We start from the raw sequence: 57,671 nt of genomic DNA, 5'->3' as shown, positions 1-57,671 counted from the left end.
AGCAGCAGGTTGATTGCACTTTCGCCTTTTACTGGCGGCAACTGTCCACCACTGCTCTCCTGTGCCGCAGCAAACGCCTGCAAGCCGACCGCGTCCCCCTGTTTGATGGCGACATAAGCTGAAAGTAGCAAGCCATTGAGTGCGTGGTCAAAGTGGCTCAGCTCGCCGTCTTTCGCACGCATCCTGCGGCCGCAATCCAGCATGTAAATAATTTCCTGGTCGCGCTCGTCCTGGTATTCACGGCTGATCAGTTTGCGCAGCCGTGAGCTCGCGCGCCAGTCCACCTGTCGCTGGCTGTCTCCCTGGCGGTATTCACGCAGCTGGCGGAAGTCCATTCCCTCACCGCGACGCTGCTGCTGGTGCAACCCCATCAGGCGCAGGCTCTGTTCGGTGGAGAGAGATTGCAGCGAGGAGATACCAAGAAAATTGGGGTAGACCTTGACGGTCTGCTCCTGTCCCAGCCATACCCTTGTCTGCCAGAGTCCCCAGGGAGAGTTGGCCAGCACCTCGATTCGTCCGAAAGAGGCACTGCCTCGGCGACGGGGTACCAGGTCGTACTCGATGTTGATTTCCTGGTCCGGGTTAAGTTGTGCGGAGCGCGGCAGCCCTGTCGATCCCAGTTGCTGTGGGATTGAGTCGGAAATCTGGAGTAATAGTGGGCGTGGGCCGGTATTGTGAAGTTTTAGCCGCGCAGTATTGCGTACGCCCAGGGCCAGGTTGCCTGGCAATCGCCGCAGCCCCTGCAGACCGGTTACACGGTAACCAGTGAGATAGTCCAGCAGGGTGGCGCTGATTAACAGGGCACTCGTTCCCCACCAAAGGTTGCCGATAAATGAGCCGGCTTGCGGAAACCAAATTCGCGCTGCTGTAATTGCCAGAGCTGCCAGGCACCAGTAGCCGAGCAGTTTGACCAGGCGCGGACTCGGGCCGGTGCGACCGCTTTGTGCTGGTGCTGCCTGTTGCTCTGTTGCAGTTACAGTCTGTGTCACAGTCGCGGCGCCTCAACACTGTCGATAATCATTGCCAGCGCCGTATCAGCAGTTTCACCGTCAATTTCCATATCTGGAGATAGGCCGATACGGTGGCGCATTACCGGGATGGCCATGGCCTTGATATCATCCGGCAGTACAAATTCCCGTCCCTGTAACAGCGCATTGGCGCGAGCTGCCTGCAGCAGGCCGATACTGGCGCGTGGGCCGGCGGGGCTGCGCAGCTGCGGTGATTGGCGGGTGGCGCGCACCAGCCGCACGGCGTAATTCAATACCTGTTCGTCCAATCCCACCAGGGGCACCAGGGCCTGAAGTTGCTGCAATCCCTCGACAGTAATTTCCCCCGCAAGCTTCTCTTGCAGGCTGCGCTCAATGCGGCCACTGCTGGCGGCGGCAGCCAACTTCAGTTCCGCCTCGAGGCTGGGGTAATCTATCAGGACTTTTAGCAGGAAGCGGTCCAGCTCCGCCTCTGGCAGCGGGTAGGTACCTTCCTGCTCTATGGGGTTTTGAGTGGCGAGTACCATAAATGGGCTGGGTACTTTCAGTGCCTGGCCGTCGATAGTGACCTGCTTCTCCTGCATCACCTCCAGCAGGGCGGCCTGGGTTTTGGCAGGGGCGCGGTTGATTTCATCCGCCAGCAGCAGGTTGGTAAATACCGGCCCGCGACGCACCTCAAAGCGGCTCTCTCCCATGTTGTACATGGCGTGGCCGGTAACGTCGGCGGGCATCAAATCCGGGGTAAACTGGATGCGGCGAAAATTGCCGCCAAAGCAGTTGGCCAGGGTGCGCACCAGAAGGGTTTTGCCGAGTCCGGGTACACCTTCGAGCAGTACGTGGCCGGAAGCCAACAGAGCTACGAGTACCTGGTCCACCACCTGCTCCTGGCCAATCAGCAACCGGTTGATATTGTTGCGCAGTATCTGAAGTTTGGCGGACGCAGCCTGCCAGTCAGGTGACGGGCCCGTAGTTTGTTGTTCTGGTTGAAGGGTGGTCTCGTTCATAGGACTGCCTCAATTCGCTGCAGATTACGCATGTGTTCAGTAAAAGTTTCTTCGGTTGTGGGGGGCTTTCCCCACAGGGTTTCCACCAGCTGCTGCTCATCCATGCCAGTGGATGCACAGAGCTTGTCGCATAGCTTACGTTTTTTGCCGGCGTTAATATGAGTGGCACCAAGTTGCCGTAAAATTTCTTCGCGGTGGCCGCGCAGTAGCGCTTCACACTGGTCGTCCTGCCAGTAATAGTGCCCGCAGGCGGATATATGTTCCAACAGTGAGCGGCGGGATACCTCCGGCTCTGGTTGTAAGGGACCAAAACGGCGTCCGTGCAGCAACAACCAAGCGAGTAGGGCCAGGGCCCCGGCGATAAAAAATTCGGCGGCGTATTGGCGCGCTACCTTGGGTAGGGATTCAAAGCGTGGGCGAGTGAGGAAGACAAACTCTCCTTCACCTGCCAGCAGCTGTAAGAAGTAGGCGTGATCGAAATGGCCGATGCGCTGGGACTGCCACAGAGTGCTGTCTGTCATCAGGGTAATTACACCGTTGCCGCGTTCGAACTGCATAAAAGGTACGCCGACGTCGTCGCGCCATACCTTTGCCCAAAAGACAGGCCCGTCGGTGATAGTCTCGTCATTGAACGAAGGGTGGTAGAGCAGGTGGCTGGCATTGAGATACAGCTGTATTTCGCTGCCGCCCTCAACAGGCAGGGTTACCAAATTTTCCTCTGACACATCGGGGTTGCGGGGCTCTTCTTGTTTTTCTGATCCCTCTTCCGTCTCACCTTTGTCAAGTTTGCGATTGTGTTCCCGCATGGCGTCGGCAGGACTTTGCTCAGGCTCAAGAACGGCATCCTCGCCGAACAGTTGCTCAAGTGTTTCTTGTAGCTCAAAGTCGCTGTGTCCCTTTCTAAGGGAGACGTTCATACTTTCAAGCAGCCAGTCGCGGTTTTCGCTTCGCCCGGTGTCGCTATCGAAGTTGCCAGTGTAGGCCACTACGATTGCATGGCCGCCACGTTGTACCCACTCAATCAGTTCCTGTGCCTTAGTCGGGTTATAGACCTGGCTGGAGCTGCTGATGAACAGGGTCGCATCCGGCGTGAGTCCTTGAAGTACAGAAATATTATCTGCTTGTCGAGGTGTCAGCTGGATATTGGTGAGATATCGTTCGGCAGCCAGGTAGGGATTGCGCCTGGCCTCCATACTCCAGCCACTATCGATCTCCTTGGAGTAGCGCTCGTAAAACGTGAGGAAAAGCCATACAAGTGCAACGCCACTTATGACCAAAGCTGCCAACAGAATTCTCTTAGCGGTCATTGCCAAATTCCTCCTCCCATTGGCTACAAAGTGAGCTTACCTGAGCCTCTTTTGGCGGCCGGTGGGCATAGGCAAGCTGCTGCCAGTTTGCAGTAAGCTCTTGTACAAATTGACTCAGGGCGGGACTTACAGGGCGTTGTACTTCATTCGGCTCCTGTTGCCTTACTTGTACCAGCTGTGCGCATTCACTTTCGGTAAGGTGATCACCAAAATAAAACTCGAAGTCTTCAATCAAGTGAGAGAGGGTGGCGCGATATAAAAGTCCAAGGCTAGCGCGCTTATCACCTTCTACCCACAGGCGCATAACCTCAGCACATACGTCATCAGGCAGGCTCGACTGACGTACATCCAACCCGAAGAGGGTTTCGGGAGCTGGCTGTATTTTCTTTGGCTTGGATTGCCACTTTAAGCTCTGAAGAATTTTCTCGTGATGCTTCCAAAGTAAATAGCCTAGGCTGCAGACCAGTCCAATCCACAGTAGTAGCTCCAGGATTTTGGCAATTGTTGAGCCCCATTTAACTTCATCGTCAATTTCAGCTTCAGCTTTATCTTTAGAGTTCTCAAAAAGCCATTCGATAAAGTTGATTAACCACTCAGGAATTTTTTCCTTTGCGGCCTCGGTTTCAGGCTTTTCCTTTTTGCGCCAACCGCTGATTTCTCTTACTTGGTGAAAGTCCTCGTCGGCGAGGATCTCATCAATATGTTCCTGGGCTTGTTGCGGGGTTTCCAGAGGTGCGGCACTGGCGGAAGGGGACGGTATCAGCGCACCAAAAATAAGGCTGCAAAGGAAAATCAGGGTGGTGGCGCCTGGTATATGCCTACGCCGGGACTCTTGCTCCCGCTGCTGGCGCTCCAATAGATCGCGGAATTGGATTTCTATATCCCAGCCTTCCAGCTCGATACGACGGCCGATATAGAGGCAAAACCCACTGACTATATAGAAGGGGGCAACAGCTGCCATGACGAGTAAATACAGCGAGAAATAGAGCCATTTGACCCACAGAATATCCCCCTGTAACAAGGGAATCCACTCGATTCCCTCGACGTACTGTTCTGGTATAAACAGAAATACCAGCATCGATAAAGCAATCAGTAGGAAAGTTTCGATGTGGAAAAGCGTGAGCGTCAGCCAGGTAGCGGCGCCAGAGTGTTTGCGATGCAGTACACCGATGCGTGAAGTGCGAGCCCTGCCGGTGGATTGCTCCAACACAGTAATTGGCATATCAAAAGAGCGAGTGGGGCTCAGGCGTCGTAGAGTTAGCCCTAAGAACCAATCGCGACGATTCACGCTAAAAAAGTGCTTCAATGCTGTACGTACTGATTCAGGAGAGCCAAATAGAGCACGGCTGATCATAAATAGGGGCAGCCGATCAAATACCGGTTTTAACCACCATATTAAAAGGATCGAGAGAACTGGCGATTCAGGAAACAGCCAATAGCAGAGGGCAAGTAACGGCGCTGCAGGTATCAGCCAGGCTATAAACAGCTTCCCCCAGTGCTTTCGTGCCAAAGCGATACCGAGATCAACCGACTCCCAAGGGAAGCGTAAGCGGGCACGTACAGCCAGATTCTTAATTTGCATGGGTTGCGTCCTCCCTACGCCCGGCCAGGATAAAGTACGCAAAAACCAGCACCCAAAATAGAGTGCCAACTCCGAGTTTTATCGCAATTGGTGTGCTGGCATTGGAGGACCAGAAGGCTTCGAGGAAGGCGGCAATCACCAGCATCAGGAAAGTGCCGTACATAATTTTCATTGCTTCGACCGCAGCCAGCCGCAGTGCGACTGTGCGCCGGTGCTGGCCCGGATCCACTAGAGAGCGTCCCAGTATCAGGCCCGCTGCACCGGCCAGTACTATGGCGGTTAACTCAAAGGCGCCGTGGCCGATCACAAATGGATAGAAAGTGGAGATAAAGCCCACCCGGGTAATGTGTCCGAAAGCTGCGCCAATATAAATGCCGTTAAACATCAGGAAGAAAATTGAGCCCAGGCCAAACAGTACACCGCCAGCAAAGGTGCGAAAGGCGATGCCAATATTGTTTTTGATATAAAAACCGAACATGAACAGATCGGTATCAGAGCCGCGCTCGCGGCCCAGTACCCGATTGCCCGGGTCATACATGGACTCAAAACCCATAACCTGTTCCGGTGACATTACGGCGTACACCAGGGCATCGTTGTTGTATGTGCCGACTCCCAAAATCAGGGCAGGGATTAAAAATAGAGCGGAGGCCAGCAGTACGGCCCGGCTGTTAGCGCGCACAGCTTGGGGAAAGCCCGCCAGCAAATAGTGCAACCATCCCTTGCGGCGTAGGGTCTCCTGACGGTAGACACGATGGTGCGCTGCCATGACCAATTGGTTGAGGTGGTCGATCAGGCGATTGGTATATTGCCGCTCCTTTGCCATTGCCAACTGCTGACAAAGATTGCGATAGGCGACAGGTAGGTCCAGGGCTGCTGTTTCAGCCTGTTTATGGTCTGTTTTTAGCCAGGCTTCCAATTGCTCCCAGCTATCGCGATAGCGATTTTCAAAATCTCTTTGTTTCATGGGTACCTCTGCCTATCCCCTGCCGCCGAGTAGCCAGCTGCCTACCGAGCGAAGGTAGCTGAGGGCATCGCTGCCTTTTTTACGGGTAATGGGTTCAAGCAGGTTGGCAAGTTCTTGCTGGCGCGCCTCACTTAAATCCTGGTGGCGCTCCAGGAGACTGACCACCGCCTGCTGATCCTGCTGGCGCAGGTTTTGTGGTGGCGGGAGCGGGGTGGTATCGGGCAGGGCAACCGGTGCCCTTTCTTCTTCGCGGTAGACCACGAGTGTCGCCGCAGCCAGGTCTCCAAGGCGTTGGAAGTGACGCCCCAAGGTCATGCTGATAATGCCGGTCGCATAGGCAAATGGCAGAAAATCAGCAAAGCGTAATAGATTGCGTACAAAGGATGCTCCCCATGATATGGGGGTAAGGTTATCGTTGACCACCATTAGGCCAAAAGCTTTTTTACCGGGCGTTTGACCGCCACGTAAGACTTCAAAAAATACCGGGTAGAACCATTCGAGAAGAAAAGCGCAGACTAACCAAATACCGTCACCCGCAATGCCGGCAAATAGCAGTGCAAAGCCAACTGCTGTCAATATCAGTGACCGATAAAATACGTCTACGGCATAGGCGAGGATACGGGGCACGGGCCCGGCAGCCCGCGCGCGTAAATCGATCCCCTCGGGTGTTTCGACGTTATAGGTGGTATCCAGCAAGCCACCGCTCCTGTCTGGTAGTACTAATGATTAGTTGTGATTGGGGGTGCCGAAGACCTGGCGGTAGGCAACGCCGTATGTCGCACAAATCCAAGGAAGGGCAAATATTAACCCAATGAGAAACAGGAGGCTGCCTGCAATGTAAATGACCATCATTACCAGCAATAGACCAAAAAAGGTGAACCAGTTTTTGGTGATGGCTTTACGTGACGCCTCCATTGCCTGCCAGGGGCTTAAATTGTGATCAACAACAAGTGGCAGTGCCATCATGTAAGCCACTGAAAGATAGATACCGGGAATTACTAACAGGTAAAAACCAATTGTTACGAAGAAATATAATAAAACCATCGCCAGGCCGAGAGGCACAATTTTATCGAAATAAGAGAATACTTCGGTAGCGCTAGTCTTTTCTCCCCTGGCAATTTTTATACACACCATCATAGAGCCTGCCATAATGGGGGCCGTTATCACTATTAGTGCGATAGGCCCTAAGAAGGCTAGGAATACCACACCTGATAAGCCGCCAGCTGATGATACAGCACTCCACATTAGTGCGATTAAGATAAGCATTACTGCAGATATGCCTAGTGTGTAAAGGATAAAACTAAGCCAAATAGTTCCCATATTACTTAGTGACAAATGCCAGCCTTCGCTGAGAGCTTCACCGAGAGAAAACGAATAGTCCCCAGCTATCCCCTTCTCTACAGAGCCCAACTCCTCCATTTCTCTTGTGCTTGCCAAATCGGCTTTTGGTGCCGTATAGATGTCACTCATCCTGTTAGCTGTCCTTATTGAGATTTAGATTATTTATGGGGTGCAGAGTCTTGGGAGGGAAATATCTCACAGGCGGGAGTAGTGAACAATGCCACGCCAATACATCGGCAAATTAGGTGATACATCTTTCTCAGCATAAAATCCCAAGGGAGTGATTAAGGAATAGAATTGATGAAAAAAATACTGTGGACGAGCGGCCTGATTTTTGTGTTGATTATCGCCGGATATGTTGCTTTGCCGTTTTATTCCATCGAGCAATTGCAGCGTGCGGCGGAAATGGCTAAGTCCGATCAGCCGCAGATCAGAACTGAGAGTATCGATACATTAGAACGTTATGTCGATTTTCCTGTTTTACGTGACAATTTAAAAGTCCGCTTGCAGCAGCAGCTTCGGAGCTCCTTAAGTGATTCTATTCCTCAGGAGTTTGATGAGTTACTGAGTGCTGGCGCAAATTTTTTCATGGAGCCACTGTTACAGCAGTTTATTACCCCTGAAGGTATTGCCGATCTTCTTCGTGGAGGAGAGGATCTGGAGGTCTTTGAGCGGGAAATTTATCGGCAGGGTAGTGAAGCGGCAGATGGCTCCGAGAGTGGGCCATCTACGCGGGAAGAGAAAGAGGATTCCTGGCAGCGCATGGGGTGGCATTTTACCGACCTCAACCATTTAAGTGTTGATTACGGCGAGCATGGCCGACCTGAATTGCGTCTGCTGATGCAGCGTAATGGCCTGCGCTGGCAGTTAGTTGATATCCAGTTACTCAGTGTTAAGAATGGAGAGGGGCAGGGATGGAGATAGATAAATCGGTCAATGTATTTGGCGACCCATTGGTGCCCTGTAGCCTCGATCCCAAAACCGGTTTCTTTCGCGATGGCTGCTGTAATACCTGTAACGAGGATCTCGGTTCCCACACGGTCTGTGTCGCCGTCACCGATAAGTTCCTGGCGTTCTCGCGCAGTCGCGGCAATGATTTGAGCACTCCGATAGAGGAGTTTAACTTTCCCGGTTTAAAAGAAGGGGACAGATGGTGTCTCTGTGCCGCGCGCTGGCTTGAAGCGGAGAAATTGGATATGGCTCCCCGGGTATTTTTACAGAGTACACATGTGAAGGTGCTGGAAATTATTCCTATGCAAATATTGCGTCGCTATGCGCTGGATTTGCTTTAGTTGATTGGGTGGATCAGCTTCCTGTCCACCTATTAACTCCCTCAAATGGCGGCACGTCCCTGTGTCGCCACGCTACAGACAAGGTAGCTGCTCGGAACTTAAGAGGGCAGAAAGTCGATTGAGTAGTTTTTGGTAGTACTCTCAACGTTGGCAGAACCAAAATTGATCATGCGGATTCTCGCCAGCAACTTGCGTTCAAGTGCCGGGTTATTGAGCTCGCTCTCTACCAATTTGATCGACGCGATAGCACCATTCGGTGCGATCACCAACTGTACTGTAAGCCTTCCCTGTAGAGTTGGGTCCCTGCGCAGCGCACGATTATAGATTCCAATAATGGCCTCTTTATTGGCCTCCATAACACTGCGAATGGAATCGTCGGTACGTATGGATTTCTGTCCCCTGGCTTTGGCCACAGCTTCTTTGGCTGAACCTGCCGCCTGAGTACTCTGGACACGGGTATTTTCACGACCGGCTAGAGAAACACCACCGGTATCGCGGCTCACCTTGCCAGCGGCAACACCGCCACTGGAAGCTTTCGACTTGTCCGCGATCATGCTGCGTTCTATTTTAGTGGCTGTAGCATTACCCGAGCTGAGTTGGCCCTGGTTGTTAATATCCGACGTATTAAAACTCTCGCGCATATCCAACAGATCATCGGCGAGTGCATTCAGGCCGCTATTGGCCGCTTTCTCTCGGGCCTGCTGTACTTTGGCAACTGGGGGATTTTCAACCTTGCGCGGTTTCTCCACTGGTTTGGGCTTGTCGGGTGTTTCCGCTTTTTTCTCGGGCTTCTCCTCAGGCTTTTTCTTTTCCTCGGGTTTCTTTTGCTCCTTGGGTTTTGGCTTTGGTTTAGCTTTAGGTATTTCTTTCTTTTCCAGAATTACTTTGGCCAACTGTGGTGGTACCCTTTCGGCTTGTTCCCGGGTGAGTTCGGGAACTGGCGCAAGTGCGACAGCAATGCCGCTGATAGCCAGAGCGATCAGGCCTACACGCAACAACTTAATAAAGCGCTGATCTTCCTCTCGCGAGGCAGACCAAGGGAGTATTGTTTCCTGCAGTTGCCAGGGAGCATAACTAATCGTTGCTGTACTCATATCAAGACTCCACCCCAGAAGGATTTTCCGGTGCGGTTTGCTCTACAGCAAAAGACATATCGCGGAAGTCTGCTGTTGCACAGGTGTGCATAATTTGCTTAAGCAACTCATAAGGGACCTGCTCATCCCCCATAATAGTCACAGCGCGCCCCAAAGTTTTCTGGGTTTCGCTCAGTTCTCCCGCCCGCTCAGCGCGATATTTAAGCTCTGTTACCAGTGGTTCAATATTTTCCGCGCTGGGGTCGATATCATCGATATTGATGATAAAGCGATCCCCGACAAACAGCTGTTGATTATTGACCCGCACCACAGTAGTCACCTCGGGTTTTTGTTGAGAGGTGGACTTGGGTAGCTTTATGGTTTTATCAGTCTGCAGAACCTGTACATCACTGGTTGAATTTACCAAAAGGAAAAATACCAAGATGGTAAAGATATCCATCAGTGATACCAGGTTCAGTTTTGACTGCTGCCTTTTTTGCCTTTGTCTGCGTTCTTGCAGTTTCGCGGCTGCATTTATCTTCATAGTTTGGCCCCGCTATTTTTCCTGCTCCGGTGCATCGCCGAGAGATATCTGGGGGAACAGTTCTGCATCAACAACGGATGCAGCCACTACAGCCCGGTAGCTGCGGGCAGTATCCATGGCGGCAACCAATGTCTTGTAGGGCGTACCCTTTTCCGAAAGGATTACAAGATCATCTTTGTCGATAGATTTTTCCCGTAATTGCCGTTTTATTTGTTGTAAAACAACAGAAACTGTAGCGAAATCCGGCGAATTTTCTTCGTGTGGGATGCGTTTAACCCGCTGTCCTGCCGGGTAGTTGATATCGACATACTGCTTGCGTAAAACAAGTTCTAGCTGGCGGTTTTCCTCTACACTACTGGAACTGCCATCACTGATGCCTGGTAGGTTCAGTTTGAGCACAGAAATATGAGAAAACACCATGTTAAGCAGTAACACTGGAACCAAAATGGTCATCAAACTCATAAATGAGGTGATATCAAGCTCTGCTTCCTCGTGTCCACGCCGGCGAATGTTGATGTTCAGCATGTCGGTATCCCCTAGCTGTTAGCGGTGCGCTGTTCAGCTTTCTGTGGGCGTCCCATGGTCAGCAGGTTGAGAAATTTAACCCCAGCCATTTGCAAACTATCGACAATTTCATTGGTTTTATTTTGCAGCATTGAGTTAAATAGAAGCAGCGGGATGGCGGAAATAAGGCCAAATGCAGTGGTATTCATCGCTACAGAAATACTGGTAGAAAGCATGGTAGCTTTCTCAGAGGGATCAGCGCTGGCTACTGCGGTAAATGCAGCAATCAGACCCATAATAGTGCCGAGAAGTCCCAGCAGGGTAGCGATATTAGCAAGGGTAGCCAGGTAGCTAGTGCGTTTCTCCAGGCGGGGAACTGCTTCAAGAATTCCCTCCTCAATTGCCAGGGCAATATTCTCCTCGCGTTTGGCAAATTGCAACGTATTGATACCTGCTGCGGCAATGCGCCCCATCGCTGCGTCGTTATCGCGGGCCAGCTGCAAGATACTTTGGTAGCTGCGTTTTTGCAGCATGGGTAATACTTGTTGATAAGCCTTCTTATTGGCATTTCTGGCACGGGTTAAGAATATCCAGCGCTCTACGACCATTGCCAGTCCGATTACCAGAACGACCGCAATCGGGTACATAAAAGGTCCGCCATTTTGGAAGAAGCGCAACATCGCTTGAGTGAATTCCATGATTTAATTCTCCACAGATAAAAGTATAAATTTGTAGTGCAAAGGGGAAGAAAATCCGCCCTTACCCTTGTTGTATTAAAAGGGTCGCCGGACACTGAAGCGCAGTGCAGCGTTTCCAATTATTCGCTGAATAAATTCAGTTGCGCCGCCTTCCTTGCACCGCAAAATACATTTTTTTAAGTATTATTTGTAACTTTTTGGGCGCGTCGGCTATTTGGTTTCTTCCTGTTCGGTTTGCAGCAATTTTATTTCGCGGCGAAATTCAGAGTATTCCTGATGCTCGAATACGGAAGAGAAAGTTTGTGGTAGGACGCTGTCGAGCCTTTGCAAACTATCGGCCTGCTTCCAGGGAATAATATATAAAACTTTAGGTTGCTCCTGGCTGCCGATTACGGTGGATTCCAGAGTGGTGATTTCCTCAGCCGCTGCGACTTGTACCCAAGTCAATATGGTCAAGATGAAGCTAATATATAATTTCATTATTAAAGTCTCCGCTCCAGCTCAAGTATCCATGCGTTGAGTAATTTATCCTGTTCAATACTGGCATCTTGTGCTGCAAGATAGTGCTGCAGAGCGCGTTCTGGTTTTTGCAGGTAGAGGTCGTAGAGGATTCCCAGATTACGGTGAGCGTCGATGTAGTGTGGCCAGCGCTCTATAGCGGCCTTGTAGCATTGCTCAGCATCTTCAAAGCGCCCCCGATCGCGCATTAGCGCAGCGAGGTGGTTCCAGGCAAATATATTGTTATCGTTTACGCTAATGGCCTGGCGAAAGCTTTGCTCAGCCTCCGCGTATTTATCAGCAGACTGTTGAACGATAGCAAGATTTAGCCAGGCTCCGGAAAGTACCGGCCATTTTTCAGTAATTTGTAATAATTGTGATTCGGCCGTTGTTAAATCGTTTGCCTGGAAAGATTGATGAGCTAAATCCATCGCCGCTCGAGCCTGTTGCGGCACTCTTTGAGCATCTTGCAAATACGGGTTTTTCGTCCGTTGCTCCGCAGCCTCCCCATCGGTTGGCGATACGGTCTTTTGCAGGCCACTACATGCGCAGAGTGACAAAGCCAGCACAATGGTAGTTAGGAACCGTACCGCCGATATTTTTTTTACGGTACTCAATTCAGTGCAGTGCATCACTCCACCCCAAAGTTTTTTCATCTTTTTTATATCGCGCAGGTAACAGCTCCCCCAGTGAATGGAAGCTGCGTTTAACCCAGTCGTCGTATATACCCTCAATCGTGCGCTGGATATTGGCCTCATGAAGTTCTATGGACTTCTCCTCAAAAGGGTAGGCCTGTTCTTCCAGTAGAATTTCGTACTGTTCCAGTTCAAGGTCATTCAGGTTTTTAGGGCGCTGTGAGTCCATCAAGTCCCGGCTGAGCTGCCGGTAAACTTCTGCAAGGCGATAGTTGGCTTGAGGGGTGAATTCCGCAATACCAAACTCCAGGACTTTGCGGTAATCAGCTACTGTCGTTTGCATAGCCCGCTTTTTATTAGCGAGACTGGTTTTTAATGGTAGACGCAATGCCAGTTCAGCAAACTTTGCATAGCTCTGTTCTGCCAATTCACTTTGCGAATAAGCAGCCAGGTACCGACCGCGAGGCGATTGCAGTGAATTCTGTGCCAGTTGCTGTAGCCAGTAATTCCGTTTCGTTGTTTGTTTGGTCTGAGCATAGATTTCTACTAGTTGGAATTGTGCTTCCAGGCGTTGCTCAGCAGGCTCCGGCCACAATTTGCTGTAGTTGCGGTAGCTTTCAATAGCTTTGTCGTACTCACCAGCTTTTTGCAGGTTTTCTGCGGCCATATATAGGGATTGACGGCGAACTTCCCGATCTGGGTCTGTAGAGGCTAATTGCAGCAACTCTGTGGCTGCCGCTACTGGCATTTCCAGCGCGTCAAAGATAACAACGGCCTTGGCGGCCAGTGTTGGCGTCAAAGTATGCGCGGGATAGAATTGGCGAAAATCTGCCAGCTCTGTGCTGGCTCGCTGCCATTGCCCCAGCTGAATAAGGAAATTAATCGCATCGTATTGGGCGGTAGCGGCGATTTCCGTTCGCCCACTGTCGCGGATACGCAGTAGGTGATAGAGAGCCTCTTCGCTGGGAGCGGCATCTTCACTCTCGCGCTGGGCCAAAATGATTTCTGCCTGGCGATAGATAGATAACTGCAATTGGCGCAAGGCATCTTTGCGCAGTGTTTCATTGGGCTGATATGCGAGTGCGCGTGTGTAGGCGGCCTCAGCCTGGGGGTATTGCTTCAGGGAAAAATGGCTGTGCGCCAGTATCATCGCAATACTTAATTGCTGCTGGCGATTTGCCGGAGGTTGCCATTGGTCGGCGTGCTCGGCGGCGGCGATGGCCCCGGCAAAGCGCGATTGTTGTAGCAACTTATCGGCAGCGGCCAGCTGTACAGGCAGTGCCCTTGGGTCTTGTGGCCAGCTCTGTGCGAATTTCAAGCTCGCTTCAATATTGCGGTCTAGCCATAGAGCTTTTTGCTCAGCCTCTTGGTCGGGGGTTTGTTCATGTACTCTAGCTGCACTGAGAATGGCCCCATAGCCGGCTTCGGCGCCATACTTTGGATCTTGGTATTCCCAGGCGACCTGGCTGTAAGCGCGCCAAGCGGCGGGATGATCTGCAGCTTGCTCGAGACACTCCGCCATCAGGAAAACCATGGATGGCGTACGAGGGTCTTGTGGAAAAGTCTGTGCGTATTCCCGATATAAAGCGGCGGCACTGCGATAGGCTCCCAGTGATTGTGCGCTGACAAGGCGGCGTTCTTTCACTTTACTTGCGGGCAGCTTTGCCACCTGCTGAGCCAATTCCTGTGCGCGGGCGTGGTCAAATTGAGCCAATTCGTACAGCCATGGTTGCAGGGTTTTGGCTAACTCTTGTTGTTGAGTTTCACCTGCTGCTTGCCAGTAATCACTGTTCACACCATAGCGACGCACAAAGTCCCGCTTCGTAGGCAGAACTTCTTTATGTAGTCTCCCCGCTTGCAAGGTTTCAACGGCGAGAAGATGAAGCTGTGGGGCTTGCTCGGTTTGCGGGTAGTGATTGACGAATTGCAAAAAGGTATCGGCACTGTTGCGGAACAACTCTTTTTCCCGATACCAGGTACCGAGTGCGCTGTATAGTTGGTGCTGATAGGGACGCGGCTCTCCATCGAGGTTAAAAGACTCAATGGCTTCAGCGCCTCCCAGGTAGCTGAAGTTTAATGCAAGCCCGCGCAGGCTGTCTTCACGCAGGCGCTGCCGCCCAACAGGCAGTTCCTCCCCTTGTTCCTCACTGTGCAAAATATCCAGCGACTGGAGGAAAATTTCTGTTGATGCGCGGTAATTGCTCGATTTAAATTCTGACCAAGCCAGCATATAGCGAGCATTATCCGTAAATGGACTCGGCCCCTGCTTGAGCAATGCACGGAAATCTCGGGCGGCGCTGGGGTAGTCTTTGCGGTTGAATGCCGCCTCGCCACGGCGGAATAAGACTTCGCCGATAAATGGTGAGTCCGGTGCGCTACCGGCAATCTTTTCCAATGCCTGTAAGGCCGCAGGCATCTCCCCATCCAGTGCCCTGGCGCGGGCTAAGCGATAGAGAATGTAATCATCTTTCGGGCGCTGTGCAGAGAGACTTTGGTAATAATCGACCGCGCTGGAGTAGTCGACAATGGTATCCGGATTGTCGGACTGTTTTTGCTCCAGCCGCTCCATTTCCAAGTCAGCCAGGCGCAAATGGATTTGTTGCTGAACTTTGGGGTCGGTGTGGCTTTCCAGTGCAGTGCGGTAACTTTGCACCAGGTTTTCCAGCGCGATAGCCGGTTGCGGGGGTGGGTTTTGTGGTCCTTCACCCTGTGGATTGGGCACAGTGGCTGGGGGTAGGTCAGCCAGGGTTTGAACCGGTTGGTTGCCACAAGCCGTTAATGCACAGTAAATACCAATAGCCAAGGAGCGCAGGGCAAATATACCTGCCCGATGTGGGATGTTATTCATGCTCTTCGGCCCCGGTATTATCTGTGTCGCTGTCAGCACTGGGGCTTGTGGGGACCGCCTGCATTTGAGCATCCTGCAGGCGTGCGATAGCCAGGCGTGTATGAGCCATGTATTTACGAATTTGTTCCTGCTCCCTACCGAGCTGGGCGATGACTTCCCGGCGCAATTCGGCTTCAATCAATTCGCTGGCGCTGTCTATCGCTGCCTGCTGTGCGGGTATTCGGTCACTGGCAGTGACCACTCGATAGGCTAGCTGGCGCAATTGTGGGCCCCGCTGTGCCTCGGTATCTGTTTTCTTGCGTTGTTCCCGCCCACTGCGTAACTGATCTTTGAGCTGCTGTAGGGATTTCCGTTGTTGCCATAACTTGTCGTGATACTGTTCACTGGCTTGCCAGAGCAAAATCCCCCGGGCTTTCGCCAGGGTTTCCGCTTGTTGTTGGCTGGCTTTGCCGCTGTCCTGGATTTTTTTAAGACGCTCTTGTGCGCCGGTGAGAATTTCCAATAATTCCAGGGTTTCACTTTGATCATCTGGAGTGGCGGTGGTCGCCAATAAAGTGAGTGCGTCGCGCTCCCGCTCAATTTGCTCGAGTGCTGCTCTCAAATGATCATATTGCTGTGTTGCCATCTGCAACTGTTGGTCAAACTGAGCGCTATTGTAGTGATCGATAATAGTTGTGCGGCGCAGGTGGCGCTCTTCGATAAGATCGGTGAATTGGGGCAGCTTATTTTCCCAAGCTTGCAGCACCAGGCTCAATTGCTGCAGATCGCGCAACTCGGTAAGCCGCAGCTGGAAACGGTCGCTTTGTAAAATGGGGCGCAAAAAGTGCTGGTTATCACGCAGGAGGGGTGAAGCCTGGGCCAATTGCAACCAGCCATAACGCCATGCTTCCCGTTGAGCGGCATCATAGGCCAGGGGCTCCGATGCCAGGGCTTGCTGTAACTGCTGTAATTCTGTAAGCGTTTCTAGGTAATAAGCTTCAGCGCTTCGATATGTGTGCAGGGCAACAGGTCGATTTTCCAGTTTTTCGTAGCCATAAGGTAGCGCAACCATGGCTTCCCGTGCTGCGGGACTATAGTGGTGTTTATCTAATAAAAATTGCAGTGCATCTATGCCCGCCTGATAGTCTTCACCGTTGATCGAGGACCAGGCCATCCCCAGGAGTGCTCGAGTTGCCCAGGGTGTGTTAAGACGGACCTTGGAAAAAACTTCCTTGGCTGCGGTGTGTTGCTCCGCTAGGGCGAGGGCGTATCCCATCCCAATATGGGCTTTATCGACAAGTATAGGAATCTCTGTTGATGGAATATCGATCGCAGCTGAAAAATCGATGGCCGCTTGATATTCACGGATTGCCGCTGGTAACTCTCCGGACCTAGCGTAGGCTGCGGCCAGATTAATACGTCCAAGTAATCTTTCCGCAGGAAATAGATCACTGGTTTCCAGCAATTTTTTTGCTGCGGTAAGGTCACTGTTACGCAGGGCGAGGTTGAGAGGTAAGGATGATCCCTCGGCAACCCCGGATTTCTCCAGGTGTGTTATTGCTGTAGAAAAATCACCATTCAAGTAATTTAACTCAGCCAATTTTAACCATGCAGTGCGCCGGTATTTGGGCGCTGTACTGGTATTTCCCTGCTGCTCAAATAATTCAGCCGCACGTCTATGTAAGCCAAATCCAAGGCTAATACCGCCCTCAATCAAGGCGGCGTTATCTCGATGAATCTGAATTGAGTCTCTCTGTTGGGCAACTAACAGTGTACTCAGAGCATCAAAATAATTTCCCTGGAAATAATTGTAAAGAGTGGTGCCATAGGCTAGATCCTGAGCCCTTTGGTACTTTTGTTGGACCTGTTTTTCGTCGCCGGAATTTTCCTTATCGGCTATAGATTCAGCTTCTTGAGCGCAAATACTGCCCGTTACAAGGGTGAGTGCCAGGCATAGGGTACGGGTAAGAGATGGGTAGTACATGAGTGATTAGGGAGTCGGCCACTGCACTAACTCAAACTCCGGCTGCTGTTTGCCAGAACTGTCTGAGATTACCAGCTCAATGACGGCAGGCTCATCAGTTTTATTTAATTCCAGCTTGGCCGCTCGCTTGTACTCGCGTCCTTCGGGTCCCAAGCCCGTTACAAAAGCAGAAATAGTGTATTCACCGGATTTCAGGTTGCCTTTGTAGAGTGGTTGAATACCACCGCGAATGAGCGCTTCCCTTTGATGTTGCGTATAGAGATGACTAGCACTTAGTTTATTGTCAATGTGAAGCTTTACTGCATTCAGAGTGAAATAGTGGCCCACGTCCATAGATACATAAAAAGCGATCTGACTCTGTGCCGGATATAACAAATCTTCCTCAAGGATTAATAAATCCCTGTTGAGTTTGAGCACATCGCGCTTTAATTCCTCCAGCTTCTCTGCGGAGAAATCATTTTCTTGGGCCTGCAGGAATACTGAAGCAAAAAAGCTGATAAAGAAAATCAAGCACTGAAGAGGGCGTCTCATGGCAGACCTTTTGATGGGAATCGGCATTATTCTATGGTCGGCGCAAATTATGTCAGGGGATCAATGATCTGATGTGATCTTGTTGGCAAATTTTCTATGAAGATAAATTGGAATACTCAAAGATTCTCTAAACCGCGACTGAAAAACAGCTTCCGGTTACTATCGATAACCACTGCTTCAAATTGGGGCAAGCGATTGATTAGCGCCAAGCCCTTTTCTTTTCCGAGAACAAATACACTGGTAGAAAGTGGATCGGTATCAAATCCACGCGGGCCAATAATGCTGACACTGATCAATTTGTCGGTATCTTCTTCTGATGTTGTAGATGGCTTTCCAGTCGATGGATTAAATATGTGGTGGACTCTGTCCTGCTGTTCATCGATGAAATAGCGCTCATAGTCTCCAGATGTGGAGATAGCGATATCACGCAGGGGAATAACCGCAGCATTTTTACTTTTCTCTCGGGGATGGCGAATACCCACTAACCAGGGTTGCCCCTGTTTATCTCCGAGCATGCGTGCATCGCCGCCAGCACTGACACTGGCACAGCAAATTTCTGCTTGCTTAAGAATCTCAATCGCTCGATCAACAGCATATCCTTTGGCGATACCGCCCAAATCTATTTTTGTATCCTCGTGACCAAAACTCAGGGTGTTGGTCTTTTTATTCAGTTTTAAGTGACGGTAATTCAAAGCTTCTAAAAGGGAGTCTGTCAGCTGGGCACCGGCTTGTTTTTTCTGGCGAAAATCATAGTGCTTACCCAGGGTGGCATAGCTGATATCAAACGCTCCATTGGTAAGTTGGCTAAACCAGAGAGATTTATCAATCAGGCTGGTGAGCTCTTCCGAAATATTGACCTTGCCCAGGCCAGCCGTGCGGTTGACCAGTGATAATTCACTATCTTCCTTGTAAGGAGATAACTGATTGTCGAGGCGCTGGAATTCCGCCATAACCTCTTCAATAAGATGCTCGGCTTCATTACTGTCTTCATGCCAAAGTTGCATGCGCACCTGAGTGCCCATAATGGCACGTTCAGCGTAGTGCCATTCGGCTAAAGTGGAAGTAGCGCACAGGGTGGCACTACACAGTAAAATAACTTTAATAAAGCGGAGCATCACTATTCCAACTTAAACAATGGACTCAAAGGCGGTCATACTGTCTTGTAAAGTGCTATCGCCGAGCCCATGGTCTGGAAATAGCGTGGAGAAATTACCCTGCTCCCCATGCAGGGCCATATAATTGAGTATGACAGTCTCTACCAAAAGGTTGACGTTGTTAGCTGCTGGAGTGGAAGTGGTTTCTACATCACCGGAGCTGCGCATATAGCCGAGTTGTTGGTGGATTGCCTGCTCGTCTACCGTACTGCCAATTAGCTGTGGCCGTCCTGCTGGGTTGTATACCAGGAAAAATGAAGCGGCAGTTTGCTGGTCATCGCCGGTCCAGACTCCCTTGCCACGGCCCTCTACTGAGTCGTCCAGTGTTCCGTTGGAGAAAACAGAACCGTCACTAAAAACATAAATCATCAGCGGCTGGTTGCGGCGTGCGGCATACTCCAGGCAGGCGCCAATACAGCGTCCTGCGCGTAGATCTCGCAGTTCACCGGTAGCTCTATCACCTGTGTGATAATCGTAACCTCCCATACTGATCGTGCCGGCGCCGGCATACCCATTGATCACCAGTTTCATAACTGAAGCAGTTTTTTGGAACTCGCTGTCGCTACTCAGCTCTGAGCTGGTAAATATGCCGGAAGGGCCAACGATATCCGGATCGGATTCGGGGTTTAAGTCGGCGGGGTTGCCGAAGCGATCAGCCAGGTCAGCACTTTTCATATAACCGCAGCGCACCAGGTCTTTAATAACGGCATCGGTGCTCACTTGGGTGTCTACATTACTGAGCTTTGCTTCAGATATGCGGTACATCGACTCCATAACTGCAACGGTGTCTTCCTGGCTGAGTAAGCCCACCAGGTCTCCCACATCTACCAGGCCGGTTACATCGGAAGAGCGATCTACCTTGGTTGGGCGGACTTCGGGATTAATCATGGCGGAAGGAGCCATGGAATTGCCGCCGGAATCGCTGGAGCTGGAGCCAATCAGCGCGAGCAGTGAGCCATTGGCTCCGGCTTGGTTGATACCGTACATCGGATTGTGCGGATTGTTTCCGGTATCATTTTCGGAGCGTGCAGGAATAACCGCACCATTTGTCGCCGATGCCGTGCCGCTGCTGATTTTCTCCAAAATACCGCGCAACATGCCACTATCACTATGAAAGGCGAGGCCCAGGTCAGTGTTAATAAATTCATCACTGAGCGACGGAATCATATCTCCGGGGAGCCCTTGTTTGTTGTAGCCAGCGGTACTGAGGAAATCCATTTGTCCGCCCTCTTTACCTACCAGCACATTGGAGCCTGAGATATTGGCGCCGCCGGCGAGGTCAAAACAAATAAAAGGAATTTTGCCGGCGCCGAAAGAGCTGACATCACAGGGGCCACCATTGCTTTGCCGCAGCGCTTCCAGATCTGAAGACAGGGCTGCATGGGCACTGCGGGGGTCGGCAAACAAGCTAAATACGGAGCCTCCCAGCACGGTTGCCATACCTGCTCGAAAACCCTGGGCGAGAAAGTCGCGACGTGTTACCGGGCGGCGGTGGTCCGGGTGCCGCAGGGGCTGGTCCAGATCAAAATGTTTTTTCTTGCTCATAATATTCCCGGATATAGTTATCGGTATCGCGGCTATTTATTGTTAAGTGGTTTTGCAGGCAGGCGCCATTAGTTATTGCCTGCCTGCAAAGCTGCTGGTTCTTTTCTTGCGAGATTAGTGAATCAGGATCATCGCACTGCCCATTGCTGCAGCGCATACGGCTTTCACAGTGGTTTCTGTGCGGTCTGACTCGCAACTGCTGCCACAAGCAGTCATGGTATCGATTAGTGAGTCAAGTTCAGCCTCTACAGAAGCCAGGTCAGGAGCGCTGGCCAGCTGTGAGACACTGCCGTCGTGCCAGTTCATCTCGTGGCCAAGCAATCCTTCCATAAGTGGATCGATAATCAGCGCCCGCTTGCTGGCACTATCGAAGGCAGTGTCGGCGGAAGCACTGAAGTCAAATCCGCTGAAATAGCTGCTGCGGTCACTGGAGTCCACTAAAGTACTGCAGTATTTCACTGCCAGCTGGGTAATACCCATTTGCTGCGCTGCCAGGAATCCTTCGATATCACTATCTACCGGAAGCTGGCGCTTCACTGTTTCCCAAGTTTCGTAGATATCCGGGTCGGCCATGGAAACTCCGGTCGCCTGGGACAGGTTTGCATGAATTTGTTCAAACCGGCGCAATCCTATGCGGGATTGCGGGTCAAGATCAGCATCCTCGGCCGGTTCCGCTGAAGTGTCTGCTTCCCGGTTATAAGTTTCGCTGCCAATTTTTTCGAAGGTCAGGAAAAATTCATCGTCGAGGGCACCTTTATCCAAAGTGATAATGGTTCCGAGTCTGGATAACTGCTGACCTTCACCTGCCACGTAACTATCGTCGACAGAGGTAGCCAATTTGGCCCAGGCTTGGCCTACTTCTGCCTCGCGACCGTTAATACCGATCCGGATTCCCTCAATGGCGACCCCCGATGGATCGACAGTCTCGTCGAGGCTGACAAAGGTAGGTTCGCTAAAGAGGTAGGCGTAATTATCAAATTGCTGAACAGTAAACATGACATAGCTTTCGGCAATGCCAGTGTGCTCTTCAACCTTAAATAAAAGCAGATATTTTTCACCGACACCGACTTCGTAGTTGGTGGCAATATCCTCTTCAGACAGCGCTCGGGAGTGAATTGCCAAAAGGCGAATGGAGCCCTCCCAGCTATTTCCGTTACTGACTTCACTACCTACGGCGAGCGCGAAGGTATCGTCCCAGGTGGATAGCAAACCGGCTTCGCTGAGGTCAGGCTCCCCTGTGTTTGAGCCATTGACGTAAAGCTTGCGCCCATTAATTGGATCGTAAGTGGCCACCACGTGCTGCAGGCTGGCTTGTACAACCTGGTCAGCGTCATCGGTTTCCAGGGCAGGCATACCATCCGCATCTGTGTTGTCGTTGCGGTTTTGTACGGTGTAGCTGTATTGATCCTGACCGAGGGTAAAGTTGCGAATATCATCACCACCGGAGTAGGTGATGATTCGCGCGGGCCCATCTTGTGAGACATTGGCCGGGGCGGCCCAGATTTCGATAGAGTATTCACCGGTGGCAGTGAGGGTATCGTGAAGTTTGCTGCTGGTGGCTGTAGCCCCCTGTGCTTTTCCCCCTTTTAATTGCAGTCCCCAGGATTCGATCCATTCCACATCGCCGGAGAGGGCGAGATCAATTGCAGGATTTACCCCAGAGGTATCGTAGGCTGTAGTGCCGCTGCCGGTTTTAAATTCGTAAAGAGCAATTGCATTACTCTCGATTCGGCCACCACTACTTGCGACAATACCGTCTGTCAGGCGCAGTGCCTTACTGATAACCCAGTCGGGGTCCACCTCGGTGACACTGATGGTGTCGGCAAAGGCCTGAATTGCATCGGTCATTTCCGCTTCGTTATCTGAGCAGTCATCCCAACAGTTATGATATTCACTACCCAGTCGCACAGAGAATCGAGATTCGCTTGGAGAGTCCAGATTTATTTTACTAACTGCATATTCGTATGCCAGATCAACATCGGAACTGGCGAAATAAGGGGTTTGTGCGGTTGTTGCCTCTTCACTGTGACAGTTGGCGCAGTAGCTGCGTAGAAGTGGATAAACTGTGGAGCTAAATCCGCTGCTAGAGTCAGGAAAACTTTTGCTGGCACCTACTTCACGCTCGACAGGGGCGACAAGGGTTATCGTGTTGCTCAGACTACCGGTCGCTCTAGCCCATTCCTCAATATAGTTGGTAATAATTTCCGCACAGGCATCATCGCTTGATAGCCAGCAATTGTGCCCTCCGCCAACCTTGGTTACCAAGCGGGACTCTTCGGGTGATGATAAATTAATTAGCTCGCGCCCCGCATTGTAGGCAGCATTGATATCGTCACCACGAACAAAATGCGGACTCTGATTATTTTCAACGTGACAACTACCGCAGCGATTTGTTGCCGCCAGGTTATCCCAAATATAGAGTTTGTATTGGTTGACATCTTCGGTCTCTGGGGCTGGCCCGGCATAGGCTGCGGTACCATCACTATCAGTGGTGTCAGGCTGACTTTCCGTGCCCTCGCCACTGCCACCACTACAAGCACTGAGGGCTAAAGCGGCACAAAACAGAGAAGCAATACCCAGGGTGCGGGTGGTTAACGAATTTTCCACTGTTGGGAGACATTTATAGAATTTCATTTTTTAATCTCCCGCGCAGTAAACCGCAGTGTCTGCGTATACCTGCTTGAGTTTGTAGCCGGTATTGCTGAAGTCATCAGTAATCGTTTCTATTCGTGCGCGGTCGGTGGAATCTTCCGGCTCGCGCAGACAAACCTGACGAAAAACCTTTGTCACCTGGCATTCAGCAAAGGCACGGCTATTGGATAGTTCTTCTCCCAGGGATTTCATGCCGTTACCACTGCCGGACAAGCTGTCACTCCAGCCCAAATGCATATTTGTTCCCTCTCGCCAGTAGTTAACCCAGCTGTCGTCGGGAATGATAAATCCGTAGGGGAAATTACCGCTGTTGATCAGGTTTTTGGCCTTGACACGGCTACCTGTTTCGGGATCGACATCGCCGGCTGCGTTGTAGTCAAGGACTCCCTCTTCACCATCGGGATCACTGTCTGCATCGTACACGTAGTCGTAATAGGCAAATGCCTGGGCCATGGGGTCCATGCCGCTATGACAGCCGATACAGTTATTTTGAAATACGCGGCTATCGCCCCCAGGACTGCGACTCACATCCTGGCGGATGCGATCCGGTGAGCGGGAGGTATCCTGTACCTGCTCCATGTCGTTACACAGGTGATTGAGCATCGTGAAGCGAAACATGGCGCGATTGGTTCCGGCACTAAAAAACGCCTTGGCCGCAGCGCGGCTGGTAAGAATACCGGCGGTGGCATTTGCCGGGAGGCCGTTTAGGGAGGATTGAGTTTCCTGCACCAAATTATCCTGTAGGGAATAGCCACCAGCTTCCAGGGACTCATAGTGATCATTGTCGCCAGTGCTATAGGATGGCAAACCAGAAATATTACCGGTATAGAGAATATTGGCTGACAACAGCTGACGGAAGTCCATATCATCCCGAACCATACCGATCACAGTCGCGCTGTAATCATTCAATGGTTCAAACGCGTCCTGTTCCTCATTGGTCCAGGGCGTTGCCAGATTTTTTAACGTTACATTGTAGAAGGCATCACTTTCCATTGCGGTATAGGCCGCAGAGGTAGGATCGCCATTTTCAATATCCTCTGCCATATCCAGTAGTACGCTCTCACTGGGAATGGTTCCTGTGATACGGCTGTGAATTTGCAAGGCCTGGTCCTGCGATGCGGATAGGGCAGAATTACTCCACAGACCCACTCCGAGCAGTGCGGTTGCCGTGGTGAGCCGGAATACACGCGCTCGAGACGAATTATTTTTCATTGGACTATTTTTGTCGGTGAGATCACTGGGGTGTGGCAAAACAGTCTAAAACCAGATTTAAATAATGTCAGAGTGACTTTTAATATTTGCGTCCCAGTTGGCAAACTTTTTGTGCACAACTTGCGAGAATTACCCTTAACGGTCAAAGCCGTAAAAAAGTTCTCAGGCTATAGAGCACAAAAGGCGAGCCCTGCTCATGCCAACCCGGGTGGATAACAAAAATGAAATGTTTGCGTGCGGTGCCGCTTTTACTCCTGGTGGCGGCGTGTAGTGGTGGTGGCAGTTCCAGTAGCGACGAAGATCAAGCTGAAGATCCCGTAGTGGAGGATTATCCTGTTGCTTTTGTGCGTCGCCAGCTAAGTACTGACGATGACGGCGGCTTATTGGAAGACGATATCTATGAGCCCGAAGAATTCTTTGCCGGTGCCGAGCTGATATTAAAGGACCGTGCAACTGCCAGTGCCACAGAAACGGTAATTACTGCGGATATTTTTGACGGTGATTACGATGTTAAAGATCTGAACACTTCAGCGGATGGCAGTCAGCTTATCTTTGCCATGCGGGCACCGGAAATTGAAGACGCCGATGATGACGATCAGCCCACTTGGAATATCTGGATTTACAATAACGAAACAGAAGAACTAAACCGGGTAATTGAGTCAGATTTAACTGCAGAAGAAGGTCAGGATATCGCCCCGGCATTTTTACCCGATGGGCGTATTGTTTTTTCATCTACACGACAGCGTCGCTCCAGGGCTCTACTGCTGGATGATGACAAACCACAGTTTTCAGCTCTGACAGAAAACCGGGAAGACCCAGCGTTCGTACTTCATGTTATGGAGTCGGATGGTACTGATATGACCCAGATATCTTTTAATCAGAGTCATGATTTAAATCCAATTGTACTTAGTGATGGTCGTATTCTCTTTAATCGCTGGGATAATGCTGCGGGTATCGACAAATTAAGTCTTTACACGGTAAAGCCAGATGGTTCTGATCTGTCGGTCTATTACGGTTATCACAGTCAAGATACAGGAACCGAGGATACTGAGGCTGCTTTCAATCGCCCACATGAAATGCCCGATGGCCGCCTTTTGGCTACTCTGCGTGCTCCTTCCGGTCTCACCCTTGGTGGGGATCTAATTACGATTGACGGAATTGTCTATAGCGAAGCCTACAGTGAACCAGAGCAAAGTGGCGAAATGGTCGGACAGGCTTCTATCACTGTGGGAGAAGTTACTACCGACGATACCATTTCCCCTCACGGCACCTTTGCATTTGCGTGGCCGTTCTACGATGGCACCAGTCGATTGCTGGTAGGTTGGAGCGAATGCCGGGTTATCAATGCAGAAACCGAGCTACTGGAGACCTGTCCAGATAGCGTTGCCGAAGATGAAGAAATCCAATTGGCAGACCCATTATACGGTCTGTGGATTTACGACTATATTGCCGGTACCCAGCTTCCCATCGTCGTTGTGGATGAGGGTGAAATGATTTCTGAAGGGGTTATTCTGGAGCCCCGCACTGAGCCCACCTATATTCCGGACCCAGTTGCTGGAATTGATGTCGATGCAGACCTGGTGGAGGAATCTGTTGGCGTCCTGGATATTCGTAGTGTTTACGATTTTGACGGTGAGGATATTGTCGGTATCGCAACCCTGGCAGATCCTGCCCAGACCAGTGCTGATTTGCGTCCAGCTCGATTTCTGAAAGTTTCCAAAGCTGTGGGCATTCCCGATGATGATGTTCTCGACTTCGATGGAGCAGCATTTGGCCGCAATGGCAGTCAGGGGATGCGTGAAATATTAGGTTATACCCCTATACAACCCGATGGCTCCGTCAGGGTAAAAATTCCTGCAGATATGCCCCTGGCAATTTCAGTTGTTGATGCGGATGGTAAGCGTATTTTTGATCCTCATGACAACTGGTTACAGTTGCAGGCGGGAGAAGTGCGCAGCTGCAACGGTTGCCATACCAGCGATAGTGAAATTCCACACGGTCGTACGGACATGCAGTTGGAGTCGGCATGGGATGGAGCACCGACATCGTCTGCACCGTTTGACAATACCGAGCCTGCGTTATTGGCAGAAATGGGCGAGACCATGGCCCAACTGTTGGCCCGTTATGTCGGTGAGGCCGAGCTTGAAGGGGATCTACACTTTACTGATTTGTGGACTGATCCTGCGGTGCGCACAAAGGATGACGAACTATTACTCTCTTATGGCGACTTGAGCACGGATGCACCAGTGGATTCCACCTGTTTAACGGAGTGGGAGGGCAGCTGTCGAATCGTCATTCACTATGAACAGCACATTCAGCCTTTATGGGATTTGTCCCGCGAGGTACTGGATAGTACTGGTGCTGTAATAGATGACTATACCTGTACAGGTTGTCACTCCCCCGTCGATGCCGCTGGAGCAATACAGATCCCCGATGGACAATTAGATCTCACCACCTCAGCGTCTTCAGTTAACGATGCGTGGTTTATTTCTTATTCGGAGCTGGTGGTTGACCGTGCCGAGCTTGAATTGGTCAACGGGGTTTTAACCGCACGACTTGTACAAGAATATGACAATGATGGAAATCCGGTTTACGAAGTCGATGAAGATGGTGAGCTGGTGCTCGACAGTAATGGTGACCCGATCCCTGTAATGGTCACTGTCAATATTTCCTCTCCCTTAGCGAGCTCAGCACTTGAGAGCTCGTTTTTTTCTCTCTTTGAGGATGGTGGTGCACACCAGGGCTATTTAGAGGGTGCCGAGTTGCGCTTGATTGCCGAGTGGTTTGATATTGGCGCTCAGTACTATAACGATCCTTTTGCGGCACCGGCAGATTAAACCATGTTGAAATTACTTCGATATTTTACTGGTTGTTTCCCGGTACTTATATTTCTTCTCGTTTTTGCAGCGCGAGCTTCTTCTGAAGAAGCATCAGCGGATTCTGTTGTGTTAGATGAAACTCCGCCGGCAGAACTGGAAGTTACTGAGCTAATAGATGAGGATGAAAGCCCTAAGAATGCTGAATTGGTCACAGTGGGCAATGCATTTATCAATATTTATCGCGGCCCGGGTCGCGGTTATCCGATTTTCTATGTGGCGGAATATGGTGAAAAGATTTGGTTACTTAAGCGCCGCACCGACTGGGTAAAGGTGCTGACTTCGCGCAATAAAAGTGGCTGGGTAAAAGTAGACGATTTACGGGAAGTCTATGGAGAAAACGGGGAAGTTGTGCGTGTGTCACTACCAGACTTTTCTGATGTTGATGATGGCTACTTTTATCTGGGGTTGAGTTACGGAGATTTTGCTGGAGCAAATTCTCTGGGTGTTAGTCTAAGTTACCAATTTACCCCCAATTTATCTTCAGAATTACGTGCGACCCAAGCGGTAGGTTCCTATTCAGACAGCCAGGTATACCAGGTGGCGATGGTCCACCAGCCATTCCCCCACTGGAAAGTTTCCCCATATTTTGTTTTGGGTGCTGGGGTAAATATCACCTCTCCAAATGCCACGATTGTCGCCACCGAGGATCGACAGGATACAACTATGTTGGCCGGACTGGGGTTGCGCACTTATCTATCGCGCCGTTTTGCCATTAGGGCTGAATACACTAATCATTACTTGCTTACCACGCAGGAAAATAATCAGGAGATTGTCGAGTGGAAACTTGGTTTCGACGTATATCTGTAGGCTCTGCGGCGCTTTCAGCGTTGGTGGGGACTCAGGTATGTAGCGCCCAGCAGGATGATGATGTGCTCGCGGATATTGTCGCACCAGAACTGGAGCGTCGGGAGATACGTGATGCCCTGATAGATAGTGAAAATATAGAAATCGGTCTGTTTGCAGGTGTTATCAACGTCGAGGATTTCGGCTCAAATTCCCTGTACGGTACTTCAGCGGCCTACCACATCAGTGAAGATTTCTTTATTGAAGCCACCTATGCCCAGACCGAGTTAGGAGAATCCAGCTTTGAAAGGTTGAGCGGTGCTGCACCACTGTTGACTGATGAGCAGCGTGAACTCAGTTATTACAATACCTCTGTGGGCTGGAATATTTTCCAGGGTGAGTACTTTGTATTTGATGACTGGGCCTTCAATGCCAATTTTTATGTTGTTGGAGGTGTGGGAAATACCTCGTTTGCTGACGAAGAGCACTTCACTTACAACTTTGGTGCTGGCGTGAGGATGCTTGCCAACGATTGGCTCGCTGTTCGCATGGATGTTCGCGATCATGTTTTTGAACATGAGTTATTTGGCGAAGCACAAGTTACCAATAATCTTTCCGCCCAATTGGGGCTCACCATCTTTTTCTAGATAACCAATAAATAACAAGGACTCTTCCATGAAATACCTGGCTGCTTTCTTGACCCTGCTTTTATCAATATCGCAGGCCTACGCCGCAGAGCCCTCTAAGGATTTTACCTTGAGTTCCAATCAGGGCGGAAACCTTAGGCTCGCAGAGCAGCGCGGTGATGTCATCATGCTTAATTTTTGGGCCTCGTGGTGTGGTCCCTGTCGTCAGGAAATGCCGCTGCTGGATCAGTTACACGCCCGCTATGAAGCTGCAGGCTTCCAGGTTTGGGGGGTTAATGTGGATGCTCAACGTAAAGATGCGGACTCTCTACTGGCAAAAATTCCGGTGGATTTTCCGATCCTTTTTGATAGCAAAGGGGAAGTGAGCAAAATGTATGGTGTTGCAGCTATGCCCAGCACCGTGTTTATCGATCGCGATGGAAATGTTCGCTATATCCACAAAGGCTATCGCGATGGAGATGAAGCCGCCTATAAGAAGATGATTAAGGAACTGATTCGGGAGTAGTGTCATGCGTGCATTGTTCCTAGTTTGCACTCTCTTGTTGAGCACAGGTTGTACTATTAATCCTTGGGTTGCTCCTTATGAACGACAATTTATTGCCGATCCTATTATGGGGTTTGAACAGGACCCTGTAGCGGCTCGTTACATGAATCATGTGTACGAAGCCCGTGAAGCTGCGCGGGGTGCTGAAGGGGGAAGTGGAGGTGGATGTGGCTGTAACTAAGCTTCTATCTCGCTGGAGCGGACTATTATTTTTAGGACCGCTCATGGCCGTTGCCGCAGTTCTTCCCGAGGAGAGAGCGGACAATATGTATCATGCCTATAGCGGTGGTGGAGTGACTATTGATGGGCCCTCCCTATTGATTCGAAAGAATGTCGGCAACAATGTATCCCTGTCTGCAAATTACTATGTGGATATGATATCCGGGGCATCTATTGATGTGGAAGCCACCGCTAGTGAGTACACTGAGCAGCGAGATGAGTTCTCTTTGGGGGCTGACTACCTGGTGGATAAAACCACAATCAGTATGGGGTATACCAATAGTTCCGAGAATGACTATGAGGCGCAAACAGTTGCCTTCGGAATTAGTCAGGGGTTCTTTGGCGATTTGAGCACCCTTGGTTTGCGGGTGAGTTACGGAAGCGATGATGTATTTCGTAATGGCGATGACAATTTTGCTGAGGATGCACAGCATCGCCGCTATGCATTTAGTTGGAATCAGATCCTCACGCAGAAGCTAATTGCTGAATTAAGTGTGGAAACGGTGGCTGACGAAGGTTTTCTTAATAATCCGTATCGCAGTGTCAGATACCTTGACGAATCCTCTGGCAGCGGATTTAGTTATCAAGCTGAAGTTTATCCAACAACTCGCAACAGTGATGCCGTTGCTTTAAGGGCTAAATACCGGCTGCCTTACCGAGCAGCCGTCAAGGCCGAATACAGACACTATGCGGATAGTTGGGGTGTTGTTTCGGATAATGTTGAGTTTCGCTATATCCACCCCTGGAAGGAACGGGATGAATGGGTTTTAGAGGGAAAAATTCGTTATTATCAGCAAAGTAGTGCAGACTTTTACAGCGATCTTTTCCCCTATCTCAACGCTACTAATTTTCGTGCTAGGGATAAAGAGTTGAGTAATTACACAACTCTAGCCCTTGGGTTTGGTGTATCTTACGAGCTGCCAAAACGTTGGTCAGTACTGAAACGACGCAATACGATTAATCTCTATTGGGACCATATCCTATTTGACTATGAGGATTTCCTAGATGTCACCGTGCATGGTTCTGATACATCTATCAGTCCTGGCGAGGAACCGGCTTATAGTTTCTCTGCGAATGTAATTCGATTATTTTGGTCAGTCCGTTTTTAGGAATGGGAGCCTCTGCGTTCTGTTTTTCAACAAAAGAAAAAGATGCAGAGGCTTCATAGTCTGAGCCAAATTTGACTGTTGATTTATTGCATAGAGTAATCCCGAAGAATTTCTCCAATCCTTATACGGTAGTTATCAAATAGTTGTTTTTTGCCTAGGTGTTGTGCATCACAATGTGCCTTGTGATTTTTCCAGTTCACTACAGACTCTTCATCCCGCCAAATAGAGAGCGACAAAATTTTTCTTGGCTGATTGAGGCTTTGAAATCTCTCGACTGAGATAAATCCATCGAAGTTAGTTAGGTGTTCTTTTAGGTCCGCTGCAACGGCCAGATATTTGTCTTTTCCTGAAGGCTTTGGTGTAACTTCAAATATGACGGCGATCATCAGTGACTTTCCTGTGGGAACTTCAGGTAGGTTTCTGGCACAGCATTTAAAAAGCTTCGCTTCTCTTCAAGAATAAACTTCTCTCTCGTCGCAAACTGAAAATTTTCACTGCCCTGAGGAGACTGCTTAAGCAGTTTTCGATATTGTTCATAATGAGCCAAGCTATCGAAATTAATAATACCAAAGGCCTGAAAGTTGGTGCCCTCAGAAGGTAGATAATATCCTAGTAGTCGTCCGCCACAATTGGGAATGATTTTGCCCCAGTTCTCAGCATACTGCCGGAAAGCATCAAGCTTAAACGGATCGATCTTGTATTCAATAAAACAGGTTACAGTCATCTAAGTTGCCTCTATTCATAATTTGCTGGCATTCTAGATGGTTTAATTTTCTATACTTCGGTGGTCAGCGAACTGTTGCGAGGGTAACCATGGAACCTGACATTTCGGTAATATCCAGTTTGATTGGGGATCGGGCGCGCTCAAAAATATTGATGGCGCTTATGAGTGGAAAAGCACTGACAGCAACAGAGTTAGCCTGTGAGGCCGATGTGACTGCACAGACTGCAAGCAACCATCTTTCCAAGCTGGTAGATAGCAAGCTGCTGATAGTTCGCAAGCAGGGTAGGCACAAGTACTTTCAGCTGGCGAGTCATCAAATTGCCGAAGCGCTAGAGGCGTTGCTCAATCTGAGTAGCACCCTGGTACCTCAAAAAGTTACCACTGGACCCGCAGATCCAGATTTAAGGAAGTCCCGTATCTGCTATGACCATTTAGCAGGAATGACTGGTGTTCTATTGTACGAGGCGCTATTGGCTAGTGAGTTACTCTCTGAGCAATCACAGCAAGTTTCCTTGACTGAAGAGGGCGAAATATTTTTCCAGGAACGAGGGGCAGCCGTAACGAGTTTTAAGCAACGTAAGCGCCCTGTTTGCAAGTCATGCCTAGACTGGAGCGAACGAAAAAGCCACCTTGCAGGCAGCTTGGGCCAATGGATACTCGAAGATGCCTTGGCAAAGCAGTGGGCGGTTAGAAGAGCGGACTCCAGGGCGATTACTTTCTCCCAGAAAGGGCTTTTACTGTTTTCGAAGCGTTATCAGATTGATTGCTCCAAGTTGCTATAAATTATTTGTCAGCTCGTTATCAGATTAAAGGAAAGCCCCGTTAACCATATCAACTGTGCTCCATAGCTGAGACGTTGGTGCAGGCCGGGGTTGATTTTTTCCTCGTAGGCTTTTTTTAAGGTAACAGTAAAATAGATAGAAGCGAGCAAGCAGGCTGTACTAAATAACCTGAATTCTATTGAGAAGTAACTACTGAAAGTACTTAGCAATGGCGCAATGAGTAAAGAAAACAACATAAACATCCCCGCCCAGGAGTGTATCTGGCATTCAAGACTGGGGGTTTTTGTATAGGGATCCGCATCCATAGGAAAATAACCCGCAACCCAGGTTCCAATACTGTGGATAATAATTAAAACTCCAATGATGGTAAGTACAACTGGGGCCTGTTCAATTTGAATTATATGCAGACCAAATAAGAAGAATAATATGCCAAGTGGGTAGTTGTTAATGAGGGGGGAGAGCTTCTGGGTTGGGCTTCCAACGGCTCCTAGTTCGCTACAGAATTGTCTTGAATGGCTATAGCCAGAGTATTTTGCTCCTGCCAATGTAACACCTACAACCATCCATACCAGCGAGAGAAACCCCAAGTAAGCAAACACTGTATGAGCCCCGACTGGTTATGTTGGGGCATAAGATAGCACTAGGGAGCCTCTGAATAACTCCGTGATACCTCTGGCATACAGAGCGGTTCACAATCAAGGCGCGGCTTCGCAGGAATGTCTAGACCTTTCAAGAAGTCGCAACGCGGAGTGTGAATCGCTCTGTAAGCCCCGAAGGGCGGGCCTTGAAGGCCACAGCTGCTGCGTTGCAGCTCTTGCAAAGGACTAGGCCATTCGCGGCTAGCTGCGCCTAACATCTGCAGCCTTCAAGACCCGCAGAGGCATTACGGAGTTATTCAGAGGCTCCCTAGATAAAAAGTCCTTTCAAGTTAATCCTTGTCTTCAAACGTGCCAGGTTTATTGCTATTTCAACTTTATCTAAAAGCGATTATTGCCATAAAGATAAGTGTTTTTGTCCTTATTGTTCGTATCGTTTTAATTAAATTTTTATTAGTTTAAGTCTAATAGCGTAATTAATTTTTTATACTAGATCAGGTACTGGAAAAGGAGTTGAGGGGTCGAAAATGGATAATAATGACAGCAAAAATTTTTCTAATGCCATAGAAGTACTATCCCTGGCAGCGCGGTACGCTGAGGAATATGTTGCTGATATTCGCGATCGTCGCGTAAGTCCGTCCGCTTTTGATATTGATCAAATGCAATTTTTTAACAGTGACTTGGCCCGGGCTGGGGAACCGGCAGAGGCTGTTGTCGAGAGCCTGCACCGTTATGGTTCTCCGGCAACAGTTGCCAGTACCGGTGGGCGATTTTTCGGATTAGTGGTAGGTGGAGCTACGCCAGCTTCTATGGGCGCGGCGGTAATGAACGCCGTTTGGGACCAAGTGGCGGTTTTGGAGGCATCGGCGCCTTCTGCAATTTATCTGGAGCGTATTGCGGCAATCTGGATATTGGAATTGTTAACCTTGCCGATGGAAAGTAGTGTGGGTTTCACCACAGGGTCATCTATGGCCAATATGGTGTGCTTGGCTGCTGCGCGAAATACGCTTTATCAAAAATTAAATATCGACCTGGCAAAAAGCGGGCTAGCCGGTGCGCCGCCACTGCGTATTGTTGTTTCTGAACAGTCCCATGTCACAGTTCACAAGGCACTCTCTATTCTTGGATTTGGTATGGATCAGGTGATTAAAGCGCCCTGTGATGAACAGGGGAGGGTGCGAGCAGATACTTTTCCCGAGGTTGATGAAACCACCATTATTTGCCTTCAGGCGGGCAACGTAAACTCCGGCAGTTTTGATCCGTTTGCAGGCATAATTCCCGAAGCTAAATCCAAAGGTGCCTGGGTACATGTCGACGGTGCCTTTGGTTTGTGGGCAGCGGCATCTCCAGCGAAATCAGTGTTGACTACTGGAGTAGACCAAGCAGATTCCTGGGCTGTAGATGCTCATAAATGGCTAAATACGCCTTATGACTGCGGTTTGGCAATTTGTCGAAAGCCGGGGGCTGTACACAATGTGATGACAACCCAGGCGCCATACTTGCAAGTGGGATCGCTGGTGCCGCCCAAGGATATGGTGCCAGAATTCTCACGTCGGGCCAGAGGGGTGGAAGTGTGGGCGGCAATTCAGGAGATGGGCCCGAAAGGAGTTGCGGCGATGATTGATCGCTGCTGCATCCATGCCCAACATCTGTGCGAAGGCCTGGCAGAAATGGGCTATGAGATCCTTAACGATGTAGTGTTAAACCAGGTGGTGGCAACTATTGGCACTGCGGAAGATATCCAAGAGATAGTCAGAGCCATACAGGAGGAGGGAGTCTGCTGGTTTGGAGCGACTACCTGGAGAGGAAAAACGGCCCTGCGTATTAGCGTCTCTTCCTGGGCGACTACCGATAATGATATTGCCCTTACCCTGGATGCTATTTGCCGGGCGACGGAGGCTCAGATGTCCAGATAACCCTTTGAGTGACATGAAGTGCTAGGGGGCCTTCTAAAGTAAATAGCACTTAATGTTTACGTCTTTTAGATCAGGCTGAGGTAGTTGGTGAATTATTTGGAGGCCCTCTTGTTTCTACCTTTGGCCGTAGCAGCCAGTTTCAGTGGTGAGCGCCGTCTATCCTTGTTGAATGGGCGCGGATCTGGGCCATTATTTTCAAGCTTTTGCTTGCGGTATTACTATTTCCGCCAACTCAGCCACTTTTTCAGCGCATAAAGGTGAGGGGCTCGGGTAGAACGATGACTTTTTGGCTGGTTTTAATACTTTTTTTAATTCTACTCTGGCTTCTGTGGATGGCGTTTTTTAGTCCCAGTTTAAGTCGCAATGAGCTACTGAAATTCTCTTTTAATCAACTTACGCTGGCTGGTGGTTTATCCGTTAATTATCGCGAGATGGGGCCTGTTGATGGCGTTAATATACTTTGTCTTCACGGTGGTGGTGATTCACTGAGCGCCTGGAATGCCTGGGCGACAAAATTGGCAGAAAAATATCATGTTATTTTGGTGGACTTACCTGGGCATGGATTGACCGACCCGTTACCAGGAGGCACTTATACACCTAAGCATTTTGCCGATTTTATTGCAGAATTTGTCGCAACCCTGAAACTTAGGGACTATGTGATCGCTGGCCATTCATTTGGTGGAAATGGGGTTTTACGCTATTTAACAGGACATCCGAATATACCCAAGGCCGCTATTCTTGTCTCTCCCGGTGGTTATAAATGTGGCAAGGGACTGGAAATGCCTGCTGGTATTGCTCGATTTGCCACCAGCCATTGGGGGCGAAAAATGGTTGCGCACATTGGTAGTCGTGGATTATTGAGAAAAATGCTGGCTTCCAAATTTTTCTACAATCCGCAGGCTCTGCCGGGGGAAATGTTGGAACGAATCTATTTGCTTTCCCGCTATGAGAAGAATCGCGGTACAGCGATCAATTTGGTTGCTAATGCCACAATCAATTTCCAGCCGTTGCCGGACTTGGAGACTATAAAAATTCCAGTTTTATTTATCTGGGGGGCAGAAGATCAAATTATTCCCTTGTCCGTAGGAAAGTATTTCTCTGACAAGTTGCCTAATGGAGAGTTAATCGTGTATCAGAAGATGGGGCATATGTCCCATGTCGAAAATGCCGAACAAAGTGTCACCGACGCAATGGAGTTTTTGCAGCGTCAGGGGCTGTGACAATACTGTGGAAAATTTAAAAAAGAGGCCGCAGTGCGGCCGAGTTTGGGGGGATGAAAATCAAGAGCGCCTAATTGATGACAACCAGGCCGGCTTTCACTATGTCGTAGTGACTGAGTTCTGGTACCTGCTGGTGTAGGTCGCTTTCCAGTCGATCGATGGATTCCAAGTGTGTACACAAGCGGTTTGCAGACTGCTCAATACTTTTACCGCGCTGTTCCAGTAACCGCTCCGCCTCTTCAGTGGCCTGTTCTTCAATGCTTTCTCCGCCGGTAAAGGCAGCTTTGAAGGCATGCCAGGCAATAGTTCCCGCGGACTCCATAGCGAGGCGTTCGATACGGGGTTCAAACTCTTCAGAGATGGTTTTCTCTATATAGTTACCCATTTCCTCGTTTCCCAGCTGGTAGATCTCGCCCTCTCGATTGAGGCGGTCCTCAGTGCGCTGGATCAGGTCGGCGGAAAACTGTTGGAGTTCGAGGATATCCGGGTGGTCCGGCCCGGCGAGGGTGCTGATGGCAATGGATAGGCCATCCATTGCAATATCGACCGCCTCAAGGGTGAGTACCAGTGTGTCGCGACCGGCGATGTGTAGCTGTTGGCGGTATTCCTGAAGTAGTTGCTCCTGCTGAGAATTGAGGGACAGCAACTCACCATCCACTGATAGCTGGTTGGGCAGCTGAAATGTCACCAGTTTTCCGTCTTCCCCATCGACGGTAAAGAAGTCCGGGCCTACTTCAATAGCGTAATTCGTAGACACTGTGCAGGTGCTGGTATCGACATGAAAAGAATCGTGGGCCATTGCCTGTGAACTGATACCGAGGCCTATCAGGGTTGAAAGTGCGATTGGCTTCCACATATGCCGGTTTCCTATTGTGTGTCTTTTCAATGTGACGCGCCTGGGTAGCCGAACAGATGCAGGCAGTTAGAAATATTTTTCATTTTTTCCTGACGCAGGCCCGGGGAGTGATGGCCAGGCGTGGATGTTCCAGCGGGTATTCTGTATTTTTAGCCCATAACACTTAATAAATTGAGGGTATTCAATGTTCATAAGCAGGCACATTGCCGCACTGTGCTTCTTGATAGTCAGCACAATGGCACAGGCCGGGAGCATCGCGGAGTACACCGCAGGCATGCATAGGCACAGCGGCTTCCACGACTTTTACTGGGACGAGGCTAACGGCCGGGTGCTACTTGAGATCGATGAGTTTGAGCGCGAGTTGCTCTTGCTCACCGGGCTGGCCCAGGGACTGGGTTCAAACCCGGTGGGCCTGGATCGCAACCAGGTGGGTGAGAGCCGCTTGGTGAAGTTCCAGCAGTCGGGTAACAAAGTATTACTGCATCAGGTGAACCTGAAATACCGTGCCCAATCAGCAAATGCGGCTGAGCGCCGCGCGGTTGAGGAAGCTTTCGCTTCGTCCGTACTCTGGGGCTTCAAGGTGCTTGCCCAGAGCGATAAGGCGGCACTGGTGGACCTTACGCCCTTCCTGTTGAGCGATCAGCACGGTATTGCTACACGTCTTAAGGGCGCAGAGCAGGGCAGTTACAGTGTGGATAAGAGCAAATCGGCAATTTATCTGCCCCGCACAAAAAACTTTCCCAAGAACAGTGAGTTTGAGGCCCAGTTAACTTTTGCTGGATCAGCTCCGGGAAACTATCTGCGCGAAGTGGTTCCGACCCCTACATTGGTGTCCCTGCGCCAGCATATCTCCCTGATTCAATTGCCAGATAACGACTATGAGCCGCGCCGTTTTCACAGCCGCAGTGGCTACTTCCCGTTCGCTTATCGGGATTACGCTACAGCGATTGAAGAGCCCTTGGACCAGCGTTATATCTACCGTCATCGACTGGAGAAGAAGGCGGGTAGCGATGAGGTTGTGGAGCCGATTGTTTACTACGTAGATTCTGGAGTGCCTGAGCCGGTGCGCAGTGCCCTGATAGAAGGGGCGAGCTGGTGGGACCAGGCATTCGCTGCAGCAGGATTTAAAAATGCGTTTCGCGTAGAGATTCTGCCGGAGGGCGTCGATCCTTTGGATGTTCGCTATAACGTGATCAATTGGGTACACCGCTCCACTCGCGGTTGGTCCTACGGTTATTCGGTTTACGATCCCCGCACCGGCGAAATTCTAAAAGGCAATGTTACCTTGGGGTCCCTGCGTGTTCGCCAGGACTTTCTGATTGCTCAAGGGCTTGTACAGCCTTACCGCGGCGACACCGTCAGTACTGAGCAGCTAAAGAATATGGCCCTGGCCCGTATCCGTCAGCTATCCGCTCACGAAGTAGGCCACACCCTGGGGCTGGCGCACAACTTTGCTGCCAGTAGCGAAGAGCGCGCTTCAGTAATGGATTACCCGGCTCCGCTGGTCTCTCTGCTGGGAGGTAAGTTGGACCTGACAGATGCCTACGCCACTGGCATCGGCAGTTGGGATAAGTTGGCGGTTCGCTATGGCTATGGCGAGAGCGATGATGAAAAAAGTTATCTCGACAGTGTTATCGCTGAGGCCGGGGAACAAGAGCTGCGCTTTATTTCAGACCCGGACTCTCGCACCATCAATAATGCTCACGCAGTTTCACACCTTTGGGACAACGGCACCGACCCATTGACGGAATTCCAGCGGATGGTCGACTTGAGGCGTCATGCCCTGGATAACTTCTCTGCGGCGGCAGCGCCGTTATCCGCGCCCCGCTCTGACCTGGAAGAGACCCTGGTGCCTGTGTACTACGGTCATCGCTACCAGGCGGAGGCTGTGGGCAAATTGATTGGTGGTTTGGACTATGACTATGTCTACAACGGTACCGATCAAAATAGCTATACCCTGGTGCCCGCAGAGCGACAACAGCGGGCAATTGATGCACTGCTGGATACACTTTCGCCGCAGTTTCTCACCTTGCCGGAGCAGGTCTTGCAGCTGATTCCGCCCAAGTCCTATGGCTACGAACGTACTATCGAGAGCTTCCCCTCATATACAGGGGTAGCTTTTGATGGGGTCGCTCTGGCGGAAGCGGCTGCTGGGCATACGCTATCAATCCTGATGGACCCGCAGCGCGCGGCGCGAATGAATCAACAGAGTGCCCGCAGCAGTGAGGTACCGGGGTTTGCTAGCCTATTGCAGCGCTTGAGCGCGCTGGCTCTGCAGGGTGAGGGTTATACCGGTCTGCAGGCGAGTGTGCACCAGCGAGTTAATCACGCCTATATCGAGCAGTTGATGTTACTGGCCAGTAATGCAAAGGCAGACGAATCAGTGCGGGCCAAAGCGCATTTGGAGCTGGCAAAACTTCTTCAGGAAATTGGTTCTATGCGGCTGTTTGGCGATGATCCTGAGGGCTATAGTGCGCACTATTACTATGAGGCACAGCGCATCGATGCCTTTAAGCAGGGCAAGCTGGAAGTAAAACCTGGTGCGGTTAAAGCGTTGCCGCCAGGATCTCCGATCTGATCTGAAACGGATAAAAGGGGTGGGCTGTAAACACTCACCCCCTTTGGGCATTAACCGCGAATAAACTGGGACTTCTTTACCCAGTGATTTCCTCGGTATTGTCGAGTGGGGGTTGGGTTTTTCTTCGCCCAGAAAAAGTGGCGGTTAAACTGAAATTCCGCATCGTAACCCTCCGCCAGCGCTGCCAGGGGCATGGCTTGCCAGCTGGTCTGGCGGCGTTTGCTGGTTGCCTCCAGCAGGTACTCTTGATCGTTCAAGATGGCCACTACCCAGGCGTGACCCTGACCTTTATGGGTTCCGAGTGCCACCCGCGCATCAACTCCCAATTCGATCAGCCAATCTGCCAGTAAAATAGCGTGGTCTTCACAGTCACCCCGCTTTTGGTAATAGGCCTGCCGGGATGTTTGCCAAATGTCTGACAAACCGGCGTATTGCAGGTGATCGTATTGGTACTCTTTATTCATAGCCAGTGTATAAAGAGGCACCCAAAGCTGTTGAGTCTTAAAGGGCTTGAACCCCACCAGGTAGCTGTTGGCAAAGTGGTGTTGCTGGTCCAGTCCCCGGGCGGACGCTGTCGCCGCCTCAATTCCCTGCCAGTTCCACACTGAGACATGAGCGCTCTCTTCCAGTGAGCGTTTGTCGACTACTTTCTGGATGGTTTTTTCTTCCAGAGGGTAGCGGGTACCCACCACTCGCACTACACCTTGTTGTGAGTCCACAATACTGGCTAACTGACTGCCGCTGCTACCAAAGCTCCGTAAATTATCGGAAAGGGGGATTTCCGGTGTGCTTTTAGTTGGCGGCTCCTGTGTATTCGCTCGCCGTACAAGTTCAGGGGTGATCAGTGCGAGGGAAAGTATCAGTGTGATAGCCAGCCACTTGCGCATAGTGCTATCCCTTGAGGCCAAACGAAATAATGATGGCAACAAATATCAATATGGTTGATGCAAATATAGATACGGCGATATTGCCATTTTTTAGCTCGCCTTCGATATCTACAGAGCGAAGCAGTTTCTTATCAATGGTAATCAGTGCGGTGATACCAATAAATAACGCTAGCAGCGTATAAATCAGGTTAATGCCCAGGTTAAACAGGGTTGCCGTTAAAAATTCCAGTTCCATAAATCCTTCAGGCTAATTATGTTTATTAGTGACTGTTAATGGAATAATTTAAGCATAGGGTCTGATTGAGTGCAAAGGATGGCCGACCCAGATAAACCGACAGCTTAATTTACAGGTGATTGTCAACCTTAATTGGCAATCCGGACTTGTTGATTAGTATTTTATTTGGCTGGGTTGCTATTGGGGAATAGCTCTAGACGAAGAGTTGCTCCGTCGAAGGGCTTTTACGCTTAATTTACCGGGAAAGCCTTTTGAAGAAGTGTATTTATTAGCTCGGTGTTATCCTGGCGGGAACCTGGATAACACACCGAGTTTGATTAGTTATCAATCTCAGTCATTTCATTCAATACAAACTCTTCAACGGCGCCCTCGGTTGCTTTCATATAGTCTTCCAGGTGCTTATTGTTCATGTGAGTTTGCCACAGATCGCGAGTTTCCCAATTTTCATAAAACAGGAAGTGTGCAGGATTGTCATTGTCTTGATGAAGGTTGTAATTAATGCAACCAGCTTCTGCTCGTGTTGTATTAATGAGTTTTAACAATTCAGATTTCACCAGGTCAATTTTGTCGGCCTTGGCTTTAATGTTGGCAACGATAGTGAGCCTGCTCATGTGAACGCCTCTTTGTTTCAATATGTGTTGGATTAAGGTTTGTACTCTTTTCCTTGATCCTTTCAGAGGAGACCTAGTGAACAGCTTAGCTGTCTCCTGGGTAAGGACTGGGATGTCGAGCTGATGAAGTCATTCTAGATCTAGATTGCATCGCTAGAAACACTATAATCTTTGAATCTTTATCAAAAATATATTGAAAATATGCAGCTTGAAGACTTGAGGGTCATTCTTAAAGTGGCCGAGTTTCGCAGTATCACTGCGGCCGCCGCCAGTCTCGACTTACGCACTGCAACTGCCAGCGCAGCGATCAAGCGTGTGGAGAGCGCGCTAGGAGCGGACTTGTTTATTCGCACGACGCGGCAATTGCGGCTATCCAGTGCTGGGGAAAGGTTTATTCCCAAATGTGAGGAGGCCCTCCTGACTTTGGACCTCGCCCGGCAAAATCTCAAGGAAGACAGCGGTCAGATAGATGGCGAGCTTCGCATAGGTGCATCCTCGGACCTGGGAAGGAACCTCGTAACTCCTTGGTTAGATCAATTGTTGCAGGAACACCCGGGGCTGAGTCTAAGAGTGAATATCAGTGATAGCCAAGTGGACTTTTACCGGGATCCCGTGGATATCGCGTTGCGCTACGGCCCCCCAGCGGATGCCAACCTGTATGGTTTTAAGATTTGTGACGTGCCCCGTTTATTGTGTGCAACCCCGGCCTACTTACAGGAAAAGGGTTCCCCGAAAACACCGGAGGATCTCTCCGCACATAATGGCCTTTTTTATCAGCTTCACGAGATTGTGCACAATAATTGGGAATTTTTTCGGGGCGAAGAGATATACAAGATACGTATGTCTGGGAACAGGTCGTCAAATGACGGTGACCTGGTGCGACGTTGGTGTACCTCTGGCTATGGACTTGCCATTAAGTCATGTCTGGATATGTCTGCGGATTTACTTTCCGGTCAGGTAGTGGCCACTATGCGAGACTATAAACCCAAGGCGACGGAGCTGTGGTTGGTATCTCCGGGGAGGCAGTCAATAACACCGACGGTAAGGTTGGTGCGGGATACTGTAAGAGATCGGTGCTTGGAGGTTTTAAAGCGGCTGCTGGCAAAGGACATACTTTCTGAGGCTGATTTCAGTAATGGAACGGACGCAATGTTGAGGTCTTAATTTTCTTTGTAGCCATATGGTTATCCTTGAAAACTATTTATTAGTTCCTGAAAAAAAGGGGAGCTTTGCTCCCCTTTTTTATTCAAGCTCTAGTTAATCCAATTGGGATTAGGAGCCTGAGCAGCCGTAGGTATCCAAGTAGTCATAGGCTGCTTTTGCCTGTACAAGGCCGTAGCCATAGGCATTGTCCCTTCCTGCGTCACCGAGATCTTCAGCGGTAGCCGTTAGTGCGTTGCGAATCTCTGTATTGCTGCAGTTGGGGAAGTGGCTCCATACCAACGCGGCAACACCGGCAACGTGTGGGGTAGCCATGGAAGTACCGTTGTAATATTCGTAGCTAGTAGCCTCATTTTCCAAATCCACACTTGCATTTAATTGCGTGAGTAGAGTTGCACCGTCAGTATCTGAAATGCCAACTGAGGGAATTGTGGTTACGGTGTCACTCAGGGTGGCACTGGAAAGTAATCCCTCTTCATTATTGTAAATAATGGCACCGATACCGCCGCCAGACTCACAATTCAAGACTTTCTCGGCGAAGCTGATATTGCCGCGAGCAATCAGGCAAATCTTACCTGCCGCACTGGTGCAAGCGGATTCTGCCGTACCACAATCTTCCATCGAGCCGGTGATTGCACCAGCTGGAGTGCCGGATATCGGGGCTGACTCGATATCAACACTGTCGACAGTCAAGTAGGAAATTCTGCCTGTATCAGTGGGAACAGAAGATAGAACCTGCACGCCGGGGGCGGAGAGTTCTACCTGGTTAGTTTGCTGGGATGAAGACCAGATGGCCTTATCGCTGTCGACAGCACCTACGGATACTACTGAGGAGTAGGAGGCTGGGTAGGAGTGGGCCGTATTCCCATCGTTTCCTGCTGCTGCGATGGACAGGATGCCTTCGCGATTCAGGCTATTAAAGGTGCGCCTCTCGAGGACGTTGGGGCTGTCACCTCCCAAACTCATGTTGATGACGTTGGCACCGTTGTCGGCGCAAACTTCTGCTGCTGCCATAAGGGAGGAGGAGTAGGCCCAGCCATCACCGTCGAAGACTTTTACAATATGCAGGTTGATGTTACTACTAGGCATCACACCTACGACACCAGCATCATTGTTCATTGCAGCAATAGTGCCGGCTACATGGGTGCCGTGACCGCTCTGGTCTTCATACCAATTGCCTGCACCACTGGGATCACTGGTTCCGGTAACGGCATTGCCAGACAAATCTTCATGGACGAGATCGTAGCCAGAATCAATAATACAAACGGTGCGGTTGCCGGCTTGAGAGTCACCCAGCTGGTCTGCTTGCACCATGGTAATTCCGTAGGGCGTTTCCTGAGACATTGGATAACGTTTTACGTCTTCTTCGATAAATGCAACGTTCGGATTGGAGCGCATTTCTTTGAGGGTTTCTGCAGACATATGAGCTGCCATCGCATTCTGACGACGTATTTCAACAGCTTGGCGTCCGCCCCTCTTTTTCATGAAAGACTTAACTGATTCACCTTTTCCTTGCTTGAAAGTCACGATGTAACGCTTGTCTTCTGCAGCTGCAGCGGCGTTTCCGGCTACAGCAAAGGCTAAGACGCCGGCGGCAAATACAGATAGTTTTTTTTTCATTGGATACTCCTGGCAATTTCTATATTTATTGTTGCTTTTGTCGCTGCTCTTATTTCAATATTTTTGATTATTGGTTTTTGTTCGAGATCGACCTGGGGGAATTTAACAGGATTTTAATGGCGTATGAATAATCAAATTGCAGGTATTTTTTTAAAATTTTATTGAGGGATTTTTATTTTGTTGATTTTTGCGATTGCATGATAATTTTTAACGACTTTTGTTGAAATTTCCACATTTTATTTTCTCTTTGCGGTATTTGTTAGGTTGAGTGTTTTTTTGTGGGTATTTTGTGTAAATCTTTTTATGAGTGGTATCTGCAATTGATTTATTTGGTAGTTAGTCTTGTGACTTGTATCAGTTTGTTTCGTAGTGTTGGATAGAAAAATATATCTGGTTGAAAAATCAGATTGAGAAATTTGTGGTGGGCCAGTTATTGGTTGGAAAGTTGGTAGTGGTCGACCAAATAGAGATTGTCTGGTCGACCAGAATTAGTTGTTATTTAGTTTTGTGGGATGCTTGTTAGATTATCTCCTGATTCAAGTTCAGAAATAGATCCTAAATTAAGACTAATCAGTTTTTCCTTAATTTTGCTTTTATCGCCTACAATAACCCAAGTAAATTGATTGGTTTTTAGAGTTTTCCTAGACAGAGTATGAATTAAAGCAAGATCAATATCGCGAATTTGCTGTGTATAAGTCTCCATATAGGTAAGTGGCCGGTCATAGGCTACTATATCTGCAATAGCACTTGAGACTGATCCAATAGTCTCGAAGCGGCCAGGCAGCTCATTAATTCGTTTATCTTTTATCTTTTGTAGTTCCTCTTCCTTTGCTGGGGAATTTCCTATATAGGCCTGTAGTTCATTATATAGCTCTTGTAAAGATTCACTGGTTTTGTCTGTTTGAACCGGTGCGTATACCAATAGAGGCTGCTGCCCTTTGGCTCCTGTTAGGAAAGAGTATGCTCCGTAGGCCCAATGCTTATCTTCTCTCAGGTTCATATTAATTCGTGCGGTGAAAGTGCCTCCAAAGATATCATTCATCATATGAAGGGCTTCACGCTGTGGAATCATTTCAGATGGTGCCAGTAGACCACCAATGATGATGCTTTGTTCGGCTCCTGGTTTATCAATTAAGTAAATATTAGTTTTTTCAGGATGTGAGACCTGTTCAAGTTGCTTGGAGGGCAAGGGCTTTTCAGGTGCTACCCAGTCTGCAAAGTGTTGCTCAAGTTTTTGTTTCAGCTCATCGAGACTAATGTCACCAACGGCAATTAGCGTGGCATTATCTGGACGCATCCAGGTCCGATGAAAACTAACAATATCTTCGCGAGTCAAAGATTGAATGGAATTTTCAGTTCCTGAGCCTGTTAGTGGTACGCCATACGCATGGTCTTTACCGTAAAGTAGCGGTGGTAATTTTCGTAGGGCTATTTGTGCTGGTTGAGTTTTTTCCTGTTGAATACCTGCAATCCATCGGCTCCGCTTACGTTCAATTTCCTCTGTGACGAAAGCTGGCTGCATCACGATATCGGCAAATAAAGATATGGAGTCATCAATATTGCCTTTCAGTGCATTGAGACTAACTGTTGAAGTATCAATAGTTGAATTTGCGCTGATGCGCGCACCTAGTAATTCTTCTTTGGCACTTATCTCAAGAGCACTTAAGCTTGAAGTACCTTCCTTGAGCATGGACATGGCGTAACTGGATGTACCCAGGATATTCCCCTGGTCAGCGGCATACCCGGCATCAAACTGCAATTGGATATCGACGACTGGTACAGCATGGCGTTGAGCCAGTATGACCTTTAAACCATTGGATAGCTCTGTAGTTTGTAATTCGGGGAATGGGACACTGGGAAACTCTCCTGTATCCGGCAATTTGGATCTATCTGCACCAGCTTTAGAAGTGGAGTATTTAGGGAAAGGGTGTACCTCCAGATTGTAATCGCCGCTGGAAAGCCACTTCTGAGCGGCAGCTTTAACATGCTCAGGGCTTATACCCTGCATTTCAGTAAGTGCATCCAGATAGGAGCTGGGGTTGCCCCTATAGAGTTCACCACGAGCAAGAATTACTCCTTTTCCACTCCATCCGCCCACCTGCTCTAAGTTACGGGCATGAGATGCATAGACTTTCATATTGACTCTTGCCAACTCCTCTCTTGTTGGCCCCTCCTCAAGAAAACGCTTTAACTCCTCATCGATAGCGTTTTCTACGGTAGTCAGCTCTATGCCTGGCTTTATATCGGCAACAATAGGAAATATAGAGGAGAGTTCAAATTCATGTAGTCCAATATCTACTTTAGTGGCAATTTGGTCTTGGTAAACTAGGCGCTGGTAGAGACGGGAATTTTTGCCCTCACCCAAAACAGCTGCCGCCAGAGCAATAGCTCCAGCATCCTCATGAGTTAGGTTTGGAGTATTCCAGACTTTATACAGGCGTGATTGTGCGACGCGGTCGAACATTTGCTCGCGGCTGGATTGTTCTCGTTTAGCTATCCATGCTTTCTTTTTAATTAAGGGTGGGCCAGGATGAATGTCCGCAAAATATTGAGTGGCCTTTGCCCTTGCTGTCTCTACATTTATATCTCCGGCAAGTACTAATACTGTGTTGGCGGCACCATAATATTGTTTAAACCACTCGTGGACATCCTCAAGTGAGGCTGCATTCAGATCTTCCATTGAGCCGATCGTAGTCCAGGAGTAGGGGTGGCCGGCCGGGTAAATGGCCTTTTGCATACGCTCCCATACTTTGCCATAGGGTTGGTTTTGACCCTGGCGTTTCTCATTTTGGACTACACCACGCTGTTCATCGAGTTTCTCTTGGGTAATGGCACCGAGTAGATGTCCCATGCGATCGGATTCCATCCATAGGGCCATATCCAATGCATTCGTGGGCACGGTTTCAAAATAGTTTGTTCTATCTAACCAAGTGGTGCCGTTCATACCGGTAGCACCAGCTAATTCAAATGGTTTGAAAAATTCGTCATTGTAGTTTTCTGAACCATTGAACATCAGATGTTCAAATAAGTGTGCAAATCCAGTCCTGCCGGGTTTTTCGTCTTTTGAACCGACGTGATACCAGACTCCGATAGAGACAATAGGCGCTTTGCGGTCTTCATGCACGATTACGCGCAACCCATTAGGTAGTGTGAATTTTTCGTATTTTATTTCCAGTGACGGAAGCTTGTTTTCCGAGGTTGAAACTGAAGTAGGATTTGTCGTTATTTCGGAGTTCTTATGACTCTTGGGGGCTTCGCTACATGCACTTATCGCAACAGCTAGCGCCAAAGGAAGGCTGTACTTTCGTACCGTTTTCATTATTATTTCCTTGTTATTGATTCCTATAAATTTAGTTTTACTTTTTATAGTTATTTTCGGATTTTTAGAATAGCTATAGGCATTTTTTATAGTGAATTGAATCTTGATAGGATAGAACCCCGTACCGGCACTAGTCACAAAGTATGCTTTTGTGCATTGAAACTATCGGAAATCCGATCGTGAAAGGCCGGTTTGGGGTTTAGAGATTAAAAGCTATCTTTTTCTTTGAATCGCAAGAGTCAGTAGGCTTTACGGATGATTTCAATACCTGGCAGGATTGCCCGATGCCAGGAGGCTTCAATTTCTGGTGAGTACTCCTCGTCGTGTTGTCTAATTGTGGCGAGCAGTGCGTCGAGCCAGAGGCGATACCATTCCGGGCGAATATTATAGCCATTACGATCGTGACTTTTCCCTAGGGCGCGCAGTTTGGTGTCCGGCATGCCGCGCGAATAAAGTACCAGTTGCATAATGCCATTACGTAAAAGGTGACGCTGGGCTTTCATATCTGTATTGGCAAAGAGCTGACGGATGTCTGTAGAACTTCCCATAAAGCGATCATAAAAATCTACAAAAAACTTTTCTTTATTGCAGCAGCGTCCATAGCTTTGAAAAACGATATCACTATCCGTTGGTTGCATCGTTTTGTTTACCTCTTAAGTTGGCCATCCCAAGTTCTACTTTTAAATGGCCTCTGTAATTAATGTGCGTTTTGGAAGGGGGCGGCGATTCTAGCGATCGAACTCGAAAGCGGGAAGTACAATTTGGCTATGCCTGCTAGGTATCTGGCGCAATTAAGCAGTAATTCTCAGAGCGGGAATGAAAAATTTACTGTGGAACCCTGATTTCCAGTGAGCTTTATTTCAATTACCTGGTATCAATTGAGACTTGTATTGCAATTACATGGCCTCTTATTTAGCTGCTTAAATGGCTTGGGTAGCCCTTTGGAAGTGGTGGGATTGATTTTGAAAGCATGATCATTAGTTGGCGTTAGGTGTCAGTCCCGCATGAAGTAACTACTTGCTAACCCTCTGAGCGAACAGTTATCAACTAAGGTCGCTTTTGGCTTGATGACCCCTAAGACAGTAACAACTGCGCTAATAATTCGCAGATTGACTGTTATAACAACGTATTCCCCTGTTTTTAATATCGGCATCAACAGGCTCCTGTTGATATAATCGCCGCCCACATTTTTCAGTTAATCGAAGTAGAAGAGGATTGGCGAATGGCGGTCAAACTGATGGCAGATCTCGATCTTGCTGGTAAGCGCTTACTTATCCGTGAGGACTTGAATGTACCGGTTAAGGACGGTTGTGTAACTTCCGATGCACGTATTCGTGCGGCACTACCGACGATAAAAGCCGCCATTGAAGCCGGGGCTAAAGTGCTGTTGATGTCTCATCTGGGGCGCCCCACAGAGGGTGAGTACGCAGAAGAATTCTCCCTGGCCCCAGTAGCTGCACACCTGGGTGAGCTGTTGGGCCGTGATGTGGCGCTGGTCAAAGAGTGGCGCGATGGCGTTGAGTTGGCCGATGGGGAAGTTGCCCTGCTGGAAAATGTACGGTTTAACAGCGGTGAAAAGAAGGACGATGAGTCCCTGGCAAAGGCCTATGCCCAGTTGTGCGATATCTTCGTGATGGATGCCTTTGGTACTGCCCACCGGGCCCAGGCTTCCACCCATGGTGTGGCTAAATTTGCACCGGTTGCTTGTGCCGGTCCTCTGTTGGCTGCTGAGCTGGACGCATTGGAGAAAGCCCTGGCTGAACCGGCGCGCCCGCTGGTTGCTATTGTTGGTGGTTCCAAGGTTTCTACAAAATTGACGGTACTCGAAAGCCTGGCTGACAAAGTCGATCAGCTGATTGTTGGTGGTGGTATTGCCAATACCTTCCTGGCAGCCAGCGGCAAGCCAGTGGGCAAGTCCCTTTGCGAGCACGATCTGGTAGATACCGCCAAGGCCCTGATGCAGAAGTGTGATATCCCTGTGCCTACCGATGTAGTCACAGGCAAAGAGTTCAGTGAATCCGCCGCAGCGGAAACCAAAAGTGCCGATGCTGTGGTTGAAGACGATATGATCTTTGATATCGGCCCGAAATCCTCCGAGCAACTGGAAGATATTCTCAGCAGTGCGAAAACCATTATCTGGAATGGTCCTGTAGGTGTGTTTGAATTTGACCAGTTTGGTGGCGGTACCGAGCACCTCTCTAAAGCCATTGCCGAGAGCGCAGCGTTTTCTATAGCTGGTGGCGGCGACACCCTGGCAGCTGTGGATAAGTATGGCATTGCCGACAAGGTTTCCTATATCTCCACGGGTGGCGGTGCCTTCCTTGAATATGTTGAAGGTAAGAAGCTCCCGGCGGTCGCTATACTGGAAAGCCGCGCACAAGACTAAATAACGAAAAATAAGGCCTGTCGCAATTTGCAGGCAGGTCATAAAAGCAAAAATACAAATACTACGAGTAGACGAGAAAGGAATTAATTATGGCTCTTATCAGCCTGCGCCAAATGTTGGACCATGCCGCAGAGCATGGCTACGGTGTACCCGCATTTAATGTAAACAATCTAGAGCAGATGCGTGCGATTATGGAAGCGGCCAAAGAGACCGATTCTCCAGTAATCGTTCAAGCTTCTGCGGGCGCCCGCAAGTACGCCGGTGCTCCCTTCCTGCGCCACCTTATCCTGGCCGCTATTGAGGAATTCCCTGAGATCCCGGTAGTTATGCACCAGGATCACGGCACCAGCCCTGCCGTTTGCCAGCGCTCTATCCAACTGGGCTTTAGCTCAGTGATGATGGACGGCTCCCTTGAGGAAGACGGCAAGACCCCGGCTTCTTACGAATACAACGTAGATGTCACCAAGCGCGCGGTGGATATGGCCCACGCCTGTGGTGTTTCTGTTGAAGGTGAGCTGGGCTGTCTGGGTTCCCTGGAAACCGGTATGGCGGGAGAGGAGGACGGTGTTGGCGCTGAGGGCAAGCTGTCCCACGACCAGCTGCTGACCGATCCGGAAGAGGCCGCTGACTTCGTACAGAAGACCAAGGTGGATGCCCTGGCAATTGCCTGTGGTACCAGTCACGGTGCTTACAAGTTTACTCGTCCGCCCACCGGGGACATCCTGGCCATCGACCGTATCAAAGAGATTCACGCTCGTATTCCAGGTACCCACCTGGTAATGCACGGTTCCTCTTCTGTACCCCAGGAGTGGCTGGCTGTAATCAATGAGTTTGGTGGTGAGATCCCGGAAACCTACGGCGTTCCTGTTGAGCAGATATGTGAAGGTATCAAGTACGGTGTGCGCAAGGTCAATATCGATACCGACCTGCGCTTGGCCTCGACTGGTGCCACACGTCGCTTCCTGGCTCAGAACCCATCTGAGTTTGACCCGCGTAAGTTCTACAAAGCCGCTATGCAAGCGATGAAGGAAATCTGTATCGCTCGTTATGAGGCATTTGGCACTGCTGGTAATGCCAGCAAGATTCGCCCTGTTAGCCTCGATGTTATGAGCGAACGCTACGCTGCCGGTGAGCTGGAGCCGCAAATCAAGTAACAGTCTTCCACTGTTGCGAAGAGGTGGGCTCTATGCCCACCTTTTTCTTTTCAGGTTGTCTTTCCCGCTACGATATCACTACCCCTATCGCCAAAATGCAGTACCATTGCACTAATGGATACTTTGCAAGACCTCAGCACCTACGATAATAGTCCGGTAATAAAGCGCCCGGACTACTCTGCATTGCGTCAGAAGTTGCCTGAACTGGATTTTGGCGCTGACGAAACCCCTCTGTGCAAAGAGCTGCGGGATTATCGTAATTTTTACGATTTGCATTTTCCACGAGCCCATAAGACCGGGGTAGGCACATTTAAAGTTGCCGGATTTGAATTGGTTTCACAGTATTGGATGGTCGAGAATCCCAAGGGCACTTTGTTTATTTGCCATGGCTATTTTGATCATACGGGTATTTATGGTCCGGCAATCCGCTTTGGCCTGGAGCGGGATCTCAATGTAGTGATTTTTGATTTCCCCGGACATGGTTTATCCAGTGGTGAGCGTGTAGCTATCCATACTTTCCTGCAATACCGCCAGGCGTTTGATGGACTGTTGGAAATTGCGCGAAATAAGTTGCCCGGGCCCTGGCATGCAATGGGCCAGAGCACCGGTGGCGCTGCACTACTGGCCCATCTGCAATACAGCCGCTGGCAGCCTCTGGATAAGGTCTTTTTGTTGGCTCCCTTGGTAAGGCCGTCAAACTGGGCCTGGCTAAATCGCTGGAAATATTATGTGGGCCGCCTGTTTATCCGCGAACCCGGCCGGGCCTTTACGATTAATACCCACGATGTGGAGTTTTCTCGACGTCAGGCACTCAGGGACCCCCTTCAATCTCAATCAATCTCTATGAGCTGGCTCAGGGCGATGGTGGATTGGTTGCAGACATTTCCCCGCACGGCACGCAACCCACGCCCGATCCTTTTGGTACAGGGAACGGATGATAAAACCGTTGATTGGCGTTATGGCCTTCATGCTGTTCGGAATCGTTTTCCCAATTGCCATCGGGTATTGATACGCGGCGCTCGGCACCAGATGATTAACGAAACCCAACCTTATCGCCATCAAATATTAGCGGCGATGGATGAGTGGTTAACCAAATAGGCTGTGAGCGATAACTTGTAGCACTCAACTCGCAGAGTTTTGACTTGCACTTTTCACTCGGAAAGCCTTAGGGAATCTACTTAGGGAGCCTCTGAATAACTCCGTGATACCTCTGGCATACAGAGCGGTTCACAATCAAGGCGCGGCTTCGCAGGAATGTCTAGACCTTTCAAGAAGTCGCAACGCGGAGCGTGAATCGCTCTGTAAGCCCCGAAGGGCGGGCCTTGAAGGCCACAGCTGCTGTGTTGCAGCTCTTGCAAAGGACTAGGCCATTCGCGGCTAGCTGCGCCTAACATCTGCAGCCTTCAAGACCCGCAGAGGCATTACGGAGTTATTCAGAGGCTCCTTAGTTAGAAGAAATGAACACTCTGTAAATTTCCCCGATAAGGTCGAAGGCGCCATCCATGCCTTATACGGCGGTGCCCAAGCACAATATTTTCTTTCCTTCTCCTTTGGTCAAAAACTCTATTAATGCTCTTCATGTGGCCAGCGCCAAGCCAGCCAAATAATAGCTAATTTGAGAATAATCTCGATAAATCCCAGATAGAAGTAGAAATACCAGGTGGACATTAAAAATGTTACAAATAAGAAAATAATGAAAACTGAGGATGTAATAATATTTATCCAGCGAGAGATAGATGGTTTAAGTAATAAAGTAAGAGCAACCATAATGCAGGGGAGTGACACGATGATTGATACAGCAAGTAGTGACTCTTGTGTGACTGTTCCAAATGGCCCGAACCCCTCAATTATGCTATCTATTTTTCCTGTCTTAAATAGCCCAAAGAAATCCCCATAGATGTAAAGTAGTACTACTGAAGCCCATAGCCCGGCTATTTTAATCCTAACATCTATATGATTGTCAGTGAGCTTGGCCGATGTGCTCTTTAAGTTGTCTTTATCGTTCATGACATGCCCCCGCTCTTACTGATAGATAACTTTTGATTTGATTCGGTAATAGTTGGTGGAGTTCTAATACCCAAAATTAGTAACCATAAACAGGTTCCAATCTCCCCTAGAGAGGCGGGTACTCTAATAAAAGCGGGGATTTGATATTCAGGGAAAAGTAAACTTGCGCAGAACCTTACTAAATAGCTAAGGCATCCTGCCATTAACAGTATGCCCAGTATTTTTGGTAGTAAGTTTGATTTGTAGACCAGGTATCCGAAAGGAAATAACCATAATCCCCAGAGAACCTGGATGATTTGGATTCCGTTGCTGTACGATTTTAATAACAATAATACCTGAGTAAAAATTTGTTCTTTTTCAAAAGTTAGGAGATATTCTGCTCCGCTAAGAAGTGTGAGAGCGTCAACTTTGTTAACTATATTGAGTAGAGTAAATGGAATACTGGTGAGGGCCAAAACAACCATTAATGACGCACATCCCCTATTTACAGGTGCAAATGTGCGATATAACGCTAGTGGCAGTATTGAAAATAGTATATAAAGAAGTATCCCGCCTAAAATTCCTAATCTATATAGAAATTCATATTTCAGGATGTTTTGTGCTGTTAATGGTGCGCTTTCCCATATTATGGGAATTTGCGAAGGCACGTATACTAAAGAAAATATTCCCAACAAGATGGTAAGTAAATAAATAAGCCCAGAAAGTCTGGCATATTCTTTTTGAGTCATTTTATATCCTTGTAAAATCAAATTGACAGATAGAGAGCCAAAAGTTGGTTAGGTCCTAGTCGCTGTAGCTATATAAAGGGTGCTACGGTGAACTTCCAACCACGGTAATCAGCTGGAATTTCATAAGAAGAATATGGTCAGCAAAGACGTACTTATGGTGTTGTTCTGTTGTGAATAGAGGTAAAGCTTCTGTATCTCTAGCGGTACTACGACTATTGGGTGTGGGGTACTAGCTATTGACGCCATGGTGGTCTCTTTAGAGTCACTGTATGCAAAGAAACCTATTGGAATATTGAGTTGTGCGCTACCCAGCTAGGCATGGGCTGCGGAAAGCGTGGTTTGAAGTGCGGAATAGTGAGATAAGTGATTTGGGATGGTATGGCCATCCAGAAGTTTTGTGAGCCGCCAACTGTATGCGGCTCACACTGTTTAGCCTGCTGTTAATCGGGTTGTTGACTGGCTTTCTTGGATTCGGAGGGACTCGGTGTGGAGGCTGGCTTTCTTGGATTCGGAGGGACTCGGTGTGGAGGCTGGCTTCTTGCGGGGTTTATCACTTTTCTCCGAAGTCAGTTTTGCACTTGTGGGAACTCTGTTAGTAGGGTATTCAACCTTACAGGTACCCTGTCCATTGTCCGATAGCACAACTTCATCCAGGTCATCCATTACCCGGATTGGGCCCGAATAGAATTTACGCATTCCCTTTATAAAACCGACCTTGTCAGCTTCAGTAACGGGAGGTGGTATTAGGTGTGTTAAGGCCACCGATTTTACCCCCGCTTTGGTTGCCATCTTGGCAATGTCCAGAGTATTGGAATGGTAGTGGATAATTTGATTTGCCTTCTCATATCGCAAACGAGCGCGACGGTTATCCCCGGTTTGCTTCAGCTTGCTGATGTATTGGGCATAGCTGAGAGCCTCAGAAATCAGTAGATCGGCATCCCGTTCAATTGGCTCTAGCGCATCGAAAACATGGGTATCACCAGTAATGATGACTTTACAGGGGCCAAAACGTATCTCGTAACCAAATGCGGGAAAAACCGGTTCGTGATGTACGGCAAACACAGAGACATAGGTATCCCTGTGGTGCCACACATCTTGTACGACCTCGCTTTGATCCCCGGCAATATTCACTAGGTGGGGAGTGGCGACCGCTAGGACTGGATCGAGAATTCCCTGCCTATTTGCCGATCGAAAAAGGATGTCCGGCCCAAAACTCTTGTTAATTCCATCCAAAATGCGATGGATGCCGTAGGGTCCGTAGACATTAATAGGCGAGTCGGCACCAACAAACCAGGACTCGTTGATCACCATGGCCAAACCACCAAAGTGATCCGAGTGCCAGTGGGTAATAAAAATGGGGTCCAGCTGGGCGAGATTAAGGCCGAGCTGGCCAATTCTTGCTGTAGCTCCTTCGCCGGCATCGACGAGGAATAGTTTCCCACTGCTGCGAATAGCAACGCAGGCGGGATGGCGCAAGTATTGATAGGCCGGATCTGGCGTGCCAGTTCCACAAAAGTAGATGTGCATTTTGCCATCATCTTCCACATAAGGTGGGTAACGCTTCAGAGATTCAGGCTGCTCGGCCAAGCTTGAAATCGCAAAGAACACCCCGAGGGCAAGAGTGGCAAATATATCAACGATCAGTCGCATGGTTTTATAGATTCCAGTCGGTGCGGAAAATACATACCAAGGATATGCAGACATTTTTAAACGTACAAAAAGATGATTAAAAATTTTGGTCAAGTCTGTAGATGACGTGGACTCATGCCCTGTAAAGGATCAGGATTTAGGCTGCTATTAACTTAGTTTGTCATCAGGATTTTTATAGATGGTGGTTGGCTGTCCTTCCAGGCCCGAGTAAAAGAGAATAATAGTTACCGGAGTATCACCATCATTGCGCCCATAATGCCATTTATCGGTAACTTCGATAAATGCCTTACCTGCCCCCAGAGTAAGCGTTTCCTTCTGTCCTGGGAGTACAATGGTTAAAGTGCCCTCTGCTACATAAACACCATTTAGCACTGGATGCTTGTGTACGGGCATCTGTTCACCCACCGGAATAGTAACGCTAACAATCGTTAATTCCGGTTGCCCCGGTTTCACTTTTGGTAGGGAATGTCCTTCCCAGTCCTTTGTAGAGGAAACTAGTGTTTCAAACTTTACGTCGTTGGTTTTGTCCTGGCCAAATATATTTTCCGAGATAAATGCAAGTGTCAGAATGGCAAGGAAAAGGAAGTGGCGGCTCATTGAACTTTCCGGCAATCTTATGGAGATTTATGTAATTCTCGTTCAAGAATTAATGCTGTCCAATAAATTCGGGAAAATCTCTACGGACCTACATCGGAGAAAAAATTGGATTTTAAATGCCCCCTACTGACAGACTGATTACATTTGGCGGAATAGATGCAAGTAACGCCGGCTTACGGGGAGTATTTCCTCCCTATTTAGCAAGGTAATTTGAGCGGTATCTCCGTCCCTTATTACATGGCGGACGGCCTTTAAATTGACGACAACAGAGCGATGAACCTGGGCAAAGAGTTCGGGGTCAAGTTGGTGGGTTAGATCCTTTAATGGTGTGCGAATACAGGCCTCCAGATTGTTATTGCCGGATTCGCTCCAGGCTACCAGGGTATATTTCTCATCTGAACGCAAATAGTGCACATCTTCTACCGGTATCATCCGCAATTGCTGGCCTATGGAAGCGCGAATCCAGCGGAGGTATGGTTTGTCTCCCTTGGATTGAAGCTGTCTCGCTAATTGCTCGAGTAACTCCTGTTGATGATTGACGGGTTTGCAACTGCTGAGCCTTTCCCTAAGCCGCTCGGCGGTATCGGCGAGCCGATCAATCTCTACCGGTTTTACCAGGTAGTCCAGTGCACCCTGGCTAAAAGCTTCCACGGCGTAGTTGTCGTATGCGGTAACGAAAACTAAATGGGCCCGACGCCCGATACTCTGAGCTGCCTCAATACCGGACTTGCCTGGCATATGGATATCCAGAAAACAGATATCGGGCTGCTTTTCTTCAAATAGTTCTACGGCTTCACGACCATTGCGGGCCTCCGCAACAACCTTCAGCTCCGGCCAGACACTTTTGAGTTTGCGGACCAAAGACTGGCGCAGCAGTGGTTCGTCGTCAGCTACTAGGGCGGTGGTGGGCGTGGCACTCATATTTGCTCCTCGGCAGGGAATAGCAATTCGGCACAAAGACCTGTGGGCTGTTGGCCGATCAAACGCAAGCCTGCACTATCGCCATAGGTCAGTTGTAGCCGCTCTCTCAAAGTTGCCAACCCTGTCCCGAGACTGTTGGAATTGTCCTGGATGCCGATACCGCTATCGGTGACGGTGGTAATACAGAGGCCCCGTTCCAGCTTTATTTCAATATCGATACGTCCCCCTTCCTCACTGGGGTCTATGCCATGGCGGACGGCATTTTCAACCAGTGACATTAGAGACATGGGCAGGCATGACTGACCTCGCACCTCGTCACCAGCGTTGATAGAAAATTCCAGGCGATCCGGCATACGCATTTGCATCAGGCCCAGGTAAGCCTGCACCAGAGTTAGCTCTTGCTCGACGGTACTTTGCTCCGACTCAAGTTTCGGTACTGCGGCGCGCAGGTAGGCAATCAGGTTGTTCAGTAGTGCGGGTGCCTGAGGGGATGAAGACTCTACCAGCTCTTGTACATTGGCGAGTGTATTAAATAAGAAGTGTGGGGCCACCTGGGATTGCAATAAACGCAGCCGCGCATTGAGCGCCTGGTGCTCCAGGGCACCCCGCTGCCGTTCAAAAAATTGCGCCTGCTCTCGTACAGCAATATCCCGCTGGCGCAACAACGCAGACATAGCGAGCCAGGGCCCGAATAACATGCCGGTCACCGCTATCAGGAGAAAACTCCAGTGTCGGCTGTGGTCCTGCCAAAGTGGAAGTGCCCCCGGTTCTGTCAAGGCAGGAGACAGGATTAGCAATGTCAGTGGAATAGAGATTGCCACACCCACCACCTGTATTACCCAGCGGGGTAATCGTTGAGGCAAGTTGCACGGCCACTGCTCGAACAGGCAAAAAGTAATCAGTGCTGATATGGCAGCTGTGCTGGTTTGCAGTAGGAGCTCTGTATAAGTACCTTTCCAGCCGAAGCTGAGTAGCAGGGTCCAAAGCAGAGTAGCCAGCAAAACAGTCAGCGACCGCTGCCTGCTGGGTAGCAGTCGCACTTGAGGTGGGTTGGCTGTCGGCGAGTAATTCATGATGGCCGCCTTCGGTAAATTTTAGCGGCCATTCTTACACAGGTTTTACCGTTAAAGCGCTGCTTTACCTTGTAGATGCAGCTTTCTCCGCTGTGCTAGTGCATCGACAGAATAGAGGGCTAGACCCAGCCAGACA

53 protein-coding genes (2 of these 53 only partly in view) are annotated in these 57,671 nt (G+C 49.4%); 16 read left to right on the top strand and 37 right to left on the bottom strand.

The window, feature by feature from the left end; all coding sequences use genetic code 11:
* The 7 genes in view from ACJJIE_RS15665 to ACJJIE_RS15635 are tightly spaced (at most 30 nt apart) and all read right to left on the bottom strand, a layout consistent with a single transcriptional unit that may run on beyond the window.
* Window positions 1-989, bottom strand: the 5' portion of a protein-coding gene (locus tag ACJJIE_RS15665) for a DUF58 domain-containing protein (RefSeq protein WP_444892284.1). 409 nt of this gene lie to the left of the window's left edge; only the first 989 of its 1,398 coding nucleotides appear in the window; it begins with the start codon at window positions 987-989; the stop codon falls past the left edge of the window.
* Entirely contained in the window at window positions 986-1,990 is a 1,005-nt protein-coding gene (locus ACJJIE_RS15660) for an AAA family ATPase (RefSeq protein WP_444892283.1), read from the bottom strand. Before ACJJIE_RS15660 ends, ACJJIE_RS15665 begins: the two co-directional genes overlap by 4 nt.
* Window positions 1,987-3,297, bottom strand: a complete 1,311-nt coding sequence (locus ACJJIE_RS15655; RefSeq protein ID WP_444892282.1) for a DUF4350 domain-containing protein — start codon at window positions 3,295-3,297, stop codon at window positions 1,987-1,989. Before ACJJIE_RS15655 ends, ACJJIE_RS15660 begins: the two co-directional genes overlap by 4 nt.
* A complete protein-coding gene (locus tag ACJJIE_RS15650; RefSeq protein ID WP_444892281.1) occupies window positions 3,287-4,879 on the bottom strand; it encodes a DUF4129 domain-containing protein in 1,593 nt (530 codons plus the stop codon). The genes ACJJIE_RS15655 and ACJJIE_RS15650 overlap by 11 nt, the downstream gene beginning before the upstream one ends.
* Window positions 4,869-5,843, bottom strand: a complete 975-nt coding sequence (locus ACJJIE_RS15645; protein ID WP_282930842.1) for a stage II sporulation protein M — start codon at window positions 5,841-5,843, stop codon at window positions 4,869-4,871. The genes ACJJIE_RS15650 and ACJJIE_RS15645 overlap by 11 nt, the downstream gene beginning before the upstream one ends.
* 12 nt (window positions 5,844-5,855) lie before the next feature.
* Window positions 5,856-6,539, bottom strand: coding sequence for an RDD family protein (locus tag ACJJIE_RS15640; RefSeq protein WP_282930843.1), 684 nt, complete (start codon window positions 6,537-6,539; stop codon window positions 5,856-5,858).
* 30 nt (window positions 6,540-6,569) lie between these two features.
* Window positions 6,570-7,313: a DUF2189 domain-containing protein gene (locus tag ACJJIE_RS15635; RefSeq protein WP_444892280.1), complete on the bottom strand. Its 744-nt coding sequence runs from the start codon at window positions 7,311-7,313 to the stop codon at window positions 6,570-6,572.
* Window positions 7,314-7,484: 171 nt separating this feature from the next.
* Between ACJJIE_RS15635 and ACJJIE_RS15630 the strand changes: the two genes are divergently transcribed.
* Both ACJJIE_RS15630 and ACJJIE_RS15625 read left to right on the top strand, forming a co-directional pair.
* Window positions 7,485-8,108: a DUF2939 domain-containing protein gene (locus tag ACJJIE_RS15630; protein ID WP_444892279.1), complete on the top strand. Its 624-nt coding sequence runs from the start codon at window positions 7,485-7,487 to the stop codon at window positions 8,106-8,108.
* A complete protein-coding gene (locus tag ACJJIE_RS15625; RefSeq protein ID WP_444892278.1) occupies window positions 8,099-8,476 on the top strand; it encodes a DUF2237 family protein in 378 nt (125 codons plus the stop codon). The genes ACJJIE_RS15630 and ACJJIE_RS15625 overlap by 10 nt, the downstream gene beginning before the upstream one ends.
* Before the next feature lie 98 nt (window positions 8,477-8,574).
* Here ACJJIE_RS15625 and ACJJIE_RS15620 read toward each other — a convergent pair whose 3' ends face one another.
* The 13 genes from ACJJIE_RS15620 to ACJJIE_RS15560 all read right to left on the bottom strand — a co-directional run bounded on the left by ACJJIE_RS15620 (window position 8,575) and on the right by ACJJIE_RS15560 (window position 24,333).
* Entirely contained in the window at window positions 8,575-9,570 is a 996-nt protein-coding gene (locus ACJJIE_RS15620; RefSeq protein ID WP_444892277.1) for an AgmX/PglI C-terminal domain-containing protein, read from the bottom strand.
* A gap of 1 nt (window position 9,571) precedes the next feature.
* Window positions 9,572-10,093, bottom strand: a complete 522-nt coding sequence (locus tag ACJJIE_RS15615) for an ExbD/TolR family protein (RefSeq protein WP_282930848.1) — start codon at window positions 10,091-10,093, stop codon at window positions 9,572-9,574.
* Between the two features lie 12 nt (window positions 10,094-10,105).
* Window positions 10,106-10,618 (bottom strand): ExbD/TolR family protein, encoded by a 513-nt coding sequence (locus ACJJIE_RS15610; protein WP_282930849.1) that lies wholly within the window; start codon window positions 10,616-10,618, stop codon window positions 10,106-10,108.
* An 11-nt stretch (window positions 10,619-10,629) separates the two neighbouring features.
* The gene (locus ACJJIE_RS15605; RefSeq protein ID WP_282930850.1) at window positions 10,630-11,295 is read right to left on the bottom strand and encodes a MotA/TolQ/ExbB proton channel family protein; all 666 of its coding nucleotides are present in this window, start codon (window positions 11,293-11,295) and stop codon (window positions 10,630-10,632) included.
* 210 nt (window positions 11,296-11,505) lie between these two features.
* On the bottom strand, window positions 11,506-11,775 hold the full coding sequence (locus ACJJIE_RS15600) for a hypothetical protein (protein WP_282930851.1): 270 nt from the start codon (window positions 11,773-11,775) through the stop codon (window positions 11,506-11,508).
* Window positions 11,776-11,777: 2 nt separating this feature from the next.
* Complete coding sequence (locus tag ACJJIE_RS15595) at window positions 11,778-12,449, bottom strand: tetratricopeptide repeat protein (RefSeq protein ID WP_444892276.1); 672 nt, start codon at window positions 12,447-12,449, stop codon at window positions 11,778-11,780.
* Complete coding sequence (locus ACJJIE_RS15590; protein ID WP_444892275.1) at window positions 12,412-15,276, bottom strand: tetratricopeptide repeat protein; 2,865 nt, start codon at window positions 15,274-15,276, stop codon at window positions 12,412-12,414. Before ACJJIE_RS15590 ends, ACJJIE_RS15595 begins: the two co-directional genes overlap by 38 nt.
* Window positions 15,269-17,239, bottom strand: a complete 1,971-nt coding sequence (locus ACJJIE_RS15585; RefSeq protein ID WP_282930854.1) for an ATP-binding protein — start codon at window positions 17,237-17,239, stop codon at window positions 15,269-15,271. Before ACJJIE_RS15585 ends, ACJJIE_RS15590 begins: the two co-directional genes overlap by 8 nt.
* 6 nt (window positions 17,240-17,245) lie before the next feature.
* A complete protein-coding gene (locus tag ACJJIE_RS15580) occupies window positions 17,246-17,770 on the bottom strand; it encodes an AraC family transcriptional regulator (protein ID WP_282930855.1) in 525 nt (174 codons plus the stop codon).
* A gap of 116 nt (window positions 17,771-17,886) precedes the next feature.
* Window positions 17,887-18,885 (bottom strand): FAD:protein FMN transferase, encoded by a 999-nt coding sequence (locus ACJJIE_RS15575; RefSeq protein ID WP_282930856.1) that lies wholly within the window; start codon window positions 18,883-18,885, stop codon window positions 17,887-17,889.
* A 12-nt stretch (window positions 18,886-18,897) separates the two neighbouring features.
* Window positions 18,898-20,469 (bottom strand): general secretion pathway protein GspF, encoded by a 1,572-nt coding sequence (locus tag ACJJIE_RS15570; protein WP_282930857.1) that lies wholly within the window; start codon window positions 20,467-20,469, stop codon window positions 18,898-18,900.
* A 114-nt stretch (window positions 20,470-20,583) separates the two neighbouring features.
* On the bottom strand, window positions 20,584-23,103 hold the full coding sequence (locus ACJJIE_RS15565; protein WP_282930858.1) for a LamG domain-containing protein: 2,520 nt from the start codon (window positions 23,101-23,103) through the stop codon (window positions 20,584-20,586).
* Window positions 23,104-23,106: 3 nt separating this feature from the next.
* A complete protein-coding gene (locus tag ACJJIE_RS15560; RefSeq protein ID WP_444892274.1) occupies window positions 23,107-24,333 on the bottom strand; it encodes a hypothetical protein in 1,227 nt (408 codons plus the stop codon).
* Window positions 24,334-24,554: 221 nt separating this feature from the next.
* Here ACJJIE_RS15560 and ACJJIE_RS15555 point away from each other — a divergent pair, with 221 nt between their 5' ends.
* From ACJJIE_RS15555 to ACJJIE_RS15530, 6 genes are read left to right on the top strand one after another with little or no spacing between them, the layout of a single operon-like run.
* Window positions 24,555-27,170: an HzsA-related protein gene (locus ACJJIE_RS15555; protein ID WP_444892273.1), complete on the top strand. Its 2,616-nt coding sequence runs from the start codon at window positions 24,555-24,557 to the stop codon at window positions 27,168-27,170.
* Window positions 27,171-27,173: 3 nt separating this feature from the next.
* Window positions 27,174-28,019: an outer membrane beta-barrel protein gene (locus ACJJIE_RS15550; RefSeq protein ID WP_282930861.1), complete on the top strand. Its 846-nt coding sequence runs from the start codon at window positions 27,174-27,176 to the stop codon at window positions 28,017-28,019.
* Entirely contained in the window at window positions 27,989-28,642 is a 654-nt protein-coding gene (locus ACJJIE_RS15545; protein ID WP_444892272.1) for an outer membrane beta-barrel domain-containing protein, read from the top strand. Before ACJJIE_RS15550 ends, ACJJIE_RS15545 begins: the two co-directional genes overlap by 31 nt.
* Window positions 28,643-28,670: 28 nt before the next feature.
* Window positions 28,671-29,147 (top strand): TlpA disulfide reductase family protein, encoded by a 477-nt coding sequence (locus tag ACJJIE_RS15540; RefSeq protein ID WP_444892271.1) that lies wholly within the window; start codon window positions 28,671-28,673, stop codon window positions 29,145-29,147.
* A 4-nt stretch (window positions 29,148-29,151) separates the two neighbouring features.
* Window positions 29,152-29,367: a DUF4266 domain-containing protein gene (locus ACJJIE_RS15535; RefSeq protein ID WP_444892270.1), complete on the top strand. Its 216-nt coding sequence runs from the start codon at window positions 29,152-29,154 to the stop codon at window positions 29,365-29,367.
* Window positions 29,354-30,514 (top strand): DUF3570 domain-containing protein, encoded by a 1,161-nt coding sequence (locus tag ACJJIE_RS15530; RefSeq protein WP_444892269.1) that lies wholly within the window; start codon window positions 29,354-29,356, stop codon window positions 30,512-30,514. The genes ACJJIE_RS15535 and ACJJIE_RS15530 overlap by 14 nt, the downstream gene beginning before the upstream one ends.
* Before the next feature lie 83 nt (window positions 30,515-30,597).
* Here the strand turns inward: ACJJIE_RS15530 and ACJJIE_RS15525 are convergent, their stop codons facing one another.
* Window positions 30,598-30,900, bottom strand: a complete 303-nt coding sequence (locus ACJJIE_RS15525; protein WP_282930864.1) for an antibiotic biosynthesis monooxygenase family protein — start codon at window positions 30,898-30,900, stop codon at window positions 30,598-30,600.
* A complete protein-coding gene (locus ACJJIE_RS15520) occupies window positions 30,900-31,238 on the bottom strand; it encodes an NIPSNAP family protein (RefSeq protein WP_282930865.1) in 339 nt (112 codons plus the stop codon). The genes ACJJIE_RS15525 and ACJJIE_RS15520 overlap by 1 nt, the downstream gene beginning before the upstream one ends.
* 89 nt (window positions 31,239-31,327) lie before the next feature.
* Here ACJJIE_RS15520 and ACJJIE_RS15515 point away from each other — a divergent pair, with 89 nt between their 5' ends.
* Entirely contained in the window at window positions 31,328-32,020 is a 693-nt protein-coding gene (locus ACJJIE_RS15515; protein ID WP_282930866.1) for an ArsR/SmtB family transcription factor, read from the top strand.
* An 8-nt stretch (window positions 32,021-32,028) separates the two neighbouring features.
* Here ACJJIE_RS15515 and ACJJIE_RS15510 read toward each other — a convergent pair whose 3' ends face one another.
* Window positions 32,029-32,619, bottom strand: coding sequence for a DUF998 domain-containing protein (locus tag ACJJIE_RS15510; protein WP_444892268.1), 591 nt, complete (start codon window positions 32,617-32,619; stop codon window positions 32,029-32,031).
* A gap of 524 nt (window positions 32,620-33,143) precedes the next feature.
* Here ACJJIE_RS15510 and ACJJIE_RS15505 point away from each other — a divergent pair.
* Together ACJJIE_RS15505 and ACJJIE_RS15500 are read left to right on the top strand one after the other, a co-directional pair.
* Window positions 33,144-34,532 carry a pyridoxal phosphate-dependent decarboxylase family protein gene (locus ACJJIE_RS15505; protein WP_282930867.1) on the top strand — a complete coding sequence of 463 codons (1,389 nt, stop codon included), beginning with the start codon at window positions 33,144-33,146 and terminating at the stop codon, window positions 34,530-34,532.
* A gap of 332 nt (window positions 34,533-34,864) precedes the next feature.
* Entirely contained in the window at window positions 34,865-35,752 is an 888-nt protein-coding gene (locus ACJJIE_RS15500) for an alpha/beta fold hydrolase (RefSeq protein ID WP_282930868.1), read from the top strand.
* Between the two features lie 70 nt (window positions 35,753-35,822).
* Here the strand turns inward: ACJJIE_RS15500 and ACJJIE_RS15495 are convergent, their stop codons facing one another.
* Window positions 35,823-36,608, bottom strand: a complete 786-nt coding sequence (locus tag ACJJIE_RS15495; protein ID WP_444892267.1) for a DUF2884 family protein — start codon at window positions 36,606-36,608, stop codon at window positions 35,823-35,825.
* 184 nt (window positions 36,609-36,792) lie between these two features.
* Here ACJJIE_RS15495 and ACJJIE_RS15490 point away from each other — a divergent pair, with 184 nt between their 5' ends.
* Window positions 36,793-39,186 carry a zinc-dependent metalloprotease gene (locus ACJJIE_RS15490; RefSeq protein WP_444892266.1) on the top strand — a complete coding sequence of 798 codons (2,394 nt, stop codon included), beginning with the start codon at window positions 36,793-36,795 and terminating at the stop codon, window positions 39,184-39,186.
* Between the two features lie 50 nt (window positions 39,187-39,236).
* Here the strand turns inward: ACJJIE_RS15490 and ACJJIE_RS15485 are convergent, their stop codons facing one another.
* From ACJJIE_RS15485 to ACJJIE_RS15475, 3 genes are all read right to left on the bottom strand, one after another.
* A complete protein-coding gene (locus ACJJIE_RS15485) occupies window positions 39,237-40,073 on the bottom strand; it encodes a transglutaminase domain-containing protein (protein ID WP_282930871.1) in 837 nt (278 codons plus the stop codon).
* A gap of 4 nt (window positions 40,074-40,077) precedes the next feature.
* Window positions 40,078-40,308 (bottom strand): DUF350 domain-containing protein, encoded by a 231-nt coding sequence (locus ACJJIE_RS15480; protein WP_108734840.1) that lies wholly within the window; start codon window positions 40,306-40,308, stop codon window positions 40,078-40,080.
* A 317-nt stretch (window positions 40,309-40,625) separates the two neighbouring features.
* Complete coding sequence (locus ACJJIE_RS15475; RefSeq protein ID WP_282930872.1) at window positions 40,626-40,919, bottom strand: putative quinol monooxygenase; 294 nt, start codon at window positions 40,917-40,919, stop codon at window positions 40,626-40,628.
* 201 nt (window positions 40,920-41,120) lie between these two features.
* Between ACJJIE_RS15475 and ACJJIE_RS15470 the strand changes: the two genes are divergently transcribed.
* Entirely contained in the window at window positions 41,121-42,083 is a 963-nt protein-coding gene (locus tag ACJJIE_RS15470; protein WP_282930873.1) for a LysR family transcriptional regulator, read from the top strand.
* Window positions 42,084-42,191: 108 nt separating this feature from the next.
* On the opposite strand, the gene ACJJIE_RS15465 is transcribed toward ACJJIE_RS15470, so the two are convergent.
* The 3 genes from ACJJIE_RS15465 to ACJJIE_RS15455 form a co-directional block, all read right to left on the bottom strand.
* The gene (locus ACJJIE_RS15465) at window positions 42,192-43,700 is read right to left on the bottom strand and encodes a S8 family serine peptidase (protein ID WP_282930874.1); all 1,509 of its coding nucleotides are present in this window, start codon (window positions 43,698-43,700) and stop codon (window positions 42,192-42,194) included.
* 499 nt (window positions 43,701-44,199) lie between these two features.
* Window positions 44,200-47,019 carry a M16 family metallopeptidase gene (locus tag ACJJIE_RS15460; protein ID WP_444892265.1) on the bottom strand — a complete coding sequence of 940 codons (2,820 nt, stop codon included), beginning with the start codon at window positions 47,017-47,019 and terminating at the stop codon, window positions 44,200-44,202.
* Window positions 47,020-47,258: 239 nt separating this feature from the next.
* Window positions 47,259-47,657: a globin gene (locus ACJJIE_RS15455; RefSeq protein ID WP_282930876.1), complete on the bottom strand. Its 399-nt coding sequence runs from the start codon at window positions 47,655-47,657 to the stop codon at window positions 47,259-47,261.
* Between the two features lie 584 nt (window positions 47,658-48,241).
* Between ACJJIE_RS15455 and ACJJIE_RS15450 the strand changes: the two genes are divergently transcribed.
* The 3 genes from ACJJIE_RS15450 (at window position 48,242) to ACJJIE_RS15440 (ending at window position 51,657) form a co-directional block, all read left to right on the top strand.
* Window positions 48,242-49,405, top strand: coding sequence for a phosphoglycerate kinase (locus ACJJIE_RS15450; protein WP_282930877.1), 1,164 nt, complete (start codon window positions 48,242-48,244; stop codon window positions 49,403-49,405).
* Between the two features lie 89 nt (window positions 49,406-49,494).
* Complete coding sequence (gene fba / locus ACJJIE_RS15445; protein ID WP_282930878.1) at window positions 49,495-50,559, top strand: class II fructose-bisphosphate aldolase; 1,065 nt, start codon at window positions 49,495-49,497, stop codon at window positions 50,557-50,559.
* A 114-nt stretch (window positions 50,560-50,673) separates the two neighbouring features.
* On the top strand, window positions 50,674-51,657 hold the full coding sequence (locus ACJJIE_RS15440; RefSeq protein ID WP_282930879.1) for an alpha/beta hydrolase: 984 nt from the start codon (window positions 50,674-50,676) through the stop codon (window positions 51,655-51,657).
* A gap of 468 nt (window positions 51,658-52,125) precedes the next feature.
* On the opposite strand, the gene ACJJIE_RS15435 is transcribed toward ACJJIE_RS15440, so the two are convergent.
* The 7 genes from ACJJIE_RS15435 to rarD all read right to left on the bottom strand — a co-directional run.
* Window positions 52,126-52,566, bottom strand: a complete 441-nt coding sequence (locus ACJJIE_RS15435; protein WP_444892264.1) for a DUF6326 family protein — start codon at window positions 52,564-52,566, stop codon at window positions 52,126-52,128.
* Entirely contained in the window at window positions 52,563-53,294 is a 732-nt protein-coding gene (locus ACJJIE_RS15430) for a DUF4386 domain-containing protein (protein WP_444892263.1), read from the bottom strand. Before ACJJIE_RS15430 ends, ACJJIE_RS15435 begins: the two co-directional genes overlap by 4 nt.
* Window positions 53,295-53,723: 429 nt before the next feature.
* The gene (locus ACJJIE_RS15425; RefSeq protein ID WP_444892262.1) at window positions 53,724-54,944 is read right to left on the bottom strand and encodes an MBL fold metallo-hydrolase; all 1,221 of its coding nucleotides are present in this window, start codon (window positions 54,942-54,944) and stop codon (window positions 53,724-53,726) included.
* Between the two features lie 147 nt (window positions 54,945-55,091).
* The gene (locus ACJJIE_RS15420) at window positions 55,092-55,541 is read right to left on the bottom strand and encodes a cupin domain-containing protein (protein ID WP_444892261.1); all 450 of its coding nucleotides are present in this window, start codon (window positions 55,539-55,541) and stop codon (window positions 55,092-55,094) included.
* A 138-nt stretch (window positions 55,542-55,679) separates the two neighbouring features.
* Complete coding sequence (locus ACJJIE_RS15415; protein ID WP_444892260.1) at window positions 55,680-56,462, bottom strand: LytR/AlgR family response regulator transcription factor; 783 nt, start codon at window positions 56,460-56,462, stop codon at window positions 55,680-55,682.
* Window positions 56,459-57,535 (bottom strand): sensor histidine kinase, encoded by a 1,077-nt coding sequence (locus ACJJIE_RS15410; protein WP_444892259.1) that lies wholly within the window; start codon window positions 57,533-57,535, stop codon window positions 56,459-56,461. Before ACJJIE_RS15410 ends, ACJJIE_RS15415 begins: the two co-directional genes overlap by 4 nt.
* Before the next feature lie 51 nt (window positions 57,536-57,586).
* Window positions 57,587-57,671, bottom strand: the 3' portion of a protein-coding gene (rarD, locus tag ACJJIE_RS15405; protein ID WP_444892258.1) for an EamA family transporter RarD. The gene runs 824 nt beyond the window's last position; only the last 85 of its 909 coding nucleotides appear in the window; its start codon lies off the right edge, out of view; it ends in the stop codon at window positions 57,587-57,589.

Source organism: Microbulbifer maximicatervae (SeqCode) (genome assembly GCF_052467325.1).
This window is presented reverse-complemented; position numbering and strand designations above follow the sequence as displayed.

Coding starts and splice junctions, on each gene's coding strand:
- ACJJIE_RS15565 (WP_282930858.1), bottom strand. CDS start 23,103: ATGAAATTCTATAAATGTCTCCCAACAGTGGAAAATTCGTTAACCACC.
- ACJJIE_RS15575 (WP_282930856.1), bottom strand. CDS start 18,885: ATGCTCCGCTTTATTAAAGTTATTTTACTGTGTAGTGCCACCCTGTGC.
- ACJJIE_RS15505 (WP_282930867.1), top strand. CDS start 33,144: ATGGATAATAATGACAGCAAAAATTTTTCTAATGCCATAGAAGTACTA.
- ACJJIE_RS15630 (WP_444892279.1), top strand. CDS start 7,485: ATGAAAAAAATACTGTGGACGAGCGGCCTGATTTTTGTGTTGATTATC.
- ACJJIE_RS15600 (WP_282930851.1), bottom strand. CDS start 11,775: ATGAAATTATATATTAGCTTCATCTTGACCATATTGACTTGGGTACAA.
- ACJJIE_RS15480 (WP_108734840.1), bottom strand. CDS start 40,308: ATGGAACTGGAATTTTTAACGGCAACCCTGTTTAACCTGGGCATTAAC.
- ACJJIE_RS15560 (WP_444892274.1), bottom strand. CDS start 24,333: ATGAAAAATAATTCGTCTCGAGCGCGTGTATTCCGGCTCACCACGGCA.
- ACJJIE_RS15430 (WP_444892263.1), bottom strand. CDS start 53,294: ATGACTCAAAAAGAATATGCCAGACTTTCTGGGCTTATTTATTTACTT.
- ACJJIE_RS15580 (WP_282930855.1), bottom strand. CDS start 17,770: ATGAGACGCCCTCTTCAGTGCTTGATTTTCTTTATCAGCTTTTTTGCT.
- ACJJIE_RS15525 (WP_282930864.1), bottom strand. CDS start 30,900: ATGATCGCCGTCATATTTGAAGTTACACCAAAGCCTTCAGGAAAAGAC.
- ACJJIE_RS15485 (WP_282930871.1), bottom strand. CDS start 40,073: ATGCGCAAGTGGCTGGCTATCACACTGATACTTTCCCTCGCACTGATC.
- ACJJIE_RS15610 (WP_282930849.1), bottom strand. CDS start 10,618: ATGCTGAACATCAACATTCGCCGGCGTGGACACGAGGAAGCAGAGCTT.
- ACJJIE_RS15540 (WP_444892271.1), top strand. CDS start 28,671: ATGAAATACCTGGCTGCTTTCTTGACCCTGCTTTTATCAATATCGCAG.
- ACJJIE_RS15570 (WP_282930857.1), bottom strand. CDS start 20,469: ATGAGCAAGAAAAAACATTTTGATCTGGACCAGCCCCTGCGGCACCCG.
- ACJJIE_RS15625 (WP_444892278.1), top strand. CDS start 8,099: ATGGAGATAGATAAATCGGTCAATGTATTTGGCGACCCATTGGTGCCC.
- ACJJIE_RS15415 (WP_444892260.1), bottom strand. CDS start 56,462: ATGAGTGCCACGCCCACCACCGCCCTAGTAGCTGACGACGAACCACTG.
- ACJJIE_RS15650 (WP_444892281.1), bottom strand. CDS start 4,879: ATGCAAATTAAGAATCTGGCTGTACGTGCCCGCTTACGCTTCCCTTGG.
- ACJJIE_RS15500 (WP_282930868.1), top strand. CDS start 34,865: ATGGCGTTTTTTAGTCCCAGTTTAAGTCGCAATGAGCTACTGAAATTC.
- ACJJIE_RS15585 (WP_282930854.1), bottom strand. CDS start 17,239: ATGTACTACCCATCTCTTACCCGTACCCTATGCCTGGCACTCACCCTT.
- ACJJIE_RS15605 (WP_282930850.1), bottom strand. CDS start 11,295: ATGGAATTCACTCAAGCGATGTTGCGCTTCTTCCAAAATGGCGGACCT.
- ACJJIE_RS15550 (WP_282930861.1), top strand. CDS start 27,174: ATGTTGAAATTACTTCGATATTTTACTGGTTGTTTCCCGGTACTTATA.
- ACJJIE_RS15435 (WP_444892264.1), bottom strand. CDS start 52,566: ATGAACGATAAAGACAACTTAAAGAGCACATCGGCCAAGCTCACTGAC.
- ACJJIE_RS15655 (WP_444892282.1), bottom strand. CDS start 3,297: ATGACCGCTAAGAGAATTCTGTTGGCAGCTTTGGTCATAAGTGGCGTT.
- ACJJIE_RS15620 (WP_444892277.1), bottom strand. CDS start 9,570: ATGAGTACAGCAACGATTAGTTATGCTCCCTGGCAACTGCAGGAAACA.
- fba (WP_282930878.1), top strand. CDS start 49,495: ATGGCTCTTATCAGCCTGCGCCAAATGTTGGACCATGCCGCAGAGCAT.
- ACJJIE_RS15420 (WP_444892261.1), bottom strand. CDS start 55,541: ATGAGCCGCCACTTCCTTTTCCTTGCCATTCTGACACTTGCATTTATC.
- ACJJIE_RS15450 (WP_282930877.1), top strand. CDS start 48,242: ATGGCGGTCAAACTGATGGCAGATCTCGATCTTGCTGGTAAGCGCTTA.
- ACJJIE_RS15520 (WP_282930865.1), bottom strand. CDS start 31,238: ATGACTGTAACCTGTTTTATTGAATACAAGATCGATCCGTTTAAGCTT.
- ACJJIE_RS15475 (WP_282930872.1), bottom strand. CDS start 40,919: ATGAGCAGGCTCACTATCGTTGCCAACATTAAAGCCAAGGCCGACAAA.
- ACJJIE_RS15440 (WP_282930879.1), top strand. CDS start 50,674: ATGGATACTTTGCAAGACCTCAGCACCTACGATAATAGTCCGGTAATA.
- ACJJIE_RS15490 (WP_444892266.1), top strand. CDS start 36,793: ATGTTCATAAGCAGGCACATTGCCGCACTGTGCTTCTTGATAGTCAGC.
- ACJJIE_RS15615 (WP_282930848.1), bottom strand. CDS start 10,093: ATGAAGATAAATGCAGCCGCGAAACTGCAAGAACGCAGACAAAGGCAA.
- ACJJIE_RS15595 (WP_444892276.1), bottom strand. CDS start 12,449: ATGAAAAAACTTTGGGGTGGAGTGATGCACTGCACTGAATTGAGTACC.
- ACJJIE_RS15410 (WP_444892259.1), bottom strand. CDS start 57,535: ATGAATTACTCGCCGACAGCCAACCCACCTCAAGTGCGACTGCTACCC.
- ACJJIE_RS15495 (WP_444892267.1), bottom strand. CDS start 36,608: ATGTGGAAGCCAATCGCACTTTCAACCCTGATAGGCCTCGGTATCAGT.
- ACJJIE_RS15535 (WP_444892270.1), top strand. CDS start 29,152: ATGCGTGCATTGTTCCTAGTTTGCACTCTCTTGTTGAGCACAGGTTGT.
- ACJJIE_RS15590 (WP_444892275.1), bottom strand. CDS start 15,276: ATGAATAACATCCCACATCGGGCAGGTATATTTGCCCTGCGCTCCTTG.
- ACJJIE_RS15555 (WP_444892273.1), top strand. CDS start 24,555: ATGAAATGTTTGCGTGCGGTGCCGCTTTTACTCCTGGTGGCGGCGTGT.
- ACJJIE_RS15470 (WP_282930873.1), top strand. CDS start 41,121: ATGCAGCTTGAAGACTTGAGGGTCATTCTTAAAGTGGCCGAGTTTCGC.
- ACJJIE_RS15455 (WP_282930876.1), bottom strand. CDS start 47,657: ATGCAACCAACGGATAGTGATATCGTTTTTCAAAGCTATGGACGCTGC.
- ACJJIE_RS15515 (WP_282930866.1), top strand. CDS start 31,328: ATGGAACCTGACATTTCGGTAATATCCAGTTTGATTGGGGATCGGGCG.
- ACJJIE_RS15635 (WP_444892280.1), bottom strand. CDS start 7,313: ATGAGTGACATCTATACGGCACCAAAAGCCGATTTGGCAAGCACAAGA.
- ACJJIE_RS15645 (WP_282930842.1), bottom strand. CDS start 5,843: ATGAAACAAAGAGATTTTGAAAATCGCTATCGCGATAGCTGGGAGCAA.
- ACJJIE_RS15465 (WP_282930874.1), bottom strand. CDS start 43,700: ATGAAAAAAAAACTATCTGTATTTGCCGCCGGCGTCTTAGCCTTTGCT.
- ACJJIE_RS15460 (WP_444892265.1), bottom strand. CDS start 47,019: ATGAAAACGGTACGAAAGTACAGCCTTCCTTTGGCGCTAGCTGTTGCG.
- ACJJIE_RS15660 (WP_444892283.1), bottom strand. CDS start 1,990: ATGAACGAGACCACCCTTCAACCAGAACAACAAACTACGGGCCCGTCA.
- ACJJIE_RS15425 (WP_444892262.1), bottom strand. CDS start 54,944: ATGCGACTGATCGTTGATATATTTGCCACTCTTGCCCTCGGGGTGTTC.